Raw genomic sequence first — 55,509 nt, forward strand, 5'->3', positions numbered from 1 at the left:
ACGGGCAGAGCCTGGGCGTCGTCCTCGGCGTACGCACCGAGTTGTCGGTGGCGGGTGCGAAGGACAAGGGCGATCTGGACCAGCTGATCGTCACGCCGCTGCCGGTGCAGGAGGCCGTGCTCGAAGCCCTGGGCGGGCTCGGGTTCGGCTTCAAGTCGGCCGATCTCGAGTACGGGCGCATCGGCGGCACCGGCCAGCAACTGCCGTTCTACCAGGAGATCGAGCTCGTCCCGTCACCCCGGTACGCCCAGCAGATCAACGAGATCGAGCTGACGTTCCTGGCGAACCCGGGCGGCATGGAGGTCGTCCTGGAGGCGGACAAGCGCGGCGGCTTCCTGTCGTCCGGCCACGACGCGCTGAACCGCTTCAACGTCTCCCATGAGGGTGTCGAGCACCAGGACTGGCCCGCGATCGTAGACGGCTGGGTCCAGCAACTCGTGGAGCACCGGGCGTCGTACGGCTCCCCCGTGGGCTTCGGCTCCCCCGCGTTCGGCCCGGGCAGCCACGGTCAGCACCATGACGGTCACCGCTCGGGCCCCGGCATGGGCACCGCCGTCGCCGCAGGCGCGGCCGGGCTCGCCGCCGGTGTCGTCGGCGGCATGGTCGCCGGTGAAGTCGTCGACGAGGTCGGGGACTTCTTCGAGGGCGAGGAGGAAGAGGAGGGCTGAGGCGGGGCCGGGGGCCGGGCTGAGGCGGGCGCCCTGGGCAACAGCCCGGGCTGGCCGCAAGGCCTTGGCCCACGGCCCCTGGCCGTGACCCACCCGCCTCTCCGGACCTCACAAAGGCAGCCCGGAGGGCTGAGGCCAGACCGAGACGGGAGCCCGGTGCTCGCTCACGGCCCGGTGCTCGGGCTGCCGAGTCCCCGGCAAGGGTCCGAAAAGCAGACCACCCGAACCACCGCTCACCCGGGGCCTTACCCCGAGGCAGCCGACCCCGAGACGGCAAGCCCCGCAAGCGTCCACATCAAGGCAGGAGCCCAGGACAACAGCCCGCCCCGCAGAGCCCCGCCGACCTCCCCAGACGTGACCCAACAGCCCCCTAGACCTCACAAAGGCAGCACGGAGGGCTGGGGCCAGACCGAGGCGGGGCCCGGTACTCGCTCACGGCCCGGCGCCCGGGTTGCCGAGCCCCAGGCAAGGGTCCGGCAATCAGACCACCCGGACCAGCACCCACCCGGGGCCTTACCCCGAGGCAGCCGACCCCGAGACGGCGAGCCCCGCAAGCGTCGACATCGGAGCGGGAGCCCCGGACAACAGCCCGAGCCACAGAGCCCCGGCCGACCACCCGGACGTGACCCACCCGCCCCCCACAGGCCTCACAAAGGCGTCGCCGCATGCAAGATGAGCACCATCGTGACGGCCGAGTTCGCGGACGACATCGCCGACACTGCCGTTCCCGCGGCCGCGCCCCACGCCGCGAGGCCGACCGAGGTGAACACCGGGGGCCAGGTGCGGACGGCGGGTGCGGGGCCGAGCAGGGCCGCCACCCGGCGCGGCACCGGCCCCGGGGCGGCGAGTCCCGCGAGCGTGGGCGCCGGGGTGCCCCGGGAGACGAGGGCGGCCGTGCCGATCGCCCGCGCCACCGTGCGGCGGCTGCCGATCGTGCGGGCCGCCTCCTCGTCGGCCCACCGCTCCGCCGTATAGGCCACGGCCGTACGCAGCGGCCGCAGGAACGGGTTGGCCCGGGCGGCGAGCTGCACGGCGAGCAGGAAGCGGTCGTGCCGGGCGGCGAGGTGCGCCCGCTCATGGGCGAACAGGGCCCGGCGCTCGGGCGACCGGAGCTGGTCCAGCAGACCGGTGGTCACCACGACACGCCCCGCACGCGGGCCACGGACAGGGCGACCGGCACCGCCGCCCCGGTGACCGACGCCGGCACCCAGAGCATCACCCCGGTGGCGGCGGACCCTGCCACGCGAGGCATCACCATCACGCAGAGCACCTCTCCCCCGACGGCCCACGCCAACCCGCAGCCCACCCCCGCCCCGACGCCCAGGCAGCGCATACGCGTACGGCACGGCGTCCGGCAGTACCGCCACCTCCGTGTCCGGCAGCCCGGCCAGGGCGCGGTGGGCCCGGTGGCGTACCCGGGCGTGCCGCCACAGGGTCCGGCCGCAGGCGACGAGCACCGCGCAGAGCGCGGGAATGGCGGCCTTGCCGACGATCTCGTCGTACGGCACCGCGGCCCGGACCTCAGGGTCCGACCAGCCGTCGGGCAGCGGGTTGCCGGGGAGCTGGGCGGTGCCGACGACCATGACCAGCCCCAGGCACACGGTGCTGCACAGCGCCAGCACCGCGGCCATCGCGGTCAGCAGCCGGGTCGCGGTGCGTGGATGCAGATGCTGTTCGGCCAGGCGGGCGACCGGCCATGCCGTGAGCGGCAGGACCAGTGGCATAAAGACGAAGACCCCCATGAGGCTTCAGTCTTCCCCCTCGCCATGAGCCTGATCCAGCAGGTCACGCAGCAGCCGTTCGTCGTCCGGGCCGAGGCCGGTGAGGAAGCTGGCCAGCACGGCCTCGCGGTCGCTCTCGGCGTCCAGCACCTTGCGCATCTTCCGCGCGGCCAGGCCCGCCTGGTCCGAGGCGGGCGTCCAGGCGAAGGACCGGCCGACCCGCTCCCGGGTGACCGCACCCTTGCCCAGCAGCCGGGTCAGGATCGTGATCACCGTCGTGTACGCGAGGTCGCCGCCGAGGCGTTCCTGCACCCAGCCGGCCGTCGCCGGACCGTCCGCCGCCCGCAGCGCCTCCAGCACCAGCGCCTCCAGCTCGCCCTGCCCCCGCCGGGGTCGCTGCCGGGGATCCGTCACCGCCCTGCCTCCCTTCCACCGCCCTGCGTTGCCCGTGCCGACATCGTATAGATCCGCGGGACCGGCCCCCTCACCTTCTACAGTGCTGTAGATTTTAGTTCCGGGTCCTTCCCGGACGCGGAACGGACCCGTCGAGAACCAGAACGCACACGTCAAGAAGGAGTACCCCGTGGGAGTTTCCCTGTCCAAGGGCGGCAACGTCTCGCTCAGCAAGGAGGCGCCGGGCCTCACCGCCGTCCTGGTCGGCCTGGGCTGGGACGTCCGTACGACCACCGGCACGGACTACGACCTGGACGCCTCCGCCCTGCTCCTGGAGGCTTCCGGCAAGGTCCCCTCCGACCAGCACTTCGTCTTCTACAACAACCTGAAGAGCCCGGACGGCTCGGTCGAGCACACCGGCGACAACCTCACCGGCGAGGGCGAGGGCGACGACGAGACCGTCAAGGTGAACCTCGCCGCCGTACCCGCCGAGATCGACAGGATCGTGTTCCCGGTGTCCATCCACGACGCCGAGAACCGCGGCCAGAGCTTCGGACAGGTCCGCAACGCGTTCATCCGGGTCGTCAACCAGGCCGGCGGTCAGGAGATCGCCCGCTACGACCTGTCCGAGGACGCCTCCACCGAGACGGCGATGGTCTTCGGCGAGCTCTACCGGAACGGCGAGGAGTGGAAGTTCCGTGCCGTCGGCCAGGGGTACGCCTCCGGTCTTGCCGGTATCGCCTCCGACTTCGGCGTCGGCGTCTGACAGGGACCGATCCGTACCGCCGGGCCCCGCCGGCGCATGGCGGGGCCCGGCGGCCGCATCAGCAACCGACCGGGAGACCACATGGCCGAACCGTCCCGCCTCCACCCCGAGGACCGCGCGGATTTCGAAGCCGTACTGCACCTGGCCCTGAACACCGCGGACATCCGCGATGCCCTCGGCGCCGACCCGACCGGCCGGACGGCCGCGCGCCTGCGCGCCGACACGCTGGCCCGCGCCGACGACATCGCGGCGGCGGCCGAAGAGCCGTATCGCGCCTATCTCGCCGTACGCGAGGCGGCCCGGCACGAGGCGCGGGGCTCGCGCGACACCGGCAGCCTGCTGGCCGCCCTCGCGGTGCTCACGCCGCTCGTGGCGGCCACCTCCGCCGGGGTGCTGCTCCTGCTCGGCGGCCTGCTCCAGGTGGCCGACGCCCCGGGGCCGTTGCCCGGATCGCTGCTCGCGGCCGGCTGGACCCTGGCGCTCGTGGCGGCCGTGACCGGCCTCGTCGCCCTGGCGGCGCTGCTGCGCACGGCCCTGGGACGGCGTGGCGCACCCACGGCCGGGCGGGTGGAGCAGGCCCGGATGGCCTGGCGGCAGGCGTTGCTCGACCTCGGCGTGCTGCCCCACCTGCGCGGGCAGCCGGCCCCGCGACCCGAGGCGGCGATGACGCCGTGCTCCCCGCCCGATACGCTCGCGCCGTGCCCGGCCCGGGCGGGAAAGGACAGGACACCATGTTCGGACTGAGCGAGCTCGCGATCATCCTCATCGTCGTCATAGCCGTGATCGGAGCGAGGAAGCTCCCCGAACTCGCCCGCTCCGCCGGCAAGTCGGCGCGCATCCTCAAGGCCGAGGCACGCGCCGCGAAGGACGAGGAGGCCGGACCGGGCACCGCGCCGCGGGTGGTCCAGGGCGAGATCGTCCCGCCGGGCGGCACGGGCACGACCCCGCCCGGGGCGCGAGCGGCGGGCACCCCGGACCACCCCTGACCCGTCTCCTGACTACAGCGTGCGCTCCAGGCGGTCCGCCACCAGCTTGACGAAGCGGGCGGGGTCCTTGGGCTGGCCGCCCTCGGCGAGCACCGCCAGCGTGTGCAGCAGCTCGGCGGACTCGACGAGGCCCGAGCGGTCCTCGCGCTCCTTGTACGCCTGGTTCAGGCCCTTCACCAGCTGGTGGCCGGGGTTGAGCTCGAGGATCCGCTGGGCGCGCGGCACCTCCTGGCCCATCGCCCGGTACATGTTCTCCAGCGCCGGGGTCAGATCGTGGGCGTCCCCGACGACACAGGCGGGAGAGACGGTGAGCCGCGCCGACAGGCGCACCTCCTTGATGTCCTCGCCCAGCTGCTCCCGCATCCAGCCGAGCAACCCGGCGTAGTCCTCGGCCTGCTTCTCCCGCTCCTCGTCGGCCTTCTCGTCCCCCTGGGCGTCCAGGTCGATCTCACCCTTGGCGACGGACCGCAGCCGCTTGCCCTCGTACTCGCCGACGGCGTCCACCCACACCTCGTCGACGGCGTCGGTGAGCAGCAGGACCTCGATGCCCTTGTCGCGGAACGCCTCCATGTGCGGGGAGTTCTCGATGCTCTGCCGGGACTCGCCGGTGAGGTAGTAGATGTCGTCCTGGCCGTCCTTCATCCGCTCCACGTACCGCGCCAGGGTCGTCGGCTCGTCGTCGGCGTGCGTGGTCGCGAACGAGCAGACGGCGAGGACGGCGTCGCGGTTCTCGGAGTCGGTGACCAGGCCCTCCTTGAGGACGGTGCCGAACTCGCGCCAGAACGTGGCGTAGCGGTCGGCGTCCTTGGTCATGAAGTCCTTGACCGTGGACAGGACCTTCTTGGTCAGCCGGCGCTGCATCATCCGGATGTGCCGGTCCTGCTGGAGGATCTCGCGGGAGACGTTGAGCGAAAGGTCCGCCGCGTCGACGACGCCCTTGACGAAGCGCAGGTACGGCGGCAGCAGCGCCTCGCAGTCGTCCATGATGAAGACGCGCTTCACATAGAGCTGGATGCCGCGCTTGAAGTCCCGCGTGAACAGGTCGTGCGGGGCGTGCGCGGGGACGAAGAGCAGGGCCTGGTACTCGAAGGTGCCCTCCGCCTGGAGGCGGATCGTCTCCAGCGGCTCGCGCCAGTCGTGGCTGATGTGCTTGTACAGCTCGTGGTACTCGTCGTCGGACACCTCGTCGCGCGAGCGCGCCCACAGGGCCTTCATGGAGTTCAGCGTCTCGGGCTCGGGCGCGCTGTCGCCCTCGCCCGCCTCCGGGACCATCCGGATCGGCCAGGTGATGAAGTCCGAGTACCGCTTGACGATCTCCTTGATCTGCCACGGCGAGGTGTAGTCGTGGAGCTGGTTCTCGGGGTCGGCGGGCTTGAGGTGGAGCGTGACGGACGTGCCCTGGGGCGCGTCGTCGACCTTCTCCAGCGTGTACGTGGCCTCGCCGCGCGACGTCCAGCGGGTCCCCTGGCCCTCCCCGGCCCGCCGGCTCACCAGCGTCACCTCGTCCGCCGCCATGAAGCCGGAGTAGAAGCCGACGCCGAACTGGCCGATGAGCCCCTCGGCCCCGGCCGCGTCCTTGGCCTCCTTCAGTTCCTGGAGGAAGGTGGCGGTGCCCGAGTTGGCGATGGTGCCGATGAGCTGCCCGACCTCGTCGTACGACATTCCGATGCCGTTGTCCCGCACCGTGAGGGTGCGGGCCTCCTTGTCGACATCGATCCGGATGTGCAGATCCGACACGTCGGCGTCGAGCGAGTCGTCCCGCAGCTTCTCCAGACGCAGCTTGTCGAGCGCGTCGGAGGCGTTGGAGACGAGTTCCCGCAGGAAGACATCCTTGTTCGAGTAGACCGAGTGGATCATCAGCTGGAGCAGCTGACGTGCCTCTACCTGGAACTCAAACGTTTCGGTCGTCATGGTTCGCGTATACCTCACAGGTCCCACAGTCGCCTGAAATCGTGGGAGCAACTGTAAAACACCAAGTCAGGCCGGGGCCCCGGAAGTCAGACGAGGTGGGCGAACACGACCAGGTTCTCGGTGTAGTCCCGGGCCTTGCGGTCGTAGGTTCCCGAGCAGGTGATGAGCCGGACCTGGGCATCCCGTGTGTCGCCGTACACGCGCTCGTCGGGGAACTCGTCCTTCTCGAAGGACTCCGCTCCGTCGACCACGAAGGTGGCCCGGCGCCCGTCGGCTCGCGTCACATGGAACCGGTCCCCCTTGCGCAGCTCGCTGAGCCGGGCGAACACGGCCAGGGATGTCGCGGTGTCCACGTGTCCGGCGATGATCGCGGTGCCGGTCTCCCCGGGTGAGTGGCCCTTGGCGTACCAGCCGACGAGGTTGGTCTCGTCGGGCGGCGGGGGTGCGAGCTGACCCGAACGGTCGATGGCGAGGGCGGTGAAAGGCGCGTCGACCGCGATCTTGGGGATGAGGAGGCGGACCGGACGGGACCGGGGCAGACGCCGGTGGGCCTTGGACGATCCGGCCCGCTCCGCGGGCTCGGAAGGCGCGGCCGCCGAGACGGCCGGTGGGGCGTGCGGCGGGCCTGAGGTGTCGGACGACTCGTCGCCGCCACCGACCAGGCACAGGGTCAGGACCAGGGCGGCCACCGCCCAGAAGGCCGTCACGGCTGTGCGGAATCGGCGCTTCGACTTCTGCGGCTCGGGGCCTGGGTCGGCGGGGGTGGGGGAGCTGGCTGCCATCGGGGACCACCTCATTCGGGCACGGCAGCGCATCGGGCGGGGCAGCGGGCACGACACGCGAGGACGACGAGCCGGGCCGCCGCGACGCGAGGGGCACGTGCGGCGGCCGCGGCGGCTATGTGGTCAGGCATCGGTCATGCCGTGCCCCGCGAGGCCCGCTGGCGTCGCATCGCGTACAGGCCGGTGCCGGCCACCGCCAGCACGGCGAGACCACCGGCGGTGACACCCGGAGCGGCCAGTGCGCCGCCACCGGTGTGGACGCCGCCGCGCGGCTTGTCGTGCTTGCCGTGCTCGTCGTGCCTGCCGTGCTCGTCGTGCTTGCCGTTCTCGTCGTGCTTGTCTCCCCAGTCCTTGTCGTGCTCGTCGTGCTTGTCCCAGTCCTTGTCGCGCTTGTCCCCGTAGGGGTCGTCGTGCTTGTCGCCCCAGGGGTCCCCGCCGCGCTCGCCGTCCTTGTAGGTGTCCGGGTCGTGCTTGGGGTTGTCCCAGTCGTCGTCGGCGTTCACCGCGGCCAGCGCTCCGCCACCCGTGTGTACTCCGCCGCGCGGCTCGTGGTGTTTGCCGTCCTTGTGGTGCTCCTTGCTGTAGGAAGTGGTGTCGTGGTCCCGGTCACCCATGGCCTCGGCACTGGCGGTGGGTGCGGCGATCGCGAGGGCCGCCGTGGCGGTGGCCGTCGCGAGCAGAATGCGGGCAGAGCGCATCGGTCGTCCTTCCGTCGCGGGCCGGGCAGCTGACGCCTCGCCAGCTCAGGAGACCCGGCCTCGACGTGAACCACCGTCAGTCATGCCGGGCCGTCCCACCATCCGGGGCGTTCACATGGGTTACGACCGCACTCCGACGGCGGCATCGGACGGTGACCGGGGAGACCGCAACCTCCACCGCGCCGTACCCGTCTCCTACGGCGAAACGGGGGCGAGGACCGCTCTTCCCCGGACTGTCACGGGAGGCGCTCATGGCCATGGTCGGCCTGTTCTGGATCGGCGAGGACTCGGTGTACGTGGGGGCCGAGCCCGCGGGAGCGGTCTCCGGGGTACGGCTGTCCGAGGACGGCGTCGAGGCGCCCGGGGCCGGGCGGGGCAGGTTCTGGACGTGGGACGAGGTGGTCCGGATCGAGACGCACCACGTGGCCGTGCGGTCCGGCGTACGGAGGCTGGCGTCCATGGCCTTCGACGCCGCGTCCGTCATGGTCACGGGGGACGGCGAGCTGCCGCCCGCCTTCTCCGTGGAGGTGGCGACGGCCGAGGAGAGCGTCCTGGTCGATGTGCTCACGGCCGTCACCGGCGGGATCTACCTGCCCTCCGAGTACGACCTCTCCACCGCCCTCCTCCAGCGGCTCGCCGACGGCGGCGCCGAGATCGGCGAACTCCTGGCGTGGGGCCGTGAGCACGCGGCCGAGGGCACTCCGCCGCGCGAGGAGCGGGAGGCGCTGCTGCGGAAGTGGGCGGCCGGGGTGTAGCGCCCCGCCGTCTCACGCGTGGGCGCGGCGGCCACACCGCTCGGCGTGGTGTCACCGCCTCCTCGGGGCCTGACGTCCCAGGCGGCTCGGGTCCGGATCCACCAGCTGGGCCGACATGCCGACCACGACCAGCCCGGCCGCGATGAGCAGCCCCTGGGCCAGGGCGATGCCGCAGCCCAGGACGGCCACGCCCAGCGCCAGTCCCCACCAGGCTCCGGTACGCCGGTACTCCCGGGGCGGGGCCGGGCGGCCGGCTCGCAGGGCCCGGGCGAACCTGGGGTCCTCCCGCTCGAGTCGCGCTTCGAGGTCGACGAGACGTTCGTCTCCGGACTGGTGCACGGCTTCTCCTTCCCGGAACCCGGCAGCGCTTCGGGGCAGGGCACGGCACGGCCGAGGCCATGGCGGGTCCTGGGGTGTCGGGCCACGTGACGGTGCGGAGGGAGACGGCCCGCCGACGCACGGTGCGGCCGGTCTCACCGGGGCTTCAGCTTCTCCCCCCTCCAGCGGCCTCCGCCATCAGGCCCCACCCTCATCCTTCCCGGTGGCCGCCCTGTACGAACGCCGTGCCGCCAGGCCGGTGTTCGCCTCGAGGATGGGTGGTGTCACGGATGGCGGCGGGACCGGGCAGCGCACACGCTGGAGGGATGACGGAGGCTGACAGGTCGGTGGAGGCGGTACGCGGTGCCCTTGTTCTGGCGGATCTTCCTGCTGAACGCCCTCGTGCTGATCGCGGCGACCGCGCTGCTGCTGGGGCCCGTGACCGTCTCCACCCCGGTGCTGCTCACGGAGGCCGCGGTGCTGACGGTGGGGCTGGCCGCGATGCTCGTCGCCAACGCCCTGCTGCTGCGGGTCGGGCTCGCCCCGCTCCAGCGCCTGACGCGGGCCATGACGACGACCGACCTGCTGCGTCCGGGGCGGCGTCCGGCGGTCGGCGGCCAGGCGGAGGTCGCCGAGCTGATCACGACCTTCAACACGATGCTCGACCGGCTGGAGGACGAGCGGGCCACGAGCAGCGCCCGGGTCCTGTCCGCCCAGGAGGCCGAGCGGCGCCGTATCGCCCAGGAGCTGCACGACGAGGTGGGTCAGACCCTCACGGCCGTTCTGCTCGAACTCAAGCGGGTGGCCGGTCATGCCCCGCCCGATCTGCTGGAGGAGCTGCGCCAGGTGCAGGAGACCACCCGGGCCGGTCTGGACGAGATCCGTCGTATCGCCCGCCGGCTGCGCCCCGGTGTACTGGACGAACTCGGTCTGGCGAGTGCGCTGAAGTCCCTTGCCACCGACTTCAGCGGTCCCTGTCTGTCCGTACGCCACCGCCTGGACGCGGATCTGCCGCCGCTCGGCCCGGAGGCCGAACTCGTCCTCTACCGGGTCGCGCAGGAGGGACTCACCAATGTCGCCCGGCACGCCGGGGCTCGGCACGCCGAGCTCGCCCTGCGGCGGACCGCCACGGGCGTGCGGCTCTGCGTCCGTGACGACGGACGGGGCACCGGCGACGCGCCGGAGGGAGCCGGCATCCGGGGCATGCGTGAACGTGCCCTGCTCGTCGGCGCCGGCCTCAGCCTGGGCCCCGGACCGGAGAAGGGCACCGAAGTGCGCCTGACCGTCCCCGTGCCCGTACACGATCCCGACCGGAACGGCCGACCATGACCGACTCCTCCCCCACCCGCATCCTGCTCGCCGACGATCACGCCCTGGTGCGGCGGGGTGTCCGGCTGATCCTGGACGCCGAACCCGATCTCACCGTGGTCGCCGAGGCGGACGACGGGGCCGAGGCCGTCGCCCGGGCCCGTGAGCACCGGCCCGATCTGGCCGTCCTCGACATCGCCATGCCCCGGCTGACGGGGCTCCAGGCGGCCCGGGAGCTGTCCCGGACCTGCCCCGGGACGCGGATCCTCATCCTGACCATGTACGACAACGAGCAGTTCTTCTTCGAGGCGCTCGGTGCCGGTGCCTCGGGCTATGTGCTCAAGTCCGTCGCGGACCGCGACCTGGTCGAGGCGTGCCGGGCCACCATGCGGGGCGAGCCCTTCCTGTATCCCGGTGCCGTGGCCGCGCTCGTCCGCGACTACCTCGACCGCGTCCGGGAGGGCGGCGCACCGCCCTCCCGGGCCATCACGGACCGTGAGGAGGAGATCCTCAAGCTCGTCGCCGAGGGCCACACCTCGCAGCAGATCGCCGAGCTGCTGGTCATCAGCCCCAAGACGGTGGAGCGCCACCGCGCCAACCTGCTCCAGAAGCTCGGCCTCAAGGACCGTCTGGAGCTGACGCGCTACGCCATCCGTGTCGGGCTGATCGAGCCCTGAGGTCGAGGCGGCTAGCGCTCGGCCTCGGCGGGCTGGGGAGCGCGCGCTGCGGGGTCGCTTTGGGGCTCGATGTCGTACGTCGGGGCCGAGCGGCCCGGCAGGAGGTCCTGGGCGGACCGGAGCGCGCGGGCGAGCAGGGCGGAGCGTCCGGCGGCGATGGGGCCGAGGACCGCGAGGACGAGGACGTATCCGGCGATGAACGGGGCGAGGCGGTTGTCGAGTCCGGCGCTGGCGGCCATGGCGGCCAGGATCAGCGCGAACTCCCCGCGGGCCACGAGAGTCGTGGCGATCTCGGCGGCGGGCTCGGCTCCGTAGCCGTACACGCGGGCGACGAGGAGTCCGGCGATGATGTTCATGACGACGGTCAGCGCGGCCGCCGCGGCGACCGGGCCGACGACGGAGAGGATGTCGCCGGGGTCGATGGAGAGTCCGAAGGCGAAGAAGAAGATCGCCGCGAAGGCGTCGCGCAGCGGATGCACCAGTTCCCGGATGCGCGGGCCGGAAGAGGTGCCGGCCAGGATCAGGCCGACCATGAACGCGCCGATGGCGTCGGCGACTCCGAGGACCTCGGCGACTCCCGCCACGAGGACGGCCGCGCCGAGGAAGGTGATGACGAGCAGTTCGCTGTCGCGGGTCGCGATCAGGCGCCCGGCGAGCTTCGTGCCGTAGCGGGCCGCGGCGGCCAGGACCAGCAGGAAGCCGAAGGCCTTGCCGCCCTGGAGGATCATGTCCCCGACGCCCTGGGCGCCGCTGATGACCGGCTGGAGCGCGGCGAGGTACAGCGCGAGGAAGATGTCCTCGACCACGATGACGCCCAGGATGAGCCGGGTCTCCGGGCGGCCGATGCGGCCCAGGTCGATGAGGATCTTGGTGACGATGGCGGACGAGGAGATCCCGAGGACACCGGCGAGCACCAGCGCCTCCCGGACACCCCAGCCCAGGGCGAACCCGAAGGCCAGCCCCGCGCCGACGTTGAGCAGCAGATAGATCCCGCCCGCGGTCAGCAGGCGCCGGCCACCGCTCTTGAGGTCGTCGAGGTGGAACTCAAGGCCCAGGTAGAACAGCAGCAGCACCAGTCCGAGCGCGGAGAGCATCTCGAAGTCGTGTGCGTCCTCGACGATGACCAGGCCCGGGGTGTGCGGGCCGAGCAGGATGCCCGCGAGCATGAACAGCGGGATCGTCGGGAGTCCGATCCTGCCGCCGAGGCGGGCGAGGAAGGCGGCGGCCAGGAAGGCACCGCCCATGGCGAGGAGGCTGTCAGCGTGTCCCACGGGTCACCGCCTTCGTGGGAGCGCGGTAGGCGGATCGTTTCACCTTGCGGGGATGGATAGGGGCTCCTCCTTCGAAGGGGGCTCTGAACGGGCAGCGTCGTCCGCCTCTCGGCGGGGACCGAGGCCGCGGCCATGACAACCGGCACGAATGCCTCGGCGACGCTGCCAGCCTCACACGCACACCGATGGCGTCACCATCGGTGCCCGCACCCATCTCCGGGCGGGGACGACACCCATCTCCCCGTCATACGCCCCGGTGTTCGATGCCCAGCAGACTCGCCGCGGCCCGGAAGTCGGCCGCGTGGTGGCCGACCGCGAGGGACCAGTGGTGACCGACGCCCGTGGCGCTCCAGGCGTCCACCCATTCGCCCGGGTCGCGGCCGAAGTCGACGCGGCTGGTGGTGTTGCCGATCTCCAGCAGCGGTCCGGGGACGACGGTGCCCTCGGAGGTGACGAAGGACAGGCTGCCATCGGCGTCCTGGCCGAGCCCGAGCAGGGTGACGGGCCCGTGCCGGACGTCGAACTCGACGCTCACGCCCCAGCCGCGTTTGCCGTGGTAGACGCCGAGTCCGCGCAGGAGGGGGTCGCGGGCGCTGACGGCGAGGTGGGCGGGTCCGTCATGGCCCATCTCCACGACGCCGTCCTCGAAGTCGAGGGCCTGGATCTCGGTGAAGGAGCCGCCGGCGCCAACGCTCTGGGAGGCGAGCTGGGCGACGCTGGTGCGCAGTTCGTACTCGCCGGCCGCGGGCACGCCCCGGGCGGTGAGCAGGGAGGCGCCCAGGATCATGCCGGCGCCGAGCCGCTCGTGCAGTTCGCCGTCGAGGCCGCGGTGGTAGTAGGCGAGGGTGTCGAGCCCGAAGTCCTCGACGAGGCGGTCCAGTGCGACCGACACGGTCGCGCCCCAGGCGAAGTCCTCGTCCACCACGCTGTCGTCGAGGGTGAAGACCTGCCGGGCGAGCGCCATGCGCTCCTTCGTCTCCGCCTCGGTCACGCGCTCCACCCGGTGCCGCAGGTCGTCGAACTCCAGCACCTCCACGTGCGAGCCGAACGTCGTGGCCAGCAGCGTCGGATCGGTCTGCACGTCGAGCATGCCGGGATACACGTGCCCCATGAGGCCGTGCCGGGCGTGCCGGAGCGCCGCGCGGATGTGCGCGGCCCGGATCCACTGCTCGATGCGCCGCCAGGCGGACTCCTGGCGCAGCCATCCCGAGACCGACCGGAAGGGGATCCCGGCGCGCCGGAAGACGTTGCCCACCTCGGGGACGGAGCACTGGGCGCAGTAGGCCAGCCAGTCCCCCGTGTCGAAGGTCGCGTGGTTCATCCTCTGGCTCGGCTGGAGGTCGACGACCAGGACGGGCGTGTGCGAGCGCTGCGCGATCGGCAGCACCATCGACGACGTCAGATACGTCGTCAGGAACAGCACGATCAGATCGCAGTCGGCCCGGCGCAGCAGCTCGGCGGCCTCCGCGCCCTCCTGCGCGTCGGAGACGAATCCGGCGTCGGTCACCTCCGCGTCCATCCCCCGGAACCGCTCGGCGACATGGGCGGCCGACTCCTTCAGCTGCGGGAGGAGCCCGGGGAACTGCGGCCAGTAGGTGCCCAGTCCGCCGGCGACCAGTCCGATCCGGGTGCGGCGCCGGGTGACCGGCGGGAGCAGGTCGTGCAGGGCGGTGGTCCGTACGGCCCCGCGGTCGGCGGTCGTTGCCATGGTCGGTGCTCCTTGTCGGGTCTGCTGCTCAGGTGCTGGGGATGCGCAGGCTCGCCCTGTCGGGCACGGCAGGGGAGGAACGCGGCACCAGGACGCGGATGATGAACACGCCCGCGAACGCCGCCACCGTCATACAGGCGGTGATCGTCCAGAGCAGGACGGCCGGGCTGTGGTCGGCGAGGGCGGGGGTGAAGAACGCGGCGACCGCGAAGACTCCCCGCGACAGGGCGTAGGTCAGGCCCTGGGTGGTGCCCCGGGTGTCGGCGGGCAGCGTGAGCTGCGACCACACCTTGTAGTTCGCCTCCCCGGCGAAGGGGTTGGAGAGCTGGTAGAGGACGAAGAAGACGAGCATGCCGACGAGCGCGCCCGCGGTCAGCGACGCGATGACGAAGGCGAGGATCTGTACGACCGCGGCCACGTGGAACAGCCGGTCGCGCCAGGGGGTGTCCGCGAAGCGCACGAAGGCGAAGGTCAGCAGCACCCCGATCGGAATGGCGGCCAGGTTGATTCCGGTGGCCAGGCTCTGTGAGGCGTCGCTGACGGTGACGAGCAGATAGGTGCCGAACTGGCCGAAGGTGTTGGCCCCGAGGCCCCAGGTGACGTAGAAGACGAAGGTCGCGGTCATCGGCAGCAGGGCGGCGCGCGTCCAGATGTTCTTCAGGGAGCCACCCTGCGGGGCGGCATCGTCCGTTCCGGTCTCCGACGGCTCGTCGGGCAGCTTCAGCCGGGAGCGGAAGGCCCAGGTGACGAGCGCGGCGACGGCCAGCTGGCCGGTGATGAGCCGGGCCCCGGTCATGCCCGAGGTGGACAGGACGAAGCCGAGGGCGATGGCGACGGCGATGCCCAGCATCCACATGACCTGGGTGAAGGCGACGAGCCTGCCCCGGGCCCAGGAGGGCGCGGCGTCCGAGACCACGGCCAGGGACGTCGGCAGGTCGGCGCCGGCCGCGAGCCCCGCGACGAGGACGCCGATCAGCAGCGTGATGTCGTCCGGGGCCAGCGTGATCACGATCGCGCCGAGGGCGAAGCAGAAGATGTCCCAGTTGTAGACGCGGCGGCGGCCGAACAGGTCGGCGAGCCGTCCGCCCACCAGGGACCCGACGGCGATGCAGCCGGTGACGATCGCGCTGATCGCGCCGGCCATCCACACGCCCATGTCGTAACTGTCGCGGTAGATGGCCAGGTTGACGGAGATGCTGACGATCAGCCCGGCATCGAGATAGGAGGCCATGCCCGACAGCGCGGCGGCCTTCCAGAGCTGTTTCGGGATGGGGCGGGTACCGGCCATGATGCGACTCCGTCGTCTGGTGACATCGCGGTTCCGGGGGCCTGGTCGCAGCGAATATAGGGCGAGAAAAACGTTGCAACAAGATGTCGCGCGCACCTGGGTGAGATGACGTCGGCTGCCGCGCCACCGTTCCGGGATATGGCGTGATCGCCCCAGGCCCCCTACGGTGAAGATGGCCTAAAAACGTTTCAGGGGAAGGACCGTGCCCGTGCTCTCCCCCGCGCTCCGGCGCCTGTTCGACGACCCGCCCCGCGACTTCGGCCCCACTCCCCTGTGGTGGTGGTCGGGTGCGAAGGTCACCCGCGAGCGCCTCGCCTGGCAGTTGCGGGCGTTCGCGCGGGGCGGTGTCCACAACCTCGTCGTGATCAATCTGGCCCCGGCCGGCCCGACGTTCGGTGCCCGGGCCGACGATCCGGCGTGGTTCGGCGAGGAGTGGTGGGCGCGCTTCACCGACGCCTGCGAGATCGCCGCGGAACTGGGCACGCGCCTGTGGTTCTACGACCAGATCGGGTTCTCCGGCGCCAATGTGCAGGGCGGTGTGACACGGCGTCATCCCGAGGCGGCCGGCCGCGCGCTGCGCTGTCACGACCTCACGGTCGCCGGGGGCACGGTCGCCGTCGGTGATGCGGAGACCCCGCTGGCCGCGTACACCCAGCAGGGCCGGCGCCTCGATCTGGCCACGGACGGCCCGGGCGGCCCGGGCGGCCCCGTGGGTGTCGCCGCCGCCGACGGAACCGAGGTGCGGCTCGTCACCACCGTCCCCACGGCGTTCGACTACCTCGACCCGCACGCCGTGGGCCTGTTGATGGACACCGTCCACCACGAGTACGACCGCCGTGTGCCCGGCTACCTGGGCACCGTCATCGCGGGCAGCTTCCAGGACGAACTGCCGGGCACGAACGCGTGGAGCCACCGCTTCGCCGACGAGTTCCGCGCCCGGCGCGGCTACGACCTGCTCGACCAGCTGCCGGCCCTGTTCGGGACGAACGCCACCGCGGGGGAAGGAGAGATCCGCGCCGACTACTACGCGGTCCGCGCGCAGCTCACCGAGGAGGCCCTGTTCCGGCCGCTCTCCGACTGGCACCGCGAGCGCGGCCTGCTGCTCGGCAGCGACCAGAGCCACCCCGCCCGCGCGGGGTACCCGGCGCAGTCGACGCAGATCTACACCGACTACTTCCGGACCCACCGCTGGTACAGCGCCGCCGGCAGCGACCACCACGGTGACGCCAAGGTGCACTCCTCCATGGCCCACCTCTACGGCCACGAGCGGGTGTGGATCGAGGCATTCCACTCCTCCGGCTGGGGCGGCACGCTGGAGGACACCTACCACTGGCTGCTGCCGTTCCTGCGCAGCGGCGCCAACCTGTACAACCCGCACGCCAGTTACTTCGGCACGGCGGGCGGCTGGTTCGAGTGGGCGCCGCCGTCCACCGACTGGCGCCAGCCCTACTGGAAGCAGTACCCGGCGTTCTCCCGGGCCGTGGCCCGGATCTGCTCGATCATGTCCTGGGGCGGCTACGCGGCCGACGTGGCGGTCCTGCACCCGACCGCCACCATGCAGGCGCTCATCCCGCTGGACGCGCCGGTCCGGCACTTCGGCGACGGCCGGCTGGGCGACGGTCACGCCGACGCCGACGAGACGCAGCGCCACTACCTGGACCTGTGCGGCACGAACAACTGGCTCGCCCCGCACGTCGGAACCCTGGACCGGCACGGGATCTCCTTCGACGTCGTCGACGACGACTCGGTCCAGCGCGCCAAGGCCACCGACGGTGCCCTGCGCATCAGGGACCTGGCGTACGGCGTGGTGCTGCTGCCCTCGGCGAGCGTGCTGGAGGAGGAGACGGCGCGGCGGCTGGCCGAACTGCTCGACGCGGGAGGGCGGGTCGTGGTCGTGGGGCGACCGCCCGCGACGGCCGCGGGCCGGTCCGGTGACGACACGGTGGTGGCGGCGCTGCTGGCCCATCCGCGGCTGGAGCGGGTGCCCGACCCGGAGGCCGGTGCGGCGGCGGTGGCCGACGCGGCCGGGTACGCCACCGGTGAGGTGCCGCTGCTCGTCAGGCGGCAGGGGAACGAGGCGGTTGCGCTGGTCACGGCGGCCTTTCCGGAGATCGGCGCGCATCCACTGCGGCCCGGCGCCTCCCCGGAGGACCTCGCCGTAGGCACGTCGTCCGTCACCGTGCGGGCCGAGGTCGCCGAGGCCGAGGTCTGGAACCCGGCGACCGGCTCCCGCCGTCCCGCGCGCGTCACCGCGTCCGACTCCGCCGACGGCGCCGTCTCGACGATCGAGGTGCCGCTGGACGGCGCCCCCGCGGCCCTGGTCGTCTGGCATGAGGGCCGCCCGGCACCGACGCCGCCGGAACGGGAGTCGCCCGGCCGGGTGCTCGACCTCTCGGCCGGCTGGCACGGCCGGCTGGTCCCCACCCTGGACAACACCTGGGGCGATCTGGCGCTGCCCCCGGGTACGTCCGTGGACGAGCCGCAGCTCTGGACCATGGAGTGGACCGAGGGCACGGTGTGGGAGCGGACCCGGGCCACGTACGGCAACCGGGTCCGAGTCCTGCCACCGGTGCCGCTCGGCGAGGTGCCCGAGCCGCTGGACGCCGACCGCGCCGAACGAGTCCTGGCGGGCGAGTTGCCTCTCGTACCGCCGGACACGGGCTGGGACGTCGCCGTGTACTCGTCGAGCCGGGGCATCCCCGACCCGGGCGGGCTGCTGGGCCTCAAGGGGCTGGTGAACGAGGAGTTCGTCCGCGTGCCCGTGCCGGTCGGCGCGACGGCCGCCCGGGTCCGGACGATCGTGGAGACCGAGCACCGAGGGCCCGCCGAACTGCAGGTCGGCGCGGAGGCCCGCAAGCGGGTGTGGTGGAACGGCGAGCGGCTGGACCCGGGCGCCGCAGGGTACGTGGCCTCCGCCCGGATCACGGTGACCCGCGCCCGGAACGTGCTCGAGTACGAACTCTCCGACGCCCAGAGCCGCCCCTCGACGATCTCGGCCGAGGACGGCACTCCGCTCGGCAGCTTCTTCTGTCTGTCCGCGCCGGGCGGGCTCGGGCCGCGTCCGCGGTTCATGCGCCCGCCGGACGGTGTGCGGCCGGACGGCCGGGTGACGTACCGCGCGCGGCTGCGGGTCCCGGGCGGGGACGCACGGGCGGTGCTCGTGGTGGGTGCCGCCACGGCGGCCACCGTGCTCCTCGACGGCGATGTCGTGGCGCGGCAGGAGGAGGTGGAGTACTACGCGGCGGACTGGGGCGCCGTGCCGCAGTTCTTCCGCCACGAACCGGCGCTCGGCGCGGGCGAGCACACCCTGGAGGTCGTGTCCGACAGTGCCGATGCCCGGGACGCGGTGTTCGTCGACCTGGTGGTGCGGTCCGGGGACGAGGTGACGGCCCTGGTCAGCGGCGCCGGCTGGGAGGCCGGGACGGGCGGGTGGCGGGGGCGAACCGTCGAGGACGACCGCAGGCGGGGCGAGCTGAGGCACTGCCACGCCGTGGTACGGCCGCATCCGCTTCCCGACACCGGCTGGCTCACGGGCCGGCCGGTGCTCGCGGGCACCGTGTGGCCGTCACGGTCCACGGACGACGTCCACGCGGCCCCGCAGCGCTTCCGGTTCACGGTGCCGGCGGGCACGGTGTCCCTCGACCTGCCGTTGGCGCTACCGGCGAGCGTGCGGGTCGGGGACGGGCCGGAAGCTCCCCTGGACGGACACCGGCTGACACTGCGACACCCCCTTCCGGCGCCCACGCCGGTCGAGGTGGTCACCGAGCCGACCGCGGTCCTGCGGGGCGGCTCCGCCTGGCGCGGGCCGGTGCGGGTGCGGACCGTACCGGCGCCGCTGCCGCTCGGCGACTGGCGTGAGCTGGGGCTGGGCAGTTGGAGCGGGGGCGTGACGTACGCGCGTGCACTGCAGGTGCCGCCGGGGGCCGATCCCGTCCTGGATCTCGGGCGGGTGCGGGGCAGTGTGGAGGTGTCGGTCGACGGGGAGTCCGCCGGTGAGGCGTTCTGCGCGCCGTACCGTTTCCCGTTGCGCGGTGCCGCCGGGCGTACCGTCCGGGTGGAGGTGACCGTCCGGGGCACGCTGGCGCCCTACCTCGCGGAGGCCACACCCACCGCCTGGGCGTTCGACTCCCAGCTGTCGTCGGGGCTGCTGGGTCCGGTGACGCTGCGGGTGCCGTCCGACGTCTAGTCGCCGGTGGGCGGCCGGGTGGAGTCCCGTAGTACGAGGCCGGGGGCGAAGACTCGGGTCTCGTGGAGGTGGTCCGCTCGGGCCTCGATCTCGTCGAGCAGCATCTCCACGGCCGCCCGGCCGAGGTCCTCGACCGGCTGCCGGACGGTCGTCAGGGTCGTCGCCCCGAAGCTGGCGACGTCGAGATCGCCGTAGCCGACCACCTGCACGTCCTCGGGGATGCGCACGCCGCGCTCGGTCAGTCCCCGGCACAGGCCGGCCGCGAGGAAGTCGTTGGTGCAGAAGACCCCGTCGGGCAGGTGCCCGAGTTCGCGCGCGATCTGTGTTCCGTACGCGACGGTCATCCGCTCGGCGACGACCTGGTCCAGCCGTGCCTCGCGCCGGCTGCGGACGGCCTGCCGGGCCCCCTGGTACCGGTCGGCGCACTGCCGTATGCCGCGTTCACCGTTGACGACGAGGATGTCGCGCGCCCCGCTGTCCAGGAGGTGCTGTACGGCGATTCGGCCGCCGGCGATGTCGTCGACGGAGGCCGAGCAGCCCTCCCGGTCGGGCATCGCGCGGTCGGCCAGGACCAGCGGGATGCCCCGCTCGCGCAGCCGGGCCAGTCGCCCCGGGTCGGCGCTGAGCGGCACGACGACCACGCCGACGGCCCGCTGCCCGACGAGCATGCTGAAGTAGCCCTGTTCCCGCTCCGGGGCGTCGCCGCTGTGGCAGAGGACGAGGGCGTAGCCGTGGTCGTAGGCCGCGTCGGCCGCGCCGCGTGCGATGCGCGCGTAGAAGGAGTTGGTGACGTCGGGCAGCACGAGCCCGATGGCGGAGGAGTGGCCGGTGCGCAGGCCCGCCGCTCCCGGGTGGGGGACGTAGTCGAGTTCGGCGACCGCGACGCGGACGCGCTCGGCGGTCCGTTCGGTGACCCGCTCGGGCCGGTTGAGCACGTTCGACACCGTGGACACCGAGACGCCGGCGGCGGCCGCGACGTCCTGGATGCGGGCGGGGCGTGCCGGAACGGCGTCCACCCCCTCGCTGTTGCGGCCGTGCGACCAGGCACGACGGCGGCCTCCATGAGCGCCGCAAGTATAACGTGACCGGGCGTGGAACGTTTTTCCCGGCCCGGTCTCCGTCGTCTCCGGATCAGGCCGGGAACTCCCGCTTCAGCCAGTCGCCGTCCAGGCGGATGTGTTTGATGGTGCGCCGGTGGTGGGTGTAGGCGATGTGGAGGGTGCCGTCCGGTGTCTGGGCGAGGGAGGGGTAGGACAGCTCGCGGTTGAGGCCGTCGCGGGAGTTGTTGGTCAGGCAGTGCCCGTCGCCGGTTTCGAGGTCGTGGCGCAGCGGCCAGGTGCGTCCTTCGTCCGGGGAGAGGGCCAGCGAGAGCGGGGCTCGGGGGGCGCCCCAGAACGCGTCGCCCGTGGGGGCGGTCTCCGCGGGTGTCCCTGCCACTCCCCCGTCGTCGATCTCGTCGTACAGCGAGACCCTGCGCGCGACGGCGTCGGCCGCGCTGCTGTGGTTGTAGACCAGGGCGAGTCTGCCGTCGGCCAGCACGGTGTACTGGATCGAGGAGTTGTTGTTCGGCAGGTCCAGGGGGCGCGGTTCGCTCCAGGTCTCGCCGCCGTCGTACGACACGCTGCCGTGCACGGCGTCCGCGCGACGGCTGCGGAAGAGGGCCAGGAGTGAACCGTCAGGCAGCGGGCGGATGTTCATGTGGACGAGGCCGGTGCTGCCCGGGACGGGGCGTTCACGCCAGGTGCGTCCGCCGTCGTCGCTGATCATGACGGAGCTGGTGTCCCGGTCGCCCGACCAGGAGGTGCCGGGGGTGGCGACACAACGGAAGACGGGGAGCAACAGCCTCTCGCCGGACGGCACTTGGACGACCGGCTGGCGGACGAACACGCCGCCCTGCTCGGTGGCCGGGAACAGGACACGGGCCGGGCCCCAGGTGGCGCCCTCGTCGTGGCTGACGCGCAGCCGGACCTCGGCCGTGTCCTGGTGGCCCGCGCGCTGCGCGGTGTGCAGGAGCCAGAGCTCGCCCGAGGGGGCGGGGAACAGGAGCGGGTTCTGCTCGGAGCGGGTGTCGTCGGCGGAGAGACGCACGGGCAGGGACCAGGTGTCGGCGCCCTGGGCGAGGCGGGAGAACCATACCGAGATGTCGGCGACGCCTTCCTGGGTGCCGCCGAACCAGACGCAGCCCAGGTCGCCGCTCGGCAGGACGGTGAGGTTGGCGGCGTGGTTCTGCACGGCGGGGGCGGCCAGGTGGGTCTCGGCGCGGCCCGGTTCGGTGGGGTGGGGGCGCAGGGTGCCGTCGGGGGTGGTCATCGGGACTCTCCCTCCTGACGCGCGGCGTCGAGGTGGGACGCGGCGATCTGCTGGAGGTGGACGACGTCGGCTGCGATGGAGACGTAGGTCCAGCCTTCGGTGAGGCGGCGGGCGGCGCTCGCACCGTCGGCGTTGTGGATGCCGGCCGCGATGCCCGCCGCTTCGGCCGCCTTCCTGATGCGGGTCAGGGCCTGCTCGAACTCCTCTTGTACGGCAGGGTCGGTGGAGGTGGCTCCGCCGATGGCCAGGCGCAGGTCGGAGGGGCCGACGTAGATGCCATCGAGGCCGTCGGTGGCACAGATGGCTTCGACGTTGGCGAGGCCGTCGGCGGTCTCGATCATGGCGAGGACGGCGGTCTGGGCGTGGGTGTCGGCCGGGTTGGGGCCGATGCGGAGCTGGGCGCGCATGGGTCCGTAGGAGCGGCGGCCGAGCGGGGGGTAGCGCACGGCGGCGACGGCGTCGGCGGCGTCCTGCGCATTGTCGATGAGGGGGACGATGACGGCGGTCGCCCCTGCATCCAGGGCTTTGCCGATGTAGGTGAGGTCGTTGGCCTCTACGCGCACGATGCCGACGGCGGTGCTGTCTTTGGTGTCGGTGGCCAGGAGGTTGTTGAGCATGCCCTGGTAGCCGAAGAGTCCGTGCTGGGCGTCGAAGGCGAGGTAGTCGTAGCCGAGGCGGGCCAGGCGTTCGGCGGCGATGGGTGAGTCGAGCAGGGACCAGTAGCCGATGAGCTGTTCGCGGGCGCGCAGGGCGGTGGTGAACTCGGCTGGGGTGCGGCCGGTTGCCATGAGGATCTCCGTAACAGTCAGGGTGGGGGTCAGCGGTTGTAGGCGGGCATCGGGCCGCGCAGGCGGGCGCCGACCTCGTCGCAGGCCGCGGTGACATCGGCGGGCAGCGGGCCCGCGGCAGCGGCGGCGATGTTGGCGAGCAGGTGCTCGGTCCTGGAGCCGCCCAGGAGCAGGGCGTCGGTGGAGGGTCGCTCCAGCAGCCAGCGCAGGGCCAGGTCGGTCAGCGGCAGGCCCGCCTCGGAGGCGATACGGGCCAGGTCGGTGACGGCGCGGAACAGGTCCTCGTTCCAGTAGCGCTGCCGGTACATCGCGGCCAGCCGCGAGTCGCCGAAACGGCCGCTGTCCGGGGCCTGTTCGAAGGTGTGACGGCCGGTGAGCAGGCCGCCGCCGAGCGGGTTGTAGACCATTGTGGCGAGGCCGGTCACGGCGGCGTACTCGACGTACTCCTCCTCGATACGGCGCGCGAGGAGGTTGTGCAGCTGCTGGGCGATCACCGGACGCGGGGCCACCTCGTCGGCCGTGCGGGTGAGTTCGGCGATCTGCCAGGCCGCGAAGTTGGACACGCCGAGCGCGCCGATCTTGCCCTCCCGCACGAACTCGGCGACGGCCGCCAGGGTTTCGGCCGGCGGGGTCGCACGGTCCGGCTGGTGCAGATAGAACAGGTCGACGTGGTCGGTCCCGAGCCGCTTCAGGCTGCCCTCCAGCGCGGCCCGCAGTCCGGCCGGTGACAGGGGCGCGTGGTCGCCCTGGTCGGGGTGCGGGATGCCCGCCTTGGTGGCCAGCACGATCCGCTCCCGGCGGCCCGGCAGCAGTTCCCCCAGTAGCCGCTCGCTGTCACCACCGGCGTAGCCGTTCGCGGTGTCCACGCCCGTGACGCCCGCGTCCAGCGCGGCGTCCAGCATCGACGCGGCCGACGCGCGGTCGACGGTGTCGCCGAAGGTCATCGTGCCCAGAACGAGACGGGACAACGGGACGGGGACGTGCGGCAAGGTGAGGCCGGTGGTCACGAGGAGCTTCCTTCCAGTACGCGGCGGGGTTTCACGCCGTGGATGGCGGTCGGGTCGAGGGCTGCGCGGCGCAGGGCGCGGGTGTAGGGGTCGGACGGGGCGGCGAGGACGGTCTCGGTCCGCCCGGCCTCGACCACGCGGCCGGCCCGCATCACCACGACGTCCGTGCTCATCTCGCGCACCACGCCCAGGTTGTGCGCGATGACGAGGTAGGCGATGCCGGTCTCCTCCTGCAACTCCCTGAGCAACGCGAGCACCTGGGCCTGCACGGAGACGTCGAGCGCGGAGGTCGCCTCGTCGCAGACCAGCAGGTCGGGCCGGGAGGCGAGGGCGCGGGCGATGCCGATGCGCTGCCGCTGGCCGCCGGAGAAGTCGGCCGGGCGGCGTTCCAGTGCGGACGGGGGCAGGCCGACCTGGTCGAGCAGTTCGGCGGCACGGCGGGACCGTTCGCCGCGGTCCGAGGCACCGCCGAGGCGCAGCGGCTCGGCCACGATCTGCTGGGCGGTCAGATGAGGGTCGAGGGAGCCGTAGGGGTCCTGGAAGACCATTTGGACGCGGCGCCGCAGCGGTCGCAGTTTCCGCTCCGGAAGGGTGGCGATGTCCGTGCCGTCGAGGACGATGCGGCCGGACCGTGGGGTGAGCAGCCGGACCAGGGCGCGGGCGAGGGTCGACTTGCCGCAGCCGGACTCGCCGACGACCGCGAGCGAGCCGCCCTTGTCGAGCTGGAAACCGACCTGGTCGACGGCCCGGAAAGGGCCACTGGGGGTCGGGTATTCGACGACCAGGTCCTCTACGCGGAGCAGGGTCATGGGGTGGCTCCTCGCTCGGAGGTCTCGTCCTCGTCCCAGGCGCCGAGGCGGGGCACGGCGGCGAGGAGGGCTCGGGTGTAGGGCTCGGCGGGTTGGTCGACGATGCGGTCGGCCGGTCCGGACTCGACGAAGCGGCCGTCCTTCATGACGTGGATGCGGTCGGAGACCAGCCGGGCCACGCCCAGGTCGTGCGTGATCATCAGTATGCCGATGCCGGTGCGTTCCTGGAGTTCCATCAGCAGGTCCAGGACGCTGGCCTGGACGGTCGCGTCGAGAGCGGAGGTGGGTTCGTCGGCGACCAGCAGTTCCGGATCGCCGGCCAGGGCGATGGCGATGAGGATGCGTTGCAGCATGCCGCCGGAGAACTGGTGCGGGTAGGACTTCCAGCGGGTCTCGGGGCGTGTGATGCGCACCTGGGCGAGCAGCTCGATGCCCCTGTCGCGGGCCTGGGCCCTGGACAGTTCCGGGTGGCGCAGGCGGATCGCCTCGCCGAGCTGCCGGCCGATGGTGTGGACGGGGCTGAGGGCGGTCATCGGGTCCTGGGGGATCAGGGACACCGTACGGCCGCGTACCGCGCATGCCGCGCCGGGGTCGGCGACGACGTCCCGGCCGCCGACGAGGACGCTGCCCGACAGCACGGCAAGGCCCTCCGGCAGCAGGCGCAGTACGCCCATCGCGGTGGTCGACTTGCCGGATCCTGACTCGCCGATGAGGGTCACGGTCTCGCCGCGGCCGACAGTGAAGGTCACGCCGTCGACGGCCCGGACGACGCCGTGCGCGGTGATGAGTTCGATCTGGAGGTCGCGGACGTCCAGCAGGGGTGTCCCGGTGCTCATGCTCCGGCTCCCTTCCGGCGGCGGGTGCGGTCCCGCAGTCCGTCGCCCAGCAGATTGACCCCGACCACGAGGAGGGCGATGACCAGGCCGGGCAGGGTGACCAGCCACCACGAGGTGGTGATGTAGGCCTGGCCGTCGGAGATGATCCGGCCCCAGGTGGCGAAGGGCCGCTGCGGTCCGGCGCCGAGGAAGCTCAGGGCGCTCTCCAGCAGCACCGCCTGGGCGAGCAGGAGCAGCACGACGAGGCTCACCGGGCGGACGACGTTGGGCACCACGTGCCGGGTGAGGATCTGCCAGCCGCGCAGGCCCAGCACGCGGGCGGCGGCGACGTACGGTTTCTCGCGCTCGACCAGGACGAGAGAGCGGGTCAGCCGCGCCACCTCGGGCCACTGCGCGACGGCGATCACACAGGTGATGACGGTGACGGAGGGCCCGAAGAGGGCTACGACGAGCAGCAGCATCATCAGCAGGGGCAGGGCGAGCTGGGCCTCCAGGAAGCGGGAGACGAGCGCGTCGACCCAGCCGCCGAAGAAGCCCGCGGCCGCACCGGCGAGGATGCCGATCAGCCCGGACACCAGGACCGCGAGGACGCCGACCGACAGGGAGACCTGGCCGCCGTGCAGGATGCGCGACAGCAGGTCGCGGCCGAGCTGGTCGGTGCCGAGCAGGTGCCCCGCGCTGAGCGGCGGCAGCCTGCGCTCCGAGAGGTCCTGGGCGTTGGCCTCCGGCAGGGGCAGCACGCTCGCCAGGGCGACGGGCAGGACCACGAGGGCCGTGCACACGGACCCGGCCCAGATCTTGAAGCGTGAGCCGCGCCGCTGGCGGGTCGCGGTGGCCCGGGCGAGGTCGCGGGCGCCGACGGCGCTGGGCCGTTCGGTGCCGGCGACCGGGGTGGAGATGACACCGGCCATGGTCAGGCCGCCTTTCCGAGTCGTACGCGCGGATCGAACAGCGGGTAGGCGAGGTCGACGAGGAGCTGGACGAGGATCGCGAGGGTGGCCGTCACCAGGACGGTGGCCTGGATGAGCGGGTAGTCGCGGGTCTCCAGCGCGCGCACGACGAGCGAGCCGACGCCCGGCCAGCCGAAGACGACCTCGACGACCACGACACCGTTGAGCAGGGCCGCGAAGCGGGTGCCGAGGGCGGTGACCAGCGGCACGGCGGAGTTGCGCAGGCCGTACTGCCAGGTCAGGGTGCGTTCGGAGACGCCGCGGGAGCGGGCGACCGTGGTGTAGGGGGCGGCGAGCGCGGTGGTCATCTCGCGGCGGACCAGGCGTGAGATCAGCGCGAGTTGCAGGACGGCCACGGTCACCGTGGGCAGGATCAGGCCGCTCCAGGAGGTGAAGCCGGAGGCGGGCAGCACCGGGAGCAGCACCGCGAAGACGGTCAGCAGCATCACGCCGGTCCAGAAGTCCGGCATCGACTGCCCGGTGATCGTCAGGACGTTGGCGCCCAGCTCCCGCTTGGTGTCGGCACGTCGGGCCATCCACACGCCGAGCGGTACGGCGACGACGGTGGTGACCGCGATGGCGGAGACCGCGAGGGTGATGGTGTACGGCAGCCGGTCCATGACCACCTGGAACGCGGAGGCGTGGAAGGAGTAGCTGGTGCCGAGGTTCCCGGTGCACAGGTCCCGCAGGAAGATCCCGTACTGGACGACGAGCGGTTCGTCGAGGCCGAACTGGGCGCGGATGCGGGCGAGGTCGGCGGCCGTGGCGCTGGGTGCGGCGTAGGCGGCGGCCGGGTCGCCGGGGGCCAGGCGCAGCAGCAGGAAGACCGTGGTGAGGGTGAGGAAGACGGCCAGCAGGCTCTGGCCGATGCGGCGTGCTAGGTAGGTGGCCACGGCTCAGCCCTCCAGCCGTACGGCGGACAGATCGTAGGAGTTGAGCTGGAGCAGGCCCAGGTCGTGCACGCGCTCGCGGCGGGCGAGCAGTGTCTTGGGGGCGAAGGCCCACAGGCTGGGCCAGGTGTTCCAGATGGCGTGCTGCGCGGCGGCCAGCTTGCGGTCGCGGGTGGCGGCGTCGGTCTCGGTGGCGGCGTCCTCCAGGCGGCGCTGGATGTCCGGGATGACGTAGCCCATGTAGGTGTCGCGGGTGCGTTCCCGCTCAGGGGTGCCGCCGTACATGCCCTGGAGGGAGGTGAGGGCCTGGCCGGTGGTGCCGGGGAAGCCGTTGCCGATGACGTCCCAGTCGCCGCCGCGGCCCTGCCGCCACTTCAGGATGTCGCCGCCGGGTTCGAACTGGAGCAGCGTCGCGCGGACGCCGATGTCGCGGAACATGTCGGCGACGGCTTCCATGACGGAGCTGTCGGCGGCGAACTCGCCCGACTCCCAGATGATCCGGATCCGCAGGCCCTCGGCGCCCAGTGCCTTGAGCTGGGCCTTCGCCCTGCTCGGGTCGTAGGTGTACCCGCCGGTGCGTATCGCGCCCTCCAGGACGAGGGGGACGACGCCCTGGGCCTCCTGCGCGGAGTCGGTGAGGACGTCCTTGATCAGGGCGTCGCCGTCGACGGCGTAGGTGAGGGCGCGGCGGACCCGGGGGTCGGCGAGGGGCTCGCCCCGCTTCTTGCGGAAGTTGTAGAAGAGCTGGTTGATGCGCGCGCCGGCCCTCTCCTCGACGGTGACGCCCGGCAGCCCGGTGAGCTGCTCGGCGGAGTCCGGGGTGAGGGTGTCGACGACGTCCAGCTCGCCGCTGCGCAGGGCGATGACCCGGCTGGACTCCTCGGGCACGAAGCGCACCCGGACGGTTTCGACGCGGGCCGGGCGGCCCCAGTAGCGGGGGTTGCGGGCGAGGGTGTACTCGCCCGCGCCGCTGTTGGCCTCGATCACCTTGTACGGTCCCGAGCCGACGCCGCTCTGGAGTTCCTCGGGGCGGTTGGCGGCGGCCGGGGTGATGTGGATGTTGGCCATGAGGCGGTCGAGCACGGGCACCGGGCGCTCGGTGTGCAGCTCGAAGGTGCGCTCGCCGGTCTTCTCGACGGTGGGCAGCTCCGGGAAGAGGCCGAGGAGGAAGGAGCCGTTGACCTTGCCGTACATCTCCAGGGCGGTGGCGACGTCCTCGACGGTGACGGGGCCGCCGTCGGAGTAGCGCACGCCCTCGCGCAGCCGCACGCTCCAGGTGGTCGGCCCGGTCATCGCGAACCGGTCGGCGAGGACGGACTGGACGCGCATGCCGGGGCCGATGCTGGTGAGCGCCTGGCGGACCGCGCGCTGCACGGTGACGGCGGCGTCGAACTGGTTGAGCTTGTTGTCGAGGCTCACCAGGGAGCGGTTCAGGCCGAGGGTGAGGGTGCCGGGGCCGGGGGCTCCGGTGGGTCCGGCGCAGGCGGAGAGAGGACCGAGGGCGAGACCCGTGCCGCCGAGCGCGCCGAGACGCAGCAGGGTGCGGCGGCGGACGGGGCGGCCGAGGGGCTGCCACTGAGGGCTTTGGTCCGGGGGTGCGTCATAAGGGCTTGGGGTCATCGTCGACCTTCTCGCGTTCCGGGGGCGACCGGCTCGTGGTGTTCGTGCGGCTCTCGCCGCGGCCCGGTCGGGGGGGGCCGGGCCGGCGGGATACGAACAGGTGTCGCGCCGGAAAAGGTGGCACGACTGCGCGAAGTGCGCAAGGGGTCTCGCGCATTTCGCGCAACTCATGTCATCATCGGTTCCCGAGGCAGCCCGACCGGGCCGCCCGAGGAGGTGCCCGTGTCCCTCTCCGCTGCCAGCCCCGGCGGCCCCGTCCAGGCCGCCCTCCGGCCCGTACTCGCTCTCGCCGACGATCTGTCCGGCGCCGCCGAGACCGCGGCGGCGCTGCGCTCGCCCGCCCGGATCCTGCTGGGGCCGGTCCCCACACCGGTGGCGTCCGTGCCCGGAGAGTCCCTCGTGCTCGACCTCGACTCGCGGCAGCTGCCCGGCGCCGAGGCGGCGCGGGCGGTCCGGGACGTCACGCACGCGGTGCCCGCCGCGACGGTGCTCTTCAAGAAGGTCGACTCGCTGCTCAGGGGCAATCTCGCCGCCGAGGCGGCCGCCTACGCGCGGGACGGCCGGGGCGTGGTGATCGCGACCGCGCTGCCGGCGGCGCGGCGCACGGTCCGGGGCGGGGTGGTCCACCTCGACGGGGTGCCGCTGCACGAGGCGGACGCCTGGCGCGCCGAGGCGCGGCCCGCCCCGCCCTCGGTCGCCGCCGCGCTCGGTGACCTGCCGTCAGCTCCCGTGCCGCTCACCGACGTACGCGGTGCGCCCGGCGCGCTACGGCAAGCGCTGCGTGCGTGTTTCGCGCAGGGACGCCATCCGGTGTGCGACGCGGAGACCGAGACCGACCTCGACGCGATCGCCGCGGCGGCCCTCGAACTGGGCCCCGGGATACGGCTGTTGGGCACCGGCGGACTCGCGGGCGCCCTGGGACGGCTGCTGGGCACGCACGGGGAGAACACGCTCGACGCCGGGGACGCCGTCCGGCCGCTGCTGATCGTCGTGGGCACGGCCGAGCCGTCAGCCCGCGAACAGGTCGCGCACCTCCTCGCGGACGGAGCGCACGAGGTCTCCCTCACCACCTTCGATCTCCTGCACTCCCCGCGGCGGCTCCCTCCTCCCGTCGCCGCCGTCACGGTCGTCCGCGTCACCGGAGCGGCCGACCCCTCCGTCGCGCGCCGTCTCGTCGCCGCGCTCGCCGACACCGTCGCCGACGCGGCGCACGACTGCGACCTGGTCCTCACCGGCGGCGAGACCGCCCGCCGCGTCCTGGACGTCCTGCGCGTCACCGACCTGCGCCCGGTGGGCCAGATCCACCACGGTGCGGTCCTCTCCCGCACACCCGACGGCCGCTCGGTCGTCACCCGGCCCGGCAGCTACGGCGAGGCCGACTCCCTGCGGCGCATCGTCCGGGCCCTGCGCCCCGCACCCGTACGCCACGTTCCGACCGACCCCACAGGAGTAGCCCCGTGAACGCAGCCCCCTCCTCCGCCGCCACCGCCGGCCAGACCTCCGCGGCCGCCCGGCCGCTCCCGGTCATCGCGGTGACCATGGGCGACGGCGCGGGCATCGGGCCCGAGGTCATCGTCCCGGCGCTGCTGCACCCCGACACCCTGCGCGACTGCCGACCCGTCGTCGTTGGCGACGCCGAGCGCCTGCGGCAGGCGGCCGGCATTCTCGGCATCAGCTGCGAGATCGTGCCGGTCGAGCATCCCGCCCAGGCCGAGTTCGGGCCCGGCCGCGTGCATGTGATCGACCTCGGGCTGCTCCCCGCCGACCTGCCCTGGGGCGAGCTGTCCGCCGTCGCGGGGGACGCCGCCTACCACTACGTCCGTGTCGCCGCCGAACTCGCCCTGCGCGGCGAGGTGGACGGCATCTGCACCGCCCCCCTCAACAAGGAGGCCCTGCACGCCGCCGGTCACCTCTACCCCGGCCACACCGAACTCCTCGCCCATCTCACGGGCGTCGAGGAGGTGTCGATGATGCTGTCGACCCCCCGGGTGAAGGTCATCCACGTCACCACCCACATCGGGCTGATCGACGCCGTGAACCGCATCGAGCCCGGCCTGGTGGAGCGCACGGTGCGCCGCGGCCACGAGGCGATGGTGCGCGCCGGGACCGCCGACCCGGTGATCGGTGTCTGCGGCATCAACCCGCACGCGGGCGAGAACGGCCTGTTCGGCTACGGCGAGGAGGAGACGAAGATCGTCCCGGCGCTGGAGACGGTGCGCGCCGACGGCATCGACGCGCGCGGTCCGCTGCCCGCGGACACGGCGTTCTACCTGGCCTCGCGCGGCGACTACGACCTCATCGTCGCGATGTACCACGACCAGGGGCACGGCCCCGTCAAGGTCCTCGGCATCGAGGCCGGGATCAACCTCACCGTCGGGCTGCCGGTGATCCGCACCTCCGTCGACCACGGCACCGCCTTCGACATCGCCGGAACCGGCCGGGCCGAGCCCGGTAGCATGGTCGAGGCTCTGCGCCAGGCCGCCGAGATGTCGACCGCTCCGGCCGCCCGCTGACCGCGGTTCGCGGCAGGCACGTGTGCGACCCAGGACGGCCCAGGACTATTGAGGACATGAAGAACCTATGTCTGTGACCGGATCCAAGGCGCGGCGCGATCGCATCGTCCACCTCGCCACCACCACCGGCCTGGCGAGCGTGGAGGAGCTGTCGCAGCTGTTCGGCGTGACGGCCTCGACCATCCGCCGCGACCTGGCCAAGCTCACCACCGACGGGCGGCTGGCCCGCACCTACGGCGGGGCCATGGCGCTGGCCGCGCATCCCGAGGCGTCCCTGCGGCAGCGCGTGGGCGAGGCCTTCGAGGCCAAGCAGGCCATCGCCCGCTGGGCGGCGGCCCAGGTGCGGCCCGGTGAGACGCTGCTGCTCGACGCCGGCTCCACGGTCGGCGCGCTCGCCCACGAGCTGCGCACGGCCGAGGACCTCACCGTGGCGACGACCGGACTCACCGCGCTGCAGGCGCTGTCCGATGTCGAGACGGTGCACGTGGAGTGCCTCGGCGGCACCCTGCGCCCGCTCAGCCAGGGCTTCGTCGGGCCGCTCACGGAAGCGGCCCTGGAGCGCCTGACGTTCGACCGGGTCTTCCTCGGCACGGACGGCATCTCGCCCGAACTGGGCATCTGCGAGGCGGATCTGCGCCAGACCCGCCTCAAGGAGCTGATGGCCCGCCGCGCCGACCACGTCTACGTCCTCGCCCACGCGGCCAAGCTCGGCCGCCGCCCCTTCCACGCCTGGACGGCCCTGTGCGAGGGCTGGACCCTGGTCACGGACGAGACGGCCGACCCGGCCGTCCTCGCGGAGCTGCGGGCCCGCGGGGTGGCGACGGTGACCACCACGCCGGAGCGGGCGCCGGTCGGCCCGCACGGCGACAGCGCGTAGCACCGGGGCCGTAGCACCGCCGGCCCCGGCGCGCGGCGGCAGAACCCGCTCGTGCGCCACGCCACCGGGCCGTGCCCGGCGAGGAGCCGAACGGGCCGCCAGGCCGTGTCCGCAACGTCCCGGCGTCCGCCCGGAGGGCGGGCCCCGCGGCGTCGCGGGGCAGGCGGGACCTTGCGAACACGGCTAGCCGCCGGGCGGCATCCGCCTCCGCGGCGTGGGGGCCCCGCCTGACGCTGCCGCGTCGAGGAGGCCGCGGAAGGTGGGGCACTCCATGTGGCTCGGCGCGGGGCAGGCGGCGGCGTGTCGCAGGGAGTCGCGGAGGACACCCAGTTCGCGGATCCTGCGGTCCAGCTCCGCCGCCTTGTCCGCCAGCATGCGCCGGTCGATCCGCGGCGGTCCGTCCGGCACGAACATGCGCGCGATCTCGTCGAGCGAGAACCCGGCCGTCCGCCCCAGCGCGATCAGCGCCAGCCGCTCCAGTACGCCGGGATCGTACTGCCGGCGCAGCCCTCGCCGGCCGGTCGGGGCGATCAGCCCCCTCTCCTCGTAGAACCGCAGCGTCGAGGCGGGCACCCCGGCGCGCTGGGCCACTTCGGCGATGTCCAGGTCCGTCATTCCCTTGACCTCAAGTCGACTTGAAGTAGAACGCTGTCATCTCGCCCCGACGAAGGCAAGACGCAGGCAAGCAGAAGGAGAGCCGACGAGCATGGACGCCGAGCGCAGGAACGACGACGAACAGAGCGCCCGCTGGAACGGGCGCGCCGGTCACGCCTGGGTGGATCTGCAGCATGTGCTGGAGGGGATGTTCAGGTCCTTGGAGGACCTGCTCGTCGACGCAGTGTCCGCCGAGGGCGCTGAGCGCGTGCTCGACATCGGCTGCGGGACGGGCGGCACCACCCTGGCCGTCGCGCGACGGCTCGGCCCGGCGGCTCACTGCGTCGGCGTCGACATCTCCGGGCCGTTGATCGACACCGCCCGGGAGCGCGCCGACCGGGAGGGCGTACCGGCCTCCTTCGTGCGCGCCGACGCCCAGGAGCACGCCTTCGAGCCCGGCACCTTCGACACCGTCATCTCGCGCTTCGGCGTCATGTTCTTCGACGCCCCCGTCCGGGCCTTCGCGAATCTCCGGAGCGCCGCCCGGGACGGGGCCGCGCTCCGGTTCGTCGTCTGGCGGGACCCCGCCGAGAACCCGTTCATGACGACGGCCCAGCGCGCCGCCGCGCCACTGCTGCCGGACCTTCCCGTGCGACGGCCCGACGAGCCGGGACAGTTCGCCTTCGCGGACCCGGACAAGGTCCGTCGCATCCTCAGCGACAGCGGCTGGGCCGAGATCGACATCCGGCCGGTCGACGTCGTCTGCACCCTGCCCGAGAAGGACCTGGTCCGCTACTTCACCCGGCTCGGGCCCCTCGGCATGGCCCTGCCCGAGGTGGACGAGAAGACCCGCGCACAGGTCGTCGAGACCGTCCGCGCCGCCTTCGACCCCTTCGTGCACGGCTCGGAAGTCCGTTTCACCGCGGCCTGCTGGACGGTCGGCGCCCGGGCCTCGGCCGCGAAACTTTCGTGAGGTCCGGCCCCCTTTTCGAAGCCCGGGAGCCCCGCGCATAGTGAGATCACGATGACGCAGAAAAGAGCACTGGTTGTCCGAGGCGGATGGGAAGGCCACGAGCCGGTCAAGGCGACGGAGCTGTTCCTTCCCTTCCTCCGGGACAACGGATACGCCGTCCGGGTCGAGGAGTCGACCGACGTCTACGCCGACACCGCCGAGATGGCGGCCACCGACCTCGTCGTGCAGTGCGTGACGATGTCGGAGATCACGCGCGAGCAGGTGGCCGGACTGACCTCGGCGGTCGTGGCCGGCACCGGTTTCACCGGCTGGCACGGCGGTATCGCCGACTCGTTCCGCGCCTCGGCCGACTATCTCCACCTGGTCGGCGGCCAGTTCGCCACCCACCCCGGCAAGGAACCGTGCGAGCGCCGGGGCGGGGCGGAGGACAACTTCCTGCCGCACACCATCACCCTCACCGAGGCCGGCCGCGAACATCCCGTCACGGCGGGCATCGAGGACTTCGAGCTGGACACCGAGCAGTACTGGGTGCTCCACGACGACCTCATCGACGTCCTGGCCACCACCACGCATCCCGCCCGGCCGTGGCAGCCCTGGCACCGGCCGGTCACCTCGCCGGCGGTCTGGACCCGCCGATGGGGTGCCGGGCGCGTCCTGGTGACGACACCGGGGCACAGCCTCGACGTGCTGGAGCACCCCGACGTCCGCGCCATCATCGAGAGGGGCATGCTGTGGGCGACGCGCACCGCATCGGCGTCGTAGGACTCGGCGTCATCTCCCGCGCGTACCTCGACACGCTCGCCGGACATCCCGCCGTGCGCGTCACGGCGGTCGCGGACCTCGACGCCTCCCGGTCGGCCGCCGTCGCCGCCGAACGGCCCGGCGTCGAGGCGCTGACGGTCGAGGAGTTGCTGGGCAGTTCGGACGTGGACACGGTGCTGAACCTCACCACCCCGGCCGCCCACGCCGGGATCGCCCTCGGCGCCATCGGCCACGGGAAGCACGTCTACGGCGAGAAGCCGCTGGCGGCGACACTCGCCGACGCCCGCGCCGTCGTGGAGGCCGCGGCGAAGGCGGGCGTCGGTGTGGGGTGCGCGCCGGACACCGTCCTGGGCACCGGGGTCCAGACGGCGCGGGCGGCCGTCGAGGCGGGGCGCGTCGGACGTCCCCAGTTCGCCTCGGCCGTGATGGTCACCCCGGGCCACGAACGCTGGCATCCCCACCCCGACTTCTACTACACCGAGGGCGGCGGCCCCCTGCTGGACATGGGGCCGTACTACCTCGCGTCCCTGATCCACCTGCTGGGCCCGGTGCGTGCCGTGATCGGGGCGGCCGGCCGGCTGCGCGCCGAGCGGATCATCGGTTCCGGGCCGCGCACGGGCGAGCGGATCCCGGTCGAGGTGGACAGCCATGTCTCCGGAGTGCTGGAACACGCGGGCGGGGCGCTGACGACGATCACGACGAGCTTCGACGGTGTGGCCACCACGGCCGCTCCGATCGAGGTCCACGGCGAGACGGGGACCCTCTCGGTACCCGATCCGAACCGCTTCGACGGCGAGGTCCGGCTGCACGCGCTCGGCGACACCCGATGGCGCGCCCTGCCGGCGTCGGCGGGCTACGAGGACGGCGCACGCGGCGTCGGGCTGCTCGACTTCATCACCGCCGACGGGCAGCGGGCGCCGCGTGCGAACGGCGAACTCGCCCTGCACGTCCTGGAGACGATGACGGCCCTGCTGCGTTCGTCGGCCGAGGGACGGCGGATCGAGCTGACGACGTCGGCGCGGGCGCCCGATCCGGTGCCGTGGACGGCCGCCGGGGACTGGAAGGGCCCGGTCGCTCCCGGCCTGGCGTGACCGGGCGATGCCGCGGGGGTCAGTCCACGGGCCAGGTGTGTGCGGGCGCGTTCATGTGCATGTAGTCCATGTACGTCGTGGTCATCTGCCGCAGTGCCTCACGCCGGTCGGAGATGCCGGCCTTCTCCAGATGGTGGACCGTCTCGGCCTGCCAGAGGGCGCCGTTGCGGGCGGTGACACAGCGCTGCTCGATGATGCCGAGCAGGGGTTCGCGCCACGCGTCGTCCATGCCGGCCAGCTCCAGGCCCCGGTGGGCGAGCGGCAGCAGACGCCGCAACACCAGTTCCGTGACCGGCACTTCGCCCACGCCGGGCCAGTACAGGCGGGCGTCGATGCCGTCGCGGGCCGCGGTGTGCAGGTTCTCCTCGGCGACCGAGAAGGACATCCGCGTCCACACCGGCCGGTCCTCGTCGACCAGGGCGCGGGTCAGTCCGTAGTAGAGGGCGCCGTTGGCGATGGTGTCGGCGACGGTGGGGCCTGCGGGCAGTACCCGGTTCTCGATGCGCAGATGCGGACCGCTGTCGGTGACGGCGTAGATCGGGCGGTTCCAGCGGTAGATCGTGCCGTTGTGCAGGGTCAGTTCGCCCAGTTCCGGAACGCCGCCCCGGTCGAGCGTCCGCTGCGGGTCCTCGTCGTCGCACAGCGGCAGGAGGGCGGGGAAGTAGCGCACGTTCTCCTCGAAGAGGTCGAACACGCTGGTGATCCACCGTTCCCCGAACCACACCCGGGGCCGTACGCCCTGGGCCTTGATCTCCTCGGGCCGGGTGTCGGTGGCCTGCTCGAACAGGGGGATGCGGGTCTCACGCCACAGTTCCCTGCCGAACAGATAGGGCGAGTTCGCCGCGAGGGCGATCTGCACGCCCGCGATGGCCTGGGCCGCGTTCCAGTAGTGCGGGAATTCCCTCGGGGCGACCTGGAGGTGGAACTGGGTGCTGGTGCAGGCGGCCTCGGGGGTGATGGTGTCGGCGTACGTCGCCAGGCGCTCGACACCGTCCACCGTGATCCTCAGATCCTCGCCGCGCGCCGCGAAGATCTGCTCGTTCAGCAACTGGTACCGGGGGTCGCCGGACAGGGCGGCCTCGCTGACATGCGTCTCCCCCAGCGTCGGCAGAATGCCGACCATGATCAGGTGGGCGCCGACGGCCGAAGCGCGGTCCTCGGCGTGGTTCAGGGCGTCCCGGATCTCCCGCTCCCAGTCTCCGGGGCCGCCGGTCGTCAGTTCCCGGGGCGCGACGTTGATCTCCAGGTTGAAGCGGCCCAGCTCGCTCGACCAGGCGGGGTCGGCGATCGCCTGGAGGACGTCGGTGTTCCGCATCGCGGGCAGTCCCTCGTCGTCCACCAGGTTGAGTTCGATCTCCAGCCCTACCCGGGGGCGCTCGCTCTCGAAGCCCGACTCGGCGAGCATTCGCGCCAGCACTTCGAGGTCGGTGTGCATCTTCTGCCGGTAGCGACGGCGGTCCTCCCGCGTGAACACCCGGGCCGGCACGTCACGTCCCATGCGTCCTCCCGAGTCGCCTCGGCTTCCCTCTCGGCGGATGCCTCTCGTCCCAGAGTCGCACCTTGTCGCCGCCCCCGCACCCACCTAACCTGAGTTTGTGCCGCAAATAAACAAACCCCGAACGCACAGTGCCGTGCCGGGCAACGGCAGTTCCCTCACCCGACTCCGCATCGCGATCACCGTCTTCTTCGCCCTCGACGGCTTCGTCTTCGCCGGCTGGGTCGTGCGCATTCCCGCCATCAAGGAACAGACGAACGCCTCCGCCAGCGCCCTGGGCCTCGCCCTCCTGGGTGTCTCGGCCGGCGCCGTCATCACCATGACCCTCACCGGCCGCCTGTGCCGCCGCTACGGGAACCACCAGGTCACCGTCGCCTGCGCCGTCCTGCTCTCCCTCAGCGTGGCCCTGCCCCCGCTGACCCACTCGGTCCTCGCGCTCGGTCTCGTGCTGCTGTTCTTCGGCGCCGCGTACGGCGGGATCAACGTCGCCTTCAACAGCGCGGCCGTCGAGCTGGTGACCGCGTTGGGGCGGCCGGTCATGCCGAGCTTCCACGCCGCGTTCAGCCTGGGCGGCATGGTCGGCGCGGGTCTGGGCGGGCTGCTCGCGGGAGTCCTCTCCCCCACCCGGCATCTGCTGCTGCTCACCGTCGTCGGACTGCTGGTGACGGCCCTGGCGGGACCGACGCTGCTGCGGCACGAGCCGCCGACGCCACCCGAGCGGGAACGCCCCGCGCAGGGCGCCCCACAGCGGCTGGACGGCCGTACCCGGGGGCTGGTGATCGTCTTCGGCGTGATCGCGGGGTGCACCGCGTACGGCGAGGGGGCGCTGGCCGACTGGGGCGCCCTGCACCTCGAACAGGACCTGGATGCCTCGCCGGGCGCCGCGGCCGCCGGCTACTCGTGCTTCGCGCTCGCCATGACGGTGGGTCGGCTGACCGGCACCACGCTCCTGGAACGTCTGGGGCGGACCCGGACCGTCGTCGCGGGCGGCAGCACCGCGGCGGCCGGAATGCTGCTCGGCTCACTCGCCCCGTCTCTGTGGGCGGCCCTGCTCGGGTACGCGGTCACGGGCCTCGGCCTGGCGAACCTCTTCCCGGTGGCCGTGGAACGGGCGGGTGCGCTCGCCGGCCCCAGCGGCGTCGCCACGGCCTCCACCCTCGGCTACGGCGGCATGCTCCTCGGGCCGCCCGCGATCGGCTTCATGGCGGACTGGTTCACCCTGCCGGCCGCCCTGACCAGCGTGGCGGTGCTCGCGGCGGTGGCGGCGGCGGTCGGGGCGCTCGTGGGGGCGGCGACGCGGCGGGAGTCCGGGGGCTGAGGAGGGGCGGCCGCCGCCCTTGCGCCCCATGGAAAACCCAGGCATGGAGCGCGCTCCATGCGGCAGACTCGGCGTCATGGAGACCGCCGAGTTCCTGCACGCGCTGGAGTCAGAGGGCCTGTTGCTGGCCGCGGCCGCCGAGGAGGCCGGGACGGACGCGAAGGTGCCGACCTGCCCGGAGTGGCAGGTACGCGACCTGCTGCGGCACACGGGCACGGTGCACCGCTGGGCCGCGTCGTACGTCGCCGAGGGGCTCACCGAGCGCCGCCCGCTGGGTGAGGCTCCGGACCTCGACGGCACGGAACTCGTGGCCTGGTACCGCGACAGCCACCGCCATCTCGTCGACACCCTGGCCGGCACCTCGCCCGACGTGGAGTGCTGGGCCTTCCTGCCCGCGCCGTCCCCGCTGGCCTTCTGGACCCGACGGCAGGCACACGAGACGGCCGTGCACCGGATCGACGCCGAGTCCGCACGCGGAGGCACCCCGACGGCCGTCGCCCCGGACTTCGCGACCGACGGCATCGACGAACTACTGCGCGGCTTCCACGCCCGCTCCAGGAGCCGGGTGCGCACCCCCGAGCCACGCGTCCTGCGCGTGCGCACGGACGACACCGACGCGGTGTGGACCGTACGGCTGTCCGCGGAGCCGCCCGTGACCACGCGTGGCGCGACCGACGAGGCGGAGTGCGAACTGTCCGGTCCGGCTGAGCAGTTGTACCTGGCCCTGTGGAACCGGGCCCCGCTGCCGAACGTCACGGGCGACCAGGCGCTCGCCACCCTGTGGCGGGAGGCGTCCGGCGTCTGACCGCTCCGCGCGCTGGGCTGCTCAGTCCTCCGTCAGCATCCGCGCCAGCACCTCGCGCTGCACGGGCAGCACCTCGCCGTGCAGCGCGCGCCCCTTCGCCGTGAGCGCGACCTGCACACCCCGCCGGTCCTCGGAGCACATACAGCGCTCCACGAGCCCGTCCTTCTCCAGCCGGGCGATCAGCCGCGACAGCGCGCTCTGGCTCAGATGGACCCGCTCGGAGATCTCCTGCACGCGGTAGGACGGGGTGCCCTTCGGCGTCCGGCACCCGGCGAGGACGTCGAGCACCTCGAAATCACTGGCGCACAGGCCGTGGCCGTGCAGAGCACGGTCGAGTTCACACTGCGTTCGCGCGTGCAGCGCCAGAATGTCCCGCCACTGTTCCACGAGCGCCTGCTCGGCCTGCTTCGCCGCCATGGGCCGCACCGTAACAGAGAGCCAGGTTTGTTGCACCTGAATTAAGTGCACTTGCATCTCATGCATGCGCATGTAATCTCTCGGGCATGACCTCTCCGCTCACCACACCCACGTCCGACGGACGGTGGACGCCGCGACTCTGGGGCACCCTGCTGGTGCTCTGCGCCGCGATGTTCCTGGACGCCCTGGACGTGTCCATGGTCGGCGTCGCGCTGCCGTCCATCGGCGCCGACCTCGGCCTGTCGACCTCGGCACTGCAATGGATCGTCAGCGGCTACATCCTCGGCTACGGCGGTCTGCTGCTCCTCGGCGGACGGGCCGCCGACCTGCTGGGCCGGCGCCAGGTCTTCCTGGTGGCGCTGGGCGTCTTCGCGCTGGCCTCGCTGCTCGGCGGTCTCGTCGACTCCGGGCCGCTGCTCATCGCCAGCCGCTTCATCAAGGGCCTGAGCGCGGCCTTCACGGCCCCGGCCGGCCTGTCGATCATCACCACGACGTTCCCCGAAGGCCCGCTGCGCAACCGGGCGTTGGCCATCTACACCACCTGCGGCGCCACCGGCTACTCGATGGGCCTCGTCTTCTCCGGCCTGCTCACGGAGGCCAGCTGGCGGCTCACCATGCTCCTGCCCGCCCCGATCGCGCTGATCGCCCTGTTCGTGGGCCTGAGGCTGCTGCCGCGCAGTGAGCGCGAGCGCGGCCAGGGCGGCTACGACATCCCCGGCGCCGTCCTCGGCACCGCCTCGATGCTGCTGCTCGTCTTCACCGTCGTCGAGGCGCCCGAGGTGGGCTGGGCCGCGGCCCGGACCGTCCTGTCCTTCGCCGCCGTGGCCGTACTGCTGGCGGCCTTCGTCGCCGTCGAACGGCGCAGCCCCAGCCCGCTGATCCGGCTCGGGGTGCTGCGCTCGGGGCCGCAAGTGCGGGCGCAGCTGGGTGCGTTGACGTTCGTCGGCAGCTACATCGGCTTCCAGTTCCTGGTCACCCTGTACATGCAGCAGCTGCTCGGCTGGTCCGCGCTGCACACGGCCCTGGCATTCCTGCCGGCGGGCGCGCTGGTGGCGCTGTCCGCGACGAAGGTGGGCGCCGTCATCGACCGGTTCGGCACGGCCCGGCTGATGGTGCTCGGCTTCGCCCTGATGGTGGCCGGCTACGTCCTGTTCCTGCGCATCGACCTGAACCCCGGGTACGCCTCGGTGATCCTGCCGACGATGCTGCTGGTCGGCTCGGGCTTCGCGCTGACCTTCCCCTCCTTCAACGTCCAGGCCACCAACGGCGTCGACGAGCACGAGCAGGGCATGGTCTCCGGACTGCTCAACACCTCCGTCCAGGTGGGCGGTGCGATCTTCCTCGCGGTGGTGACGGCGGTGGTGACCGCGAACAGCCCGGAGAAGGGCGCCGCCACCCCGCAGGCCGTCCTCGACAGCTACCGTCCCGGCCTCGTGGTCGTGACCCTCATCGCCCTCGCCGGTCTGCTGATCACTCTCACGGGCCTGCGGACCCGCCGGGACCGGCCGTCCGTCGTGGTCGCCAAGTCCACTCCCAGGGAGTCGGAGCGCGTACCCGTACGCGACTAGGGCCTGTCGTTTGGATCACGTCGCAGACGCGGGGCTTGGCACGCGCATCTGCCGCGTTGTCGTCGGTTGCCGACTCCCCCACGCTCGGCTGCGCTCGCGCGGGAGGTGCCCCCATCGCGTCGACGCCCTCCTCCGCCTTGCAGCTGCACGCACCAAGCCCCGCTCACCGGCGCCGAACAGCACCGTCGCTTTCCTGCGACCTGATCCAAACGACAGGCCCTAGGGGAACGCCTTCCACAGTGCGCCCGGCGAGCTGTCTTGCCCGCCGGGCGCACTGCTGTTTGACTCGCCGTATGACGAGTTACGGGGGACGGCGCAGTCAGGCCGAACGGGACGCGGTCACCGTCGAGATCGGGTACGCGCTGTGCAGCGCGGCCTTCGCGGCGGCGGTCGTCTTCGGGGTCGTGGCCGGTCCCGCGCTGCTCTTCGCGCTTCCAAAGACATTGGAGACGGTGCTGGTGCGCGCCGGGCTGGTGCTCGCGCCCGTGCTCTTCGCCGCCCGGGTCGTCAGCGTGCTGCTCCGGTTCCGGTCAGGGAATCAGCCCAGCCAGCCCGGCCGCACCAGCCCCGACTCGTAGGCGAGCACGACCAGTTGGGCCCGGTCGCGGGCGCCGAGCTTCACCATGGTGCGGCTGACGTGGGTCTTCGCGGTGAGCGGGCTGACGACCAGACGGCGGGCGATCTCCTCGTTGGACAGGCCGATGCCGACCAGGGCCATCACCTCCCGCTCCCGCTCGGTGAGCCCGGACAGGGCGCCGGCCGCCGCGGGCTCCTTGGAGCGGGCCGCGAACTCGGCGATCAGCCGGCGCGTCACCCCGGGCGAGAGCAGTGCGTCGCCCGCGACCACCGCCCGTACCGCGCGCAGGAGTTCCTCCGGCTCGGTGTCCTTGACCAGGAAGCCGGAGGCACCCGAGCGGATCGCCTCGAAGACGTACTCGTCGAGCTCGAAGGTGGTGAGCATGACCACCTTGACGTCCTTCAGTCCCGCGTCCTCGGTGACCTTCCGGGTCGCGGCCAGGCCGTCGAGCGCGGGCATGCGGATGTCCATCAGGACGACGTCGGGCCGCAGTTCGCGGATCCTGCGCACGGCCTCCTCGCCGTCGGCGGCCTCCGCGGCCACCTCGATGTCCGGCTGTGCGTCGAGCAGTGCCCGGAACCCTGCCCGGACCAGTGACTGGTCGTCGGCGAGCAGTACGCGGATCACCGGTCCTCCTTGCGTCGTCCTGCGGTCCGCCGTCGGCTCAGGTGCCGGCGGACGCCGTCAGCGGCAGTACGGCGAGCACCCGGAAACCGCCGTCCGGGCGGGGCCCCGCCTCGATGGTGCCACCCAGCGCGGCGGCCCGCTCCCGCATACCGACCAGCCCGTTGCCGCCGCCGCCCGCGTCGGCGCCGGTCGCGGGCCCGTCGTCGTCGACCCGTAGCCGCAGCATGTCCGCGTCGTGCGCGAGGCGCACGCGCGCGTGCCGCGAACCCGAGTGCCGTACGACGTTGGTCAGGGCCTCCTGGACGATCCGGAAGGCGGCGAGGTCCGTGCCGGGCGCGAGGCGTGGCGGCTCTCCTTCCACCTCGACCGTGAGACCCGCGCTCGCCGCCTGCTCCACCAGCTCGGACAGCCGGTCCAGCCCGGGCGCCGGGGCACGGGGCGCGGCACCGGGCGCACGCAGCGTGTCGAGCACCTGGCGCACCTCGCCGAGCGCCTCCTTGCTCTGGTCCTTGATCGTGGTGAGCGCCGTACGGGCCTGCTCGGGGTCGGAGTCGAGGAGCGCGAGACCGACCCCCGCCTGCACATGGATCACGGAGATGCTGTGCGCAAGGACGTCGTGCAGCTCCTGCGCGATCCGCAGCCGCTCCTCGTCGGCCCGCCGCCGCGCTGCCTCGGCACGCTCGGCCCGTTCCCGGACCCACTGCTCACGCCGGACCCGGAACAGCTCCGACACCGCCGCGATCGCGACCACCCAGGTGGCGACGACGATCTCCTCGCCCCAGGAAGCGGCGGAGTCCCCCGACGGCGGCAGCCACTGGTAGAGCCAGTGCGCCACCAGGACGTGACCGGCCCAGAGCGTTCCCATCGCGGCCCACGCCGCCCAGCGGTGCCCGGCGACGATCGCGCTGAAGCACGCCAGAGCGACGGTGAGGAGCACCGGCCCGTACGGATACCCGGCCCCCAGGTAGATCAGGGCGGCGCCCGCGGTGCCGAAGACCACGGCCACCGGATACCGCTTCCGCCACAGCAGCAGTCCTCCGGCCACCAGCAGCAGCACGCGTGCGAACATGTCGAGCGCCGCCCGTTCGCCCTCCTGGCCGTGTGCGGCGAAGGTCGAACCGACCAGCACGAAGACCGTGACCGCGACGGTGGACCGCCAGGGCCACCGGGGCGCACGATCCCCCTCCCCCCACCGGTCCCACCACGGAGGCCCGTGGCGCCACCACTGCGGCGGGCCGCCCCGCGCGCGCTGCTCGTCCATACCGGCCACGCTAGACTCCGCCCGCCCGGAGCGGCGTCACCCAGGCGTGGTGATCACTCCTACTCCCGGGGCAGTACGAAGGCCTCTCAGTGCCTCGGACTCCAGCCCGGCTCTACGGGGCGGACCCGGGCTGCGGATACACCAGTCCCACCCCCCGGGCCAGTTGCCCCGCCGCGTGCCGGAAGAACGCCTCCCGGTCCTCCACCACCCGGTGGAACTGGCCGAACAGCTCGAAGCCGACCAGGCCGTACAGCTGGGCCCAGGCCGCGACGAGAGCTGTCGCCGCCTCCGGTGGGAGGTCGGGTGCGAGGTCGGCGGCGATCCGCTCGGCCTCCGGGCGCAGTTCGGACGGCAGTGTGGGTCCGGCGAGGCCGGAGCCGCGGTGGGCGTCGCGTGCGATGCCGATGAGCAGGAGGCCGACGCGGGCGGCAGCCGGGACGGTGGTGTCGGGGGCGGTGTAGCCGGGCACGGGCGATCCGTAGATCAGCGCGTACTCGTGGGGGTGGTCCAGCGCCCAGCCCCGCACCGCCTCACAGACCGCGATCCATCGGCGGAAGGGGTCGGCCGCCGGCTCATGGGCCGCCTCGGCCCGCTCGCCGAGGGAGTCGTAGGCGTCGATGATGAGTGCGGTGAGCAGGTCGTCCCGGCTGGGGAAGTAGCGGTACAGCGCGGAGGAGACCATGCCGAGCTCACGGGCCACGGCGCGCAGGGAGAGCCTGGCGGCGCCCTCGGCCGCGAGCTGTCTGCGGGCCTCGTCCTTGATGGCCGCGGTGACTTCGATCCTGGCCCGGGCACGGGCGCCCTGTGCGGTGCTCATGCGGGTAAGTGTGCCACGGAAGCAGAGCAGTGCACACAAACGAGAGCAGTGCTCTTGCACTGGAGGGCCGACCTCGGGCAGACTGAAGTCAGCGAGAGAGCAGTGCTCACAAAAGAGAGCGCCGCTCCATCACAGAGAGACCAGGGGGACCCCATGTCCACACACGTCCAGAAGCCCGGCTGGGTCACCGTCAACGTCATCAACCGCCTCGTGGCCTGGATGACCCGCCGCGGCATCAGCGTCTGGGGCTCCCGTGTCCTCGCCGTCCGCGGCCGCAAGAGCGGCCAGTGGCGCACCACCCCGGTCAACCTGATGACCCTGGACGGCCGGCAGTACCTCGTGGCGCCGCGCGGCCACGTCCAGTGGACCCACAACATGCGCGCCGCGGGCGGCGGCGAGCTGCACCTCGGCAAGCACGTGGACACGTTCTCCGCGACCGAGGTGGCCGACGACGACAAGACCCCGGTCCTGCGCGCCTACCTCAAGCGCTGGAAGGCGGAGGTCGGGGTCTTCTTCAACGGAGTGGGCCCGGACTCCCCGGACGACGAGCTGCGCCGGATCGCCCCCGACCACCCGGTCTTCGAGATCACGGTGACGAGCTGACCTCGCCGTCCGCCGTGGGACGGCGGTCCACCGCCGTCAGCGCCCGCTGGGCCATGGGATGGGTACGGACGATCTCGCCCAGCGACGTCGCGCCCCGCGTGATGTCCTTGAAGCCCTTCCAGGCCGGGCGGAAGCCCATCAGCGCCGCGTGGAACAGACCCGGGCGACGCTCGAACGCCGTCAGCAGCCTCTTGCCGACGCTCATCTCCACACCGAGCCCGGCCTTGACCGCGAACGCGTAGTTGAGGGCCTGCCGGCGCGTGTCCACGGCGTCGTGCGCCTCGGCGATCCGCACCGCCCACTCCCCCGCGAGCCGGCCGGACCGCAGCGCGAAGGAGATGCCCTCGCGGGTCCACGGCTCCAGCAGTCCCGCGGCGTCGCCGCAGACCAGCACCCTGCCTCGCGACAGCGGCGAGTCGTCGGCCCGGCAGCGGGTCAAGTGCCCCGAGGAGATGCTCGGTTCGAAGCCGGCGAGGCCCAGCCGGCCGATGAAGTCCTCCAGGTACCGCTTCGTCGCGGCGCCTTCCCCCCTGGCCGAGATCACCCCGACCGTCAGGGTGTCGCCCTTGGGGAAGACCCAGCCGTAACTGCCGGGAATCGGACCCCAGTCGATGAGCACCCGTCCCTTCCAGTCCTCGGCGACGGTCTCCGGCACCGGGATCTCCGCCTCCAGGCCGAGATCCACCTGGTCGACCTTGACCCCGACATGCGCCCCTATGCGACTGGCGCTGCCGTCCGCCCCGACCACCGAGCGCGCGAGCAGGACCTCGCCGCCCTGGAGGACAACGGCGACCGTGCGCCGGTCCGGCACCTCCGAGCCGTGCTGCTCGACCCGCTGGACGGTGACGCCCGTACGCAGCTCGGCGCCCGCCTTCTGCGCGTGCTCGACGAGCTGCTGGTCGAACTCGGGGCGGTTGATCAGCCCGAACAGCATCTGCTTGGACCGGCGGGTCCGCGTGAAGCGGCCGTCGTGCGAGAACGTCACCGCGTGCACCCGGTCCTTGAACGGCAGCTCGAAGCCGGGCGGGAGGGCGTCGCGCGAGGGGCCGATGATGCCGCCGCCGCACGTCTTGTACCGCGGCAACTCCGCCTTCTCCAGCAACAGCACGCGTCTCCCGGCGACCGCCGCCGCGTACGCGGCCGAAGCTCCCGCGGGTCCCGCACCCACCACAACGACGTCCCACACCTGCCGCGCGTCGTCCGCCGAAGAGTTCTCGCTGCTCACGATGGTCTACTGCTCCCGATCAAGCCGCCTGCCCTGCTGTCTCCCGCATCCTACGGCGGACCTGGTCACAGCCCGCTGTGGGAGGATCTACAGCACTCAACTCTTCAACGTCGCACCCACAAGGAGCGTGCCCATGTCGTCGAATCCGGTCGCCGAGACCGTCGCCTCGCTGATGCCGAGGGCGAGGGCGGAGCTCACCGAACTGGTGGCCTTCCGGTCGGTGGCGGACTTCGGCCAGTTCCCGAGGAGTGAGAGCGAGGGCGCGGCCCGCTGGGTCACGGACGCGCTCGCCGCCGAGGGTTTCCAGGACGTGGCCCTGCTCGACACCCCCGACGGCACGCAGTCGGTCTACGGCTTCCTGCCCGGCCCGGAGGGTGCGAAGACCGTCCTGCTCTACGCCCACTACGACGTGCAGCCGCCGCTCGACGAGGCCGGCTGGACGACCCCGCCGTTCGAGCTGACCGAGCGGGACGGACGCTGGTACGGGCGTGGCGCCGCCGACTGCAAGGGCGGCGTGATCATGCACTTGCTGGCGCTGCGGGCGCTGAAGGCCAACGGCGGCGTGCCGGTCCACGTCAAGGTGATCGTCGAAGGCTCGGAGGAGCAGGGCACGGGCGGTCTGGAGCGGTACGCCGAGGAGCACCCGGACCTGCTGGAGGCCGACACCATCGTCATCGGCGACGCGGGCAACTTCCGCGTCGGCCTGCCGACGGTGACCTCCACGCTGCGCGGTATGACCCTCGTCCGCGTCAGCGTCGACACGCTCGCGGGCAATCTGCACTCGGGCCAGTTCGGCGGTGCCGCGCCCGACGCGCTCGCCGCCCTGATCCGCGTCCTGGACTCGCTGCGCGCCGAGGACGGTTCGACGACCGTCGACGGGCTCTCCGCGGACTGGGCCTGGGAGGGCTTGCAGTACGACGAGGAGCAGTTCCGGCAGGACGCCAAGGTGCTGGACGGCGTCGAGCTGATCGGGTCCGGCACGGTCGCCGACCGCATCTGGTCGCGCCCGGCCGTCACGGTCCTCGGCATCGACTGCCCGCCCGTCGTCGGCGCCACGCCGTCGGTGCAGTCGAGCGCCCGCGCGCTGATCAGCCTGCGGGTGCCGCCGGGCGTGGACGCGGGCGGGGCGGCCAAGCTGCTCCAGGCGCACCTGGAGGCCCACACGCCGTGGGGCGCGCGGGTCAGCACCGAGCAGATCGGCGAGGGCCAGCCGTTCCGCGCCGACACCACCAGCCCGGCCTACCAGGCCATGGCCTCGGCGATGGCGGTGGCGTACCCGGGCCAGGAGATGCAGTACGCGGGCCAGGGCGGCTCCATCCCGCTGTGCAACACCCTCGCCTCCCTCTACCCGCGTGCGGAGATCCTCCTCATCGGACTGAGCGAGCCGGAGGCCCAGATCCACGCGGTGAACGAGAGCGTGTCCCCCGGGGAACTGGAGCGGCTGTCGGTGGCGGAGGCACTGTTCCTGCGCACCTACGCGGCGAGCTGACCGCTCTGCCCTGCGGTCAGTACCCCTCCGTCGGCTCCTCGGGAAAGTGGCAGGCGGTCAGATGGCCCGCGGGGCTGCCCTCGACGCGCACCAGCGGTGGTTCCTCGGCGGCACATCGGTCCTGGGCCTTCCAGCAGCGGGTGCGGAAGCGACAGCCGGAGGGCGGGTCGATCGGGGACGGCACGTCCCCGGCCAGCCGGATGCGTTCGCGCCGCTGAGTGGCGTCCGGGTCGGCCTCGGGTACGGCGGACAGCAGCGCGTGGGTGTAGGGGTGCCGTGGGCGGGTGTAGAGCGACTCGCGGTCGGCGACCTCGACGATCTTGCCGAGGTACATCACGGCGACCCGTTCGGAGAAGTGCCGTACGACGGCGAGGTCGTGGGCGATGAAGACGAAGGCGATACCGAACTCCCGCTGGAGGTCCTGGAGCAGGTTGACGACCTGTGCCTGGATGGAGACGTCCAGCGCGGAGACGGGCTCGTCGGCCACGATCAGCTTCGGCCGCAGGGCGAGGGCGCGGGCGATGCCGATGCGCTGGCGCTGGCCTCCGGAGAACTCGTTCGGGTAGCGGTTGTAGTGCTCGGGGTTGAGGCCCACGGTCTCCAGGAGTTCCTGGACGCGCCGCTTGTGGCCCTGGGCCGGGTTGATGCCGTTGAGCCGCATCGGCGTCTCGATGATGGTGCCGACGGTGTGCCGGGGGTTCAGCGACGAGTACGGGTCCTGGAAGATCATCTGGAGGTTGCGGCGGGCCTCCCGCATCCGTGCGGCGGGCCGGTGGGTGATGTCCTCGCCGTCGAACAGGACGGAGCCGCCGGTGGGTTCGAGCAGCCGGGTGATCAGACGGCCCGTGGTCGACTTGCCGCAGCCTGACTCGCCGACCAGACCCAGCGACTCGCCGGGCCCCACCGCGAAGTCGATGCCGTCGACGGCTCGGACGGCCCCGATCTGCCGCTGGAAGATGATGCCCTGCCGGAGGGGGAAGTGCTTCCGCAGACCGCGCACTTCGAGGAGGTTCTCGCCGGTGGGAAGGTCGGTGTTCCGCCCGGTGAGGGGCTGGGTGGTGCTCACGGCGTGTTCCCTTTCGTCAGCTCGTCCCCGTCGGCCCCGCCGCGGATCTCCTGCTTGGCCTCGTCGGTGAGATGGCACGCGGCGAGGTGTCCCGCCCTGCCGGAGACGAGGCGCAGTTCGGGCCGCTCCACGGTGCATCGCCCTTCCGGCACCCAGCCCTTGTAGGCGCAGCGGGGGTTGAAGGCGCAGCCGTCCGGCAGGTTGATCAGGCTCGGCGGCGTGCCGGGGATCGGGTTGAGCCGTTCGCCGACGTCGCCGGTGAGATGTGGCATCGACTGCAACAGGCCCCAGGTGTAGGGGTGCTGCGGCTGCTTGAGCACCTCACGGGTGGTGCCGTACTCGATGCGGCGGCCGCCGTACATCACCAGGATGTCGTCGGCGACGTCGGAGACCACGCCGAGGTCGTGCGTGATGATGACGACGGCGGAGCCGAACTCCTCCTGCAGATCGCGGATCAGGTCGAGGATCTGGGCCTGGACGGTGACGTCCAGGGCGGTGGTGGGTTCGTCGGCGATGAGCAGGGCGGGGTCGCAGACCAGGGACATGGCGATCATGGCGCGCTGCCGCATGCCGCCGGAGAACTGGTGGGGATAGTCCCTGACGCGGCGCTCGGGCTGCGGGATGCCGACCCGCTTCAGCATCTCCACCGCCCGTTCCCTGGCCTCCTTCCTGGAGACCTGGTGGTGCACGCGGTAGGCCTCGGCGATCTGGGCGCCCACGGTGAAGAAGGGGTGCAGCGCGGAGAGCGGGTCCTGGAAGATCATGGAGACCGTACGGCCGCGCAGTTCGCGCATCTCGACCTCGGGAAGCGCGACGAGTTCTCTGCCCTCCAGCCATATCTCGCCGCTGACCTGCGCGCGGGTGCCCTTGTGCAGTCCTAGCAGGGCCAGCGAGGTCACCGACTTGCCGGAGCCGGACTCGCCGACGATGCCGAGGGTCCTGCCCTTCTCCAGGCTGAAGGAGACGCCGTCGACGGACTTGACGATGCCGTCCTCGGTCGGGAAGTGCACCCTCAGGTCGCGTACGTCGAGGAAGGGTGCGGGGGCGGGCGTGACGTCCGCGGGCTGCGGTGAGGTCTGAACGGACACGGTGTTCCTAAGGACTGAGGACGAGAAAGGGCTCAGGCGAGTCGCACGCGCGGGTCGACGAGGCCGTACACCAGGTCGACGACGACGTTGGCGATGACGACGAACGTCGCGGCGAAGAGCGTGGTGCCGAGGATGACCGGCAGGTCGGAGTTCTGGACGGAGTCGACGGCGAGCTTGCCGATGCCGTTGATGCCGAAGACCGACTCGGTGATGACCGCGGAGCCGCCGATCAGGGAGCCGACGTCCATGCCGAAGATGGTGATGATCGGCGTGATGGCGGCCCGCAACCCGTGCTTGAGGACGACGCTGGAGGCCGTCAGTCCCTTGGCGCGGGCGGTGCGCATGTAGTCCTCGGCGAAGACCTCCAGCATGGAGGAGCGGGTGAGCCGGGTGTACATCGCGAGGTAGACGATGACCAGGGTGGTCCACGGCAGGATCAGCCCCTGGAACCAGCCGGCCGGATCCTCGGTGATCGGGGTGTAGCCGGAGGTCGGAAGGATCTGGAACTTGTCGACGAAGAGGTACAGCAGGAGCAGGCCGATGAAGTAGATCTGCACCGACACGCCGAACAGAGCCAGTCCGACCGCCGCCTTGTCGGCCGCTCTGCCCCTGCGGACGGCGGCGACGGTGCCGAGGCCGACCCCCAGGACCAGGAACGCCACCGCGGCGCCGAGTCCGAGGGAGAGGTCCGCCGGGAAGTCCTGGAGCAGTGTCGTCAGCACGGGGGTGTCGGTCTGGAAGGAGACGCCGAGGCAGGGGGCTCCGCAGTGGATGCGGACGCTCTGGTCGCCGAAGTCACGGCCGGCGAACAGCCCCTTGAGGAACTCCCAGTACTGCGTCAGATAGCCCTGGTCCAGGCCCAGCGAGTGTTTGATCTCCGCGAGGCGGGAGGGGGAGCAGGTCTTTCCGCAGGCCAGGAGTGCGGGGTCGGACGGCAGCGCGAAGAAGATGAAGAAGGTGATCGTGGTGATCACCAGCATGATCACGGCCGCTGCCAGCAGGCGTCTGATGAGGTAACGAAACATGAGGTGCCGGGACCTGACGTGAGTGGGATGCCCGCCGGCGGCCGGAACCGCCGGCGGGGTTCAGAGGGGGAAGCGTCCGTCAGTGCTTGACGTAGACGTGGACCAGGCTCGGCTCGGCCACGATCGAGTCGGGGATGACTCCGCCGACCTTGGAGCCGGACATCTCGGTGAAGTTCATGTACATCAGCGGGACCACGGCGGCGTCCTTGAGGATCTGCCGGTCCATCTGCCCGTAGGCGGCGTTGCGCTGAGCGAGGTCGGTCATCTTGGCCGCCTTGTCGATCAGCGTGTTGACCTTGGGGTCGTTCAGGTACGACAGGTCCTGGTTGGCCTGGGGGTTCTTCTTGATCAGGCGGCCGTCGAAGAGGGTGGGCAGCACCGTGGAGGCGTTCGGCCAGTCGGCGATCCAGTCGCCCCAGGTCAGGTCGTACTGGTTCTTCGTGTTGTCGATGGTGCTGAAGTAGTTCGACGCGTCGATCGGGGAGATGTTGACGTGGATGCCGATGCGCTCCAGCGCGGTCTTCACCGCGTCGGCGAAGTGTTCCTGGGTGGGGGTGTTCTCCACCGCGATCGACATGGCCGGCTTCGGGTCGCCCGCCTGCTTCATCAGGGCCTTGGCCTTGGGGAGGTTGCCCGCCGGGTTGGCGCTGTAGTCGTTGAACTTCTGGTAGCCGCCGATGCCGGGGCTCAGCATGGTGGTGGCGTAGTCGCCGTAAGCGGAGCCACCGAAGGCGCCGCGGACCGTGGTCTTGTCCACGGCGTACTCGATCGCCTGGCGGACCCGGAGGTCCTTGACCCGGGTGGTGTTGATGGCCAGGTAGTTGATGCCGGGCGCGGGGATCTTGTAGTAACGGCTCTTGAGGGAGGGGTCGTTGGCCATCTGGGCCAGGTCCGAGCCCGCGATCGGCCACTGCTGGATCGATGTCTGCGCGGTGCCGGCGTCGGCCTTGAGCTGCTGGTCGATGGCCGACTCGTCCTGGCCGAACTTGACGTCCATCCCGTCGACGTTCTGCTGCCGGATCGGGTCGGTCGACTGCGACCAGTTCTTGTTCCGGGTGAGGACGAGTTCCTTGTTCTTGGTGTACGACTTGATCATGTACGGGCCGTCCGACCAGACCTTGGTGTCATAGGTCGAACCGGTGTCGTGGGCCTTGGGCACGGCGGACCAACCGGTCATGGTGGTGGTCTCGTCGAAGTCGGCCACCGGCTGGTTCAGATGGAAGACGACGGTGTACTTGTCCGGCGTCTGGACGGAGTCGAGCTGCTTGCCCTGGTAGGGCCCCTTGTAGTCGGAGCCGCCGACGAGCCACTGGGAGGCGTAGGGCGGGCCGCCGTTGATGTCGGAGGAGAAGAAGCGCTCGACACCGTACTTGACATCCTGCGCGGTGACCTCGGTGCCGTCCTGGTACTTGACGCCGTGCCGCAGGTGGAAGGTCCAGACCGTGGCGCCCTTGCTCGGCGTTCCGGTGTCGGTGGCCAGGTCGCCGACCAGCTTCGGCTTGGGGCCCGTCTCGTCCCAGCCGGTGAGGGTCCGGACGATCTCCTGGTCCATGCTCTGACCCTCGGTCGTGTAGACGCGCTGGGGGTCGAGGTGGTCGTAGTCCGCCTTGTTCAGGATGGTCAGGGTGCCGCCCTTACCAGGGGCGCCGCTGCCACTGTCGCCGGAGGAGCCTCCGCATGCGGTGGCCCCCAGGGCGATCACCACGGCGGAGGCCGTGAGAGCGACCGTGCGCGATCTGCGCGTGCTGCGCGTCATTGAGGAAACTCCTTCTTGCTACGGGCGCGGCGGCCGTTCGTGGGACCGCCGGGCCGATACTCGGGGGGTGGCTGTGTCAGCCGCGCCGGGCGCGGGGATCCAGGGCGTCCCGGACGCCGTCCCCGAGGAGGTTGAGCGCCAGGACCAGGAGGAAGAGCAGGACGCCGGGCACGAAGAGGTACATCGGGTCCTGGAGGAAGAACTGGGAGGCGTCCGAGAGCAGCGCTCCCCAGTCGGGGTTGGGCGGGATGACGCCGACGCCCAGGTACGACAGGGCCGCCTCGGTGGTGATGTTCTGCGGGACGGCCAGCGCGAAGGAGATCAGGATCGGCGCCCACAGGTTGGGCAGCAGCTGCCGGAAGAGGATGTGCCGCCGGCCGGCGCTCATCAGCCGCGCGGCGTCGACGAACTCCCGTTCGCGCAGGGACAGTACCTGTCCGCGCACCAGGCGGGCGGTGTACGCCCAGGCGAAGACGGCGATGTTGAGGACCAGGACGAGGAGGCGGAGGTTCTCGTCGGTGCCGCCGTGGGTGTTGGTCTGCAGCGCGTTCTGGATCACCGGGGTGAGCGCGATGATGAACAGCAGCTGCGGGAACGCCAGCATCACGTCCATGACCCGGGACAGCAGGGAGTCGACCCAGCCGCCGAAGTAGCCGGCCGCGAGCCCCGCGACCACACCGGCCACGGTGGACAGCACGGCCGAGGCGAAGCCCACGTACAGGGAGGTGCGCAGGCCGTAGACGATGCGGGCGAACAGGTCGTAGCCCGTGCCCGGTTCGACGCCGAGCAGATGCCGGGCGCTGAGGCCGCCCAGCGATCCGTAGGGGAAGTTGCCCGTGTCCGGGTTGATCGCCTTGTTGTCGGGGGTGATCGGTCCCCAGCCGGTCAGCGCGGTGAGGACCGGCGCGAGCAGGGCGATCACGATGAACAGGACGGTGGCCACCAGGGCGGCCGTGGTCACCTTGTCCCGCCTGATCCGCCGCCAGGCCATCCGGGCCGGTGAGCGGCCGGCGACGACCGGGCCGCCGGGTCTGCTGTCCTGCGTCGACGGCTCGGCCGGCAGCGTGGTGCCGCCGCCGGTGTCGACCGGCTGGTGTTGCGTGGTCATCGTACGGACATCCCGGATCTGCCCCTGAGGCAAGGAAATTGAGTGGCGGTCGTGAGCGCCGCCGTGAGACATTGCGGACTTTCGCAATGCCGTGCGAGGGCGGTCAAGCCGCGCAGGGGCGAGAAAAGGGATTGTTTGCGGTCATGGAAGAGTGTTGACGAGAGCGGGGAATGTGATTACCCGCCACGTGAAGGAATGCGGGAGATTCCTTGGGCGGTGATTGGCATTGCCTCCGGGTGCGTTTCCTCTCGCTTTTCCCTCGGAATCCCCCGCGCCGGGTAAAGGGCACGACCACAGCCCCGGCTCAGCCGACCGGCACCCCGGCCTCCAGGTAGCACGCCGCTCCGCGTTCGCGCGCCCTCAGGGCCCAGCGCAAGCGCTCGTAGCGCACCGGTGGCAGGAGGTCTGCGGCCTCCTCCTCGGTGACGAACCGCCAGTCGCGCAGCTCCGGCCCGGGCAGCAGTACCCGGCCGGCCTTCGCGGAGTCGAGGAGACCTCCGTCGAAGAGGAGCCGCAGGCCACCGAAGCCGGGGGGCGCGGGGCGCTCCCAGTCGACGACGAGCAGGCTCGGTACCTCGTCGAGGTGGATGCCGGTCTCCTCGGCGACCTCCCGCACCCCGGCCCGCGCGGGCGCCTCACCGGGTTCGACGACTCCGCCGGGGAACTCCCAGCCGGCCTTGTAGGTGGGGTCGACGAGCAGCACGCGGTCCTGCTCGTCGAAGAGGAGGACACCGGCGGCGAGCGTCTCGGCGGTGGGCTCGGGCGTCTGCACGATGTCGCAGACGGGCACGGAGCCGTTGTCCACGGCCTGGGCGATGCGGGCGGCGGTCTCGTACGGCGTGAGGTCGCTGGTGTCGACCGGGTGCGCGTCCGCGGTGAGCCAGGAGGCGAGCGCGGCCCGGTACGGCTCGATGTGGTCGGAGGACCACTGGCGTATTCGTATCTCGCCGTCGGGGAGGTCCCGCGGCACCTCGCGGCCCGCTATCCGCTCCCGCAGTATCGTTTCGGCCGGAGCGAGCAGGATGTGGCTGACCGGAATCCTGCGCGCGGCCAGGCCGCCGAAGATCTCGTCGCGGTACTCCTGCCGCAGCAGCGTCATCGGGACGACCAGGGTGCCGCCGAGCTCGGCGAGCATCGCGGCCGCCGTGTCGATCACGAGCCGTCGCCAGATCGGCAGGTCCTGGAAGTCGCCGACCTCGGCGAGGCGCTTGGGCGGCAGCAGATACCGCAGCGCGCCGCCGATGACCTCGGGGTCGAAGAGCGTGCTGTTCGGGATCAGTTCGATCAGTTCCTGTGCGGTGGTGGTCTTCCCCGCACCGAACGCGCCGTTGATCCAGACGACGGTCACAGGTCCCCCTCTTCTGTTGGCCCCCTGAGGCTTGCCCGCTCCACCCTGCCACGGAAACCAGCCCCAGTTGAGGGCGCATGACGACGGCGCCGACGCTCCCCTCGCACGGGGAGCGCCGGCGCCGTGGGCCGAGGCCGGAGCGGCTCGTCAGCCCTTCTTCTTCTGAACGCCCTTCTTCTGGGCAGCCTTCTTCTGGGCGCCCTTCTTCTGGAGGCCGTCCTTCCCGGCCATGGACAGGCCGTCCTTGCCGACGGCCTGGTTGAGCGTGTTGAGGGTCTCGTCCACGTTGATCCCGGGGAGCTTCTCTCCGACCGCGTGCGACGGGGTGACCGCCGCGACGACGAAGCCGGTGGCCAGGGAGGCGATGGCGAGCATGCTGCGCTTCTTCATGACCGACTCAACTGCCGAACCCGCTCCGGGGTCACGCCACTGGGCCGTTCGGGCGACGCGACGGCTTCAT

Annotated in this window: 53 protein-coding genes (2 of these 53 only partly in view); 20 read left to right on the plus strand and 33 right to left on the minus strand. The window is 72.0% G+C overall.

The annotated features are described in order from the left end of the window. Positions 1 to 668 carry the 3' portion of a sporulation protein gene (locus tag ACZ6I3_RS11750; RefSeq protein ID WP_469414082.1) on the plus strand. The gene continues 322 nt to the left of window position 1, outside the view, so the window shows 668 of its 990 coding nt (coding positions 323-990); its start codon lies beyond the left edge, outside the window; its stop codon occupies positions 666 to 668. Positions 669 to 1,315: 647 nt separating this feature from the next. On the opposite strand, the gene ACZ6I3_RS11755 is transcribed toward ACZ6I3_RS11750, so the two are convergent. Together ACZ6I3_RS11755 and ACZ6I3_RS11760 are read right to left on the minus strand one after the other, a co-directional pair. Beyond that, positions 1,316 to 2,410 carry a M56 family metallopeptidase gene (locus tag ACZ6I3_RS11755; protein WP_469413837.1) on the minus strand — a complete coding sequence of 365 codons (1,095 nt, stop codon included), beginning with the start codon at positions 2,408 to 2,410 and terminating at the stop codon, positions 1,316 to 1,318. Between the two features lie 6 nt (positions 2,411 to 2,416). Then, positions 2,417 to 2,803: a BlaI/MecI/CopY family transcriptional regulator gene (locus ACZ6I3_RS11760; protein WP_469413839.1), complete on the minus strand. Its 387-nt coding sequence runs from the start codon at positions 2,801 to 2,803 to the stop codon at positions 2,417 to 2,419. Positions 2,804 to 2,972: 169 nt separating this feature from the next. On the opposite strand from ACZ6I3_RS11760, the gene ACZ6I3_RS11765 reads away from it, so the two are divergent. The 3 genes from ACZ6I3_RS11765 to ACZ6I3_RS11775 all read left to right on the plus strand — a co-directional run bounded on the left by ACZ6I3_RS11765 (position 2,973) and on the right by ACZ6I3_RS11775 (position 4,534). Further along, positions 2,973 to 3,548 (plus strand): TerD family protein, encoded by a 576-nt coding sequence (locus tag ACZ6I3_RS11765; RefSeq protein ID WP_469413841.1) that lies wholly within the window; start codon positions 2,973 to 2,975, stop codon positions 3,546 to 3,548. A gap of 81 nt (positions 3,549 to 3,629) precedes the next feature. Next, positions 3,630 to 4,292 (plus strand): hypothetical protein, encoded by a 663-nt coding sequence (locus ACZ6I3_RS11770; RefSeq protein ID WP_469413843.1) that lies wholly within the window; start codon positions 3,630 to 3,632, stop codon positions 4,290 to 4,292. Next, positions 4,280 to 4,534: a twin-arginine translocase TatA/TatE family subunit gene (locus ACZ6I3_RS11775; RefSeq protein ID WP_469413844.1), complete on the plus strand. Its 255-nt coding sequence runs from the start codon at positions 4,280 to 4,282 to the stop codon at positions 4,532 to 4,534. The genes ACZ6I3_RS11770 and ACZ6I3_RS11775 overlap by 13 nt, the downstream gene beginning before the upstream one ends. Before the next feature lie 12 nt (positions 4,535 to 4,546). Here the strand turns inward: ACZ6I3_RS11775 and htpG are convergent, their stop codons facing one another. The 3 genes from htpG to ACZ6I3_RS11790 all read right to left on the minus strand — a co-directional run bounded on the left by htpG (position 4,547) and on the right by ACZ6I3_RS11790 (position 7,925). Beyond that, complete coding sequence (htpG, locus tag ACZ6I3_RS11780) at positions 4,547 to 6,445, minus strand: molecular chaperone HtpG (RefSeq protein ID WP_469413846.1); 1,899 nt, start codon at positions 6,443 to 6,445, stop codon at positions 4,547 to 4,549. 86 nt (positions 6,446 to 6,531) lie between these two features. Next, positions 6,532 to 7,227, minus strand: coding sequence for a class F sortase (locus tag ACZ6I3_RS11785; RefSeq protein WP_469413848.1), 696 nt, complete (start codon positions 7,225 to 7,227; stop codon positions 6,532 to 6,534). 134 nt (positions 7,228 to 7,361) lie between these two features. Continuing rightward, entirely contained in the window at positions 7,362 to 7,925 is a 564-nt protein-coding gene (locus tag ACZ6I3_RS11790) for a hypothetical protein (RefSeq protein WP_469413849.1), read from the minus strand. 251 nt (positions 7,926 to 8,176) lie between these two features. On the opposite strand from ACZ6I3_RS11790, the gene ACZ6I3_RS11795 reads away from it, so the two are divergent. Next, positions 8,177 to 8,680 (plus strand): hypothetical protein, encoded by a 504-nt coding sequence (locus ACZ6I3_RS11795; RefSeq protein WP_469413851.1) that lies wholly within the window; start codon positions 8,177 to 8,179, stop codon positions 8,678 to 8,680. Between the two features lie 51 nt (positions 8,681 to 8,731). Here ACZ6I3_RS11795 and ACZ6I3_RS11800 read toward each other — a convergent pair whose 3' ends face one another. After that, a complete protein-coding gene (locus ACZ6I3_RS11800) occupies positions 8,732 to 9,019 on the minus strand; it encodes a DUF3040 domain-containing protein (protein WP_469413852.1) in 288 nt (95 codons plus the stop codon). Positions 9,020 to 9,361: 342 nt separating this feature from the next. Here ACZ6I3_RS11800 and ACZ6I3_RS11805 point away from each other — a divergent pair, with 342 nt between their 5' ends. Next, complete coding sequence (locus ACZ6I3_RS11805; protein ID WP_469413855.1) at positions 9,362 to 10,327, plus strand: HAMP domain-containing sensor histidine kinase; 966 nt, start codon at positions 9,362 to 9,364, stop codon at positions 10,325 to 10,327. After that, positions 10,324 to 10,983 (plus strand): response regulator, encoded by a 660-nt coding sequence (locus tag ACZ6I3_RS11810; protein ID WP_469413857.1) that lies wholly within the window; start codon positions 10,324 to 10,326, stop codon positions 10,981 to 10,983. The genes ACZ6I3_RS11805 and ACZ6I3_RS11810 overlap by 4 nt, the downstream gene beginning before the upstream one ends. A gap of 11 nt (positions 10,984 to 10,994) precedes the next feature. Here the strand turns inward: ACZ6I3_RS11810 and ACZ6I3_RS11815 are convergent, their stop codons facing one another. The 3 genes from ACZ6I3_RS11815 to ACZ6I3_RS11825 form a co-directional block, all read right to left on the minus strand. Then, positions 10,995 to 12,254: a cation:proton antiporter gene (locus ACZ6I3_RS11815; RefSeq protein WP_469413859.1), complete on the minus strand. Its 1,260-nt coding sequence runs from the start codon at positions 12,252 to 12,254 to the stop codon at positions 10,995 to 10,997. 244 nt (positions 12,255 to 12,498) lie between these two features. After that, positions 12,499 to 13,962 (minus strand): arabinose isomerase, encoded by a 1,464-nt coding sequence (locus ACZ6I3_RS11820; protein WP_469413860.1) that lies wholly within the window; start codon positions 13,960 to 13,962, stop codon positions 12,499 to 12,501. Positions 13,963 to 13,990: 28 nt separating this feature from the next. Then, on the minus strand, positions 13,991 to 15,250 hold the full coding sequence (locus ACZ6I3_RS11825) for an MFS transporter (RefSeq protein WP_469413862.1): 1,260 nt from the start codon (positions 15,248 to 15,250) through the stop codon (positions 13,991 to 13,993). A 208-nt stretch (positions 15,251 to 15,458) separates the two neighbouring features. On the opposite strand from ACZ6I3_RS11825, the gene ACZ6I3_RS11830 reads away from it, so the two are divergent. Then, positions 15,459 to 19,436 carry a glycosyl hydrolase gene (locus tag ACZ6I3_RS11830; RefSeq protein ID WP_469414083.1) on the plus strand — a complete coding sequence of 1,326 codons (3,978 nt, stop codon included), beginning with the start codon at positions 15,459 to 15,461 and terminating at the stop codon, positions 19,434 to 19,436. On the opposite strand, the gene ACZ6I3_RS11835 is transcribed toward ACZ6I3_RS11830, so the two are convergent. The 9 genes from ACZ6I3_RS11835 to ACZ6I3_RS11875 all read right to left on the minus strand — a co-directional run bounded on the left by ACZ6I3_RS11835 (position 19,433) and on the right by ACZ6I3_RS11875 (position 28,646). Next, the gene (locus ACZ6I3_RS11835; protein WP_469413864.1) at positions 19,433 to 20,452 is read right to left on the minus strand and encodes a LacI family DNA-binding transcriptional regulator; all 1,020 of its coding nucleotides are present in this window, start codon (positions 20,450 to 20,452) and stop codon (positions 19,433 to 19,435) included. The genes ACZ6I3_RS11830 and ACZ6I3_RS11835 overlap by 4 nt on opposite strands. Positions 20,453 to 20,567: 115 nt before the next feature. Continuing rightward, the gene (locus ACZ6I3_RS11840) at positions 20,568 to 21,746 is read right to left on the minus strand and encodes a sialidase family protein (protein WP_469413866.1); all 1,179 of its coding nucleotides are present in this window, start codon (positions 21,744 to 21,746) and stop codon (positions 20,568 to 20,570) included. Next, positions 21,743 to 22,534 carry an HpcH/HpaI aldolase family protein gene (locus tag ACZ6I3_RS11845; protein ID WP_469413867.1) on the minus strand — a complete coding sequence of 264 codons (792 nt, stop codon included), beginning with the start codon at positions 22,532 to 22,534 and terminating at the stop codon, positions 21,743 to 21,745. Before ACZ6I3_RS11845 ends, ACZ6I3_RS11840 begins: the two co-directional genes overlap by 4 nt. A gap of 29 nt (positions 22,535 to 22,563) precedes the next feature. Continuing rightward, on the minus strand, positions 22,564 to 23,541 hold the full coding sequence (locus ACZ6I3_RS11850) for an aldo/keto reductase (protein ID WP_469413869.1): 978 nt from the start codon (positions 23,539 to 23,541) through the stop codon (positions 22,564 to 22,566). Continuing rightward, positions 23,538 to 24,350 carry an ATP-binding cassette domain-containing protein gene (locus tag ACZ6I3_RS11855; RefSeq protein WP_469413871.1) on the minus strand — a complete coding sequence of 271 codons (813 nt, stop codon included), beginning with the start codon at positions 24,348 to 24,350 and terminating at the stop codon, positions 23,538 to 23,540. Before ACZ6I3_RS11855 ends, ACZ6I3_RS11850 begins: the two co-directional genes overlap by 4 nt. Next, complete coding sequence (locus ACZ6I3_RS11860) at positions 24,347 to 25,186, minus strand: ABC transporter ATP-binding protein (protein ID WP_469413873.1); 840 nt, start codon at positions 25,184 to 25,186, stop codon at positions 24,347 to 24,349. Before ACZ6I3_RS11860 ends, ACZ6I3_RS11855 begins: the two co-directional genes overlap by 4 nt. After that, positions 25,183 to 26,097, minus strand: a complete 915-nt coding sequence (locus tag ACZ6I3_RS11865) for an ABC transporter permease (RefSeq protein WP_469413875.1) — start codon at positions 26,095 to 26,097, stop codon at positions 25,183 to 25,185. Before ACZ6I3_RS11865 ends, ACZ6I3_RS11860 begins: the two co-directional genes overlap by 4 nt. Positions 26,098 to 26,099: 2 nt before the next feature. After that, positions 26,100 to 27,029, minus strand: coding sequence for an ABC transporter permease (locus tag ACZ6I3_RS11870; RefSeq protein WP_435281512.1), 930 nt, complete (start codon positions 27,027 to 27,029; stop codon positions 26,100 to 26,102). A gap of 3 nt (positions 27,030 to 27,032) precedes the next feature. Beyond that, the gene (locus ACZ6I3_RS11875) at positions 27,033 to 28,646 is read right to left on the minus strand and encodes an ABC transporter substrate-binding protein (protein WP_469413878.1); all 1,614 of its coding nucleotides are present in this window, start codon (positions 28,644 to 28,646) and stop codon (positions 27,033 to 27,035) included. Between the two features lie 222 nt (positions 28,647 to 28,868). Here ACZ6I3_RS11875 and ACZ6I3_RS11880 point away from each other — a divergent pair, with 222 nt between their 5' ends. The 3 genes from ACZ6I3_RS11880 (at position 28,869) to ACZ6I3_RS11890 (ending at position 32,036) form a co-directional block, all read left to right on the plus strand. Next, the gene (locus ACZ6I3_RS11880; protein WP_469413880.1) at positions 28,869 to 30,107 is read left to right on the plus strand and encodes a four-carbon acid sugar kinase family protein; all 1,239 of its coding nucleotides are present in this window, start codon (positions 28,869 to 28,871) and stop codon (positions 30,105 to 30,107) included. Beyond that, positions 30,104 to 31,159 (plus strand): 4-hydroxythreonine-4-phosphate dehydrogenase PdxA, encoded by a 1,056-nt coding sequence (pdxA, locus tag ACZ6I3_RS11885; protein ID WP_469413881.1) that lies wholly within the window; start codon positions 30,104 to 30,106, stop codon positions 31,157 to 31,159. Before ACZ6I3_RS11880 ends, pdxA begins: the two co-directional genes overlap by 4 nt. 67 nt (positions 31,160 to 31,226) lie before the next feature. Next, positions 31,227 to 32,036, plus strand: coding sequence for a DeoR/GlpR family DNA-binding transcription regulator (locus ACZ6I3_RS11890; protein ID WP_469413884.1), 810 nt, complete (start codon positions 31,227 to 31,229; stop codon positions 32,034 to 32,036). Between the two features lie 183 nt (positions 32,037 to 32,219). On the opposite strand, the gene ACZ6I3_RS11895 is transcribed toward ACZ6I3_RS11890, so the two are convergent. Beyond that, a complete protein-coding gene (locus ACZ6I3_RS11895; RefSeq protein WP_469413886.1) occupies positions 32,220 to 32,651 on the minus strand; it encodes a helix-turn-helix domain-containing protein in 432 nt (143 codons plus the stop codon). A 91-nt stretch (positions 32,652 to 32,742) separates the two neighbouring features. On the opposite strand from ACZ6I3_RS11895, the gene ACZ6I3_RS11900 reads away from it, so the two are divergent. The 3 genes from ACZ6I3_RS11900 to ACZ6I3_RS11910 are packed head-to-tail and all read left to right on the plus strand — an operon-like array spanning position 32,743 to position 35,456. After that, a complete protein-coding gene (locus tag ACZ6I3_RS11900; RefSeq protein ID WP_469413888.1) occupies positions 32,743 to 33,603 on the plus strand; it encodes a class I SAM-dependent methyltransferase in 861 nt (286 codons plus the stop codon). Between the two features lie 51 nt (positions 33,604 to 33,654). After that, the gene (locus tag ACZ6I3_RS11905) at positions 33,655 to 34,365 is read left to right on the plus strand and encodes a ThuA domain-containing protein (protein WP_469413889.1); all 711 of its coding nucleotides are present in this window, start codon (positions 33,655 to 33,657) and stop codon (positions 34,363 to 34,365) included. Next, positions 34,335 to 35,456 carry a Gfo/Idh/MocA family protein gene (locus tag ACZ6I3_RS11910; RefSeq protein WP_469413890.1) on the plus strand — a complete coding sequence of 374 codons (1,122 nt, stop codon included), beginning with the start codon at positions 34,335 to 34,337 and terminating at the stop codon, positions 35,454 to 35,456. Before ACZ6I3_RS11905 ends, ACZ6I3_RS11910 begins: the two co-directional genes overlap by 31 nt. 19 nt (positions 35,457 to 35,475) lie before the next feature. Here ACZ6I3_RS11910 and ACZ6I3_RS11915 read toward each other — a convergent pair whose 3' ends face one another. Then, positions 35,476 to 36,954: a glutamate-cysteine ligase family protein gene (locus ACZ6I3_RS11915; protein ID WP_469413892.1), complete on the minus strand. Its 1,479-nt coding sequence runs from the start codon at positions 36,952 to 36,954 to the stop codon at positions 35,476 to 35,478. A 133-nt stretch (positions 36,955 to 37,087) separates the two neighbouring features. Here ACZ6I3_RS11915 and ACZ6I3_RS11920 point away from each other — a divergent pair, with 133 nt between their 5' ends. Continuing rightward, positions 37,088 to 38,269, plus strand: coding sequence for an MFS transporter (locus tag ACZ6I3_RS11920; RefSeq protein WP_469413894.1), 1,182 nt, complete (start codon positions 37,088 to 37,090; stop codon positions 38,267 to 38,269). 76 nt (positions 38,270 to 38,345) lie between these two features. Continuing rightward, on the plus strand, positions 38,346 to 39,074 hold the full coding sequence (locus ACZ6I3_RS11925) for a maleylpyruvate isomerase family mycothiol-dependent enzyme (RefSeq protein WP_469414085.1): 729 nt from the start codon (positions 38,346 to 38,348) through the stop codon (positions 39,072 to 39,074). A gap of 21 nt (positions 39,075 to 39,095) precedes the next feature. Here the strand turns inward: ACZ6I3_RS11925 and ACZ6I3_RS11930 are convergent, their stop codons facing one another. After that, entirely contained in the window at positions 39,096 to 39,491 is a 396-nt protein-coding gene (locus tag ACZ6I3_RS11930; protein WP_468189228.1) for a MarR family winged helix-turn-helix transcriptional regulator, read from the minus strand. 86 nt (positions 39,492 to 39,577) lie between these two features. Here ACZ6I3_RS11930 and ACZ6I3_RS11935 point away from each other — a divergent pair, with 86 nt between their 5' ends. After that, on the plus strand, positions 39,578 to 41,059 hold the full coding sequence (locus ACZ6I3_RS11935) for an MFS transporter (RefSeq protein ID WP_469413896.1): 1,482 nt from the start codon (positions 39,578 to 39,580) through the stop codon (positions 41,057 to 41,059). A gap of 293 nt (positions 41,060 to 41,352) precedes the next feature. Further along, on the plus strand, positions 41,353 to 41,637 hold the full coding sequence (locus ACZ6I3_RS11940; RefSeq protein ID WP_469413897.1) for a DUF6332 family protein: 285 nt from the start codon (positions 41,353 to 41,355) through the stop codon (positions 41,635 to 41,637). Here the strand turns inward: ACZ6I3_RS11940 and ACZ6I3_RS11945 are convergent. From ACZ6I3_RS11945 to ACZ6I3_RS11955, 3 genes are all read right to left on the minus strand, one after another. Then, the gene (locus ACZ6I3_RS11945) at positions 41,598 to 42,263 is read right to left on the minus strand and encodes a response regulator (protein ID WP_469413899.1); all 666 of its coding nucleotides are present in this window, start codon (positions 42,261 to 42,263) and stop codon (positions 41,598 to 41,600) included. The two genes, ACZ6I3_RS11940 and ACZ6I3_RS11945, sit on opposite strands and share 40 nt — an antisense overlap. A gap of 37 nt (positions 42,264 to 42,300) precedes the next feature. Then, positions 42,301 to 43,524, minus strand: coding sequence for a sensor histidine kinase (locus ACZ6I3_RS11950; RefSeq protein ID WP_469413900.1), 1,224 nt, complete (start codon positions 43,522 to 43,524; stop codon positions 42,301 to 42,303). 112 nt (positions 43,525 to 43,636) lie between these two features. Beyond that, the gene (locus tag ACZ6I3_RS11955) at positions 43,637 to 44,341 is read right to left on the minus strand and encodes a TetR/AcrR family transcriptional regulator (protein ID WP_469413902.1); all 705 of its coding nucleotides are present in this window, start codon (positions 44,339 to 44,341) and stop codon (positions 43,637 to 43,639) included. 153 nt (positions 44,342 to 44,494) lie between these two features. On the opposite strand from ACZ6I3_RS11955, the gene ACZ6I3_RS11960 reads away from it, so the two are divergent. Next, complete coding sequence (locus tag ACZ6I3_RS11960; RefSeq protein ID WP_469413903.1) at positions 44,495 to 44,944, plus strand: nitroreductase family deazaflavin-dependent oxidoreductase; 450 nt, start codon at positions 44,495 to 44,497, stop codon at positions 44,942 to 44,944. Here the strand turns inward: ACZ6I3_RS11960 and ACZ6I3_RS11965 are convergent. Beyond that, positions 44,928 to 46,169: a geranylgeranyl reductase family protein gene (locus ACZ6I3_RS11965; RefSeq protein WP_469413905.1), complete on the minus strand. Its 1,242-nt coding sequence runs from the start codon at positions 46,167 to 46,169 to the stop codon at positions 44,928 to 44,930. The two genes, ACZ6I3_RS11960 and ACZ6I3_RS11965, sit on opposite strands and share 17 nt — an antisense overlap. 133 nt (positions 46,170 to 46,302) lie before the next feature. Here ACZ6I3_RS11965 and ACZ6I3_RS11970 point away from each other — a divergent pair, with 133 nt between their 5' ends. Next, positions 46,303 to 47,658 (plus strand): M20/M25/M40 family metallo-hydrolase, encoded by a 1,356-nt coding sequence (locus tag ACZ6I3_RS11970; RefSeq protein ID WP_469413906.1) that lies wholly within the window; start codon positions 46,303 to 46,305, stop codon positions 47,656 to 47,658. 16 nt (positions 47,659 to 47,674) lie between these two features. On the opposite strand, the gene ACZ6I3_RS11975 is transcribed toward ACZ6I3_RS11970, so the two are convergent. The 8 genes from ACZ6I3_RS11975 to ACZ6I3_RS12010 all read right to left on the minus strand — a co-directional run. Beyond that, positions 47,675 to 48,724, minus strand: a complete 1,050-nt coding sequence (locus tag ACZ6I3_RS11975) for an ABC transporter ATP-binding protein (protein ID WP_469413908.1) — start codon at positions 48,722 to 48,724, stop codon at positions 47,675 to 47,677. Further along, on the minus strand, positions 48,721 to 49,812 hold the full coding sequence (locus ACZ6I3_RS11980) for an ABC transporter ATP-binding protein (protein WP_469413909.1): 1,092 nt from the start codon (positions 49,810 to 49,812) through the stop codon (positions 48,721 to 48,723). The genes ACZ6I3_RS11975 and ACZ6I3_RS11980 overlap by 4 nt, the downstream gene beginning before the upstream one ends. 32 nt (positions 49,813 to 49,844) lie before the next feature. Then, a complete protein-coding gene (locus ACZ6I3_RS11985; RefSeq protein ID WP_469413910.1) occupies positions 49,845 to 50,837 on the minus strand; it encodes an ABC transporter permease in 993 nt (330 codons plus the stop codon). Positions 50,838 to 50,916: 79 nt separating this feature from the next. After that, positions 50,917 to 52,593 (minus strand): ABC transporter substrate-binding protein, encoded by a 1,677-nt coding sequence (locus ACZ6I3_RS11990; RefSeq protein WP_469413911.1) that lies wholly within the window; start codon positions 52,591 to 52,593, stop codon positions 50,917 to 50,919. A gap of 76 nt (positions 52,594 to 52,669) precedes the next feature. Then, positions 52,670 to 53,701 (minus strand): ABC transporter permease, encoded by a 1,032-nt coding sequence (locus tag ACZ6I3_RS11995; RefSeq protein ID WP_469413912.1) that lies wholly within the window; start codon positions 53,699 to 53,701, stop codon positions 52,670 to 52,672. A 304-nt stretch (positions 53,702 to 54,005) separates the two neighbouring features. Beyond that, positions 54,006 to 55,049, minus strand: a complete 1,044-nt coding sequence (locus ACZ6I3_RS12000; protein ID WP_469413914.1) for an NUDIX hydrolase — start codon at positions 55,047 to 55,049, stop codon at positions 54,006 to 54,008. A gap of 147 nt (positions 55,050 to 55,196) precedes the next feature. Next, complete coding sequence (locus ACZ6I3_RS12005; protein WP_469413916.1) at positions 55,197 to 55,439, minus strand: hypothetical protein; 243 nt, start codon at positions 55,437 to 55,439, stop codon at positions 55,197 to 55,199. A 66-nt stretch (positions 55,440 to 55,505) separates the two neighbouring features. Continuing rightward, positions 55,506 to 55,509 carry the 3' portion of a hypothetical protein gene (locus ACZ6I3_RS12010; RefSeq protein WP_469413918.1) on the minus strand. 221 nt of this gene lie beyond the right edge of the window, so 4 of the gene's 225 nt are visible here — the last part of the coding sequence; its start codon lies beyond the right edge, outside the window; it ends in the stop codon at positions 55,506 to 55,508.

It is taken from the genome of Streptomyces sp. NPDC041940 (assembly GCF_055589465.1).

Bases quoted from the DNA above. Each gene is read 5' to 3' on its own strand.
- ACZ6I3_RS11785 (WP_469413848.1), bottom strand. From the start codon at position 7,227: ATGGCAGCCAGCTCCCCCACCCCCGCCGACCCAGGCCCCGAGCCGCAG.
- ACZ6I3_RS11795 (WP_469413851.1), top strand. From the start codon at position 8,177: ATGGCCATGGTCGGCCTGTTCTGGATCGGCGAGGACTCGGTGTACGTG.
- ACZ6I3_RS11925 (WP_469414085.1), top strand. From the start codon at position 38,346: ATGGAGACCGCCGAGTTCCTGCACGCGCTGGAGTCAGAGGGCCTGTTG.
- ACZ6I3_RS11775 (WP_469413844.1), top strand. From the start codon at position 4,280: ATGTTCGGACTGAGCGAGCTCGCGATCATCCTCATCGTCGTCATAGCC.
- ACZ6I3_RS11960 (WP_469413903.1), top strand. From the start codon at position 44,495: ATGTCCACACACGTCCAGAAGCCCGGCTGGGTCACCGTCAACGTCATC.
- ACZ6I3_RS11990 (WP_469413911.1), bottom strand. From the start codon at position 52,593: ATGACGCGCAGCACGCGCAGATCGCGCACGGTCGCTCTCACGGCCTCC.
- ACZ6I3_RS11865 (WP_469413875.1), bottom strand. From the start codon at position 26,097: ATGGCCGGTGTCATCTCCACCCCGGTCGCCGGCACCGAACGGCCCAGC.
- ACZ6I3_RS11855 (WP_469413871.1), bottom strand. From the start codon at position 24,350: ATGACCCTGCTCCGCGTAGAGGACCTGGTCGTCGAATACCCGACCCCC.
- ACZ6I3_RS11915 (WP_469413892.1), bottom strand. From the start codon at position 36,954: ATGGGACGTGACGTGCCGGCCCGGGTGTTCACGCGGGAGGACCGCCGT.
- ACZ6I3_RS11985 (WP_469413910.1), bottom strand. From the start codon at position 50,837: ATGTTTCGTTACCTCATCAGACGCCTGCTGGCAGCGGCCGTGATCATG.
- ACZ6I3_RS11890 (WP_469413884.1), top strand. From the start codon at position 31,227: ATGTCTGTGACCGGATCCAAGGCGCGGCGCGATCGCATCGTCCACCTC.
- ACZ6I3_RS11845 (WP_469413867.1), bottom strand. From the start codon at position 22,534: ATGGCAACCGGCCGCACCCCAGCCGAGTTCACCACCGCCCTGCGCGCC.
- ACZ6I3_RS11955 (WP_469413902.1), bottom strand. From the start codon at position 44,341: ATGAGCACCGCACAGGGCGCCCGTGCCCGGGCCAGGATCGAAGTCACC.
- ACZ6I3_RS11905 (WP_469413889.1), top strand. From the start codon at position 33,655: ATGACGCAGAAAAGAGCACTGGTTGTCCGAGGCGGATGGGAAGGCCAC.
- ACZ6I3_RS11770 (WP_469413843.1), top strand. From the start codon at position 3,630: ATGGCCGAACCGTCCCGCCTCCACCCCGAGGACCGCGCGGATTTCGAA.
- ACZ6I3_RS11755 (WP_469413837.1), bottom strand. From the start codon at position 2,410: ATGGGGGTCTTCGTCTTTATGCCACTGGTCCTGCCGCTCACGGCATGG.
- ACZ6I3_RS11940 (WP_469413897.1), top strand. From the start codon at position 41,353: ATGACGAGTTACGGGGGACGGCGCAGTCAGGCCGAACGGGACGCGGTC.
- ACZ6I3_RS11825 (WP_469413862.1), bottom strand. From the start codon at position 15,250: ATGGCCGGTACCCGCCCCATCCCGAAACAGCTCTGGAAGGCCGCCGCG.
- htpG (WP_469413846.1), bottom strand. From the start codon at position 6,445: ATGACGACCGAAACGTTTGAGTTCCAGGTAGAGGCACGTCAGCTGCTC.
- ACZ6I3_RS11995 (WP_469413912.1), bottom strand. From the start codon at position 53,701: ATGACCACGCAACACCAGCCGGTCGACACCGGCGGCGGCACCACGCTG.
- ACZ6I3_RS11970 (WP_469413906.1), top strand. From the start codon at position 46,303: ATGTCGTCGAATCCGGTCGCCGAGACCGTCGCCTCGCTGATGCCGAGG.
- ACZ6I3_RS11860 (WP_469413873.1), bottom strand. From the start codon at position 25,186: ATGAGCACCGGGACACCCCTGCTGGACGTCCGCGACCTCCAGATCGAA.
- ACZ6I3_RS11790 (WP_469413849.1), bottom strand. From the start codon at position 7,925: ATGCGCTCTGCCCGCATTCTGCTCGCGACGGCCACCGCCACGGCGGCC.
- ACZ6I3_RS11840 (WP_469413866.1), bottom strand. From the start codon at position 21,746: ATGACCACCCCCGACGGCACCCTGCGCCCCCACCCCACCGAACCGGGC.
- ACZ6I3_RS11935 (WP_469413896.1), top strand. From the start codon at position 39,578: ATGACCTCTCCGCTCACCACACCCACGTCCGACGGACGGTGGACGCCG.
- ACZ6I3_RS11820 (WP_469413860.1), bottom strand. From the start codon at position 13,962: ATGGCAACGACCGCCGACCGCGGGGCCGTACGGACCACCGCCCTGCAC.
- ACZ6I3_RS11875 (WP_469413878.1), bottom strand. From the start codon at position 28,646: ATGACCCCAAGCCCTTATGACGCACCCCCGGACCAAAGCCCTCAGTGG.
- ACZ6I3_RS11950 (WP_469413900.1), bottom strand. From the start codon at position 43,524: ATGGACGAGCAGCGCGCGCGGGGCGGCCCGCCGCAGTGGTGGCGCCAC.
- ACZ6I3_RS11900 (WP_469413888.1), top strand. From the start codon at position 32,743: ATGGACGCCGAGCGCAGGAACGACGACGAACAGAGCGCCCGCTGGAAC.
- ACZ6I3_RS11930 (WP_468189228.1), bottom strand. From the start codon at position 39,491: ATGGCGGCGAAGCAGGCCGAGCAGGCGCTCGTGGAACAGTGGCGGGAC.
- ACZ6I3_RS11895 (WP_469413886.1), bottom strand. From the start codon at position 32,651: ATGACGGACCTGGACATCGCCGAAGTGGCCCAGCGCGCCGGGGTGCCC.
- ACZ6I3_RS12005 (WP_469413916.1), bottom strand. From the start codon at position 55,439: ATGAAGAAGCGCAGCATGCTCGCCATCGCCTCCCTGGCCACCGGCTTC.
- ACZ6I3_RS11810 (WP_469413857.1), top strand. From the start codon at position 10,324: ATGACCGACTCCTCCCCCACCCGCATCCTGCTCGCCGACGATCACGCC.